Raw genomic sequence first — 56,483 nt, 5'->3', positions numbered from 1 at the left:
GCAGAAAAAGAACATCAGGAAGGAGGCGACGATCAGCAACGCTTCACGCAGCCCGCGCGGACGACTCAGCGCATATTCTTCATGCGTTTCTTTGCGAATATTGAGTAGCTCGATTTGCTCACTCTCTTCCCCGCGAATCGACGCCTGCGTGGACGGAACAGGTTGCAAGGCATAGCCGCGCGTTTCCTGCATGTACTCCTGCAGCGTATGACCGTTGAGTGAAATAACCAACGGCAGCGAATCGGTATGAATCAGTTCAACGGTATTCTCATCGTTGATGTACTGTTCCCAGAAGGGGGGCAGGTGGACTTCTACCGAATCGAGGTAGTAACGCCATTTATTCGGATCGTCGGTAGAGATGCCGTAACGTGTGATAGCGTGTGTCAGCATCATGACGTTGTTGCTTTCGGCATTCAGCGCCAGAGAGATCGGTGCCGCGCTGGCTCCCGTTGGGCCAGGCACCTGTAATACCTGCGTCAGGCTCTCAAGATAATTTTCAACGGCGCTACGTTCTTCAGGTGTGAGTTTACGCGTTTGCGCATCCGCGAAGGCGTTGGTCCAGGGCAGCTGACGCCGTCTGGATCGCACTTTTATCAGCCATCCCGCAAGTAGTGAGCAGGCCAGCAAAGCAGCTAAAAAAATCACAATGGTGCTCATGCTTTCCCCATCTTACTTAGTCTGTCAGGCGTGGTCAGTCGCACCGGACACAATACATGATTCTGCGGTTGGCTATCGGCAAGCGTGGAGTTTAACTTGAGCATCATTAAGCACATCACAGTAACCGCTGATCATAGCAAACCCTCTGAAGGCGGAATATCAGCAAATTCCTGGAGTTATTTCAACCTATTGACTTTTAATTTGATTTGAGGACGATTATTTATTAAGTTACATAAATGTAAATAACATGCAATTCACATTGCCGAAAGCGTGTCCGATATCGCACAATAACCGCTGATTTCACAGCATAGATCCCACGATGAGCAAATCATTACAAAAACCCACCATTCTGAATGTTGAAACTGTAGCCCGTTCCCGACTGTTTACCGTCGAGAGCGTGGATCTGGAGTTCAGCAATGGCGTGCGGCGTGTTTATGAACGAATGCGTCCAACCAACCGGGAAGCAGTGATGATTGTGCCGATTGTGGACGATCACCTGATCCTGATCCGCGAATATGCAGTGGGAACTGAATCCTACGAATTAGGTTTTTCGAAAGGATTAATTGATCCGGGTGAAAGCGTCTACGAAGCCGCTAACCGCGAGCTAAAAGAAGAGGTTGGATTTGGTGCGAACGATCTGACTTTTTTGAAGAAGCTCAGCATGGCACCGTCTTACTTTTCCAGCAAAATGAATATCGTGGTAGCGCAAGATCTCTACCCGGAATCGCTGGAAGGCGATGAGCCAGAGCCGCTACCACAGGTACGCTGGCCGCTGGCGCATATGATGGATTTGCTGGAAGACCCTGACTTCAACGAAGCGCGTAATGTCAGCGCGCTGTTCCTCGTGCGCGAATGGTTGAAAGGGCAGGGGCGAGTGTAAATGCGTGAAGTTTGCCTGATGCACAACGCTTATCAGGCTTATGGGGTTCCTGCAATATATTGAGTTTTCACGATTTTGTTAGCCGGATAACGCGTTCACCCGTATCCGGCATAAACAAGTGCACTTTGTCAGCAAACTGAAAAGGCGCCGAAGCGCCTTTTTAATCAGAACAATTCCTGTGCCTCGCCATTATCGATAATGGTCGTTCCCACCTCGTGCACCGCCTGTTGTGTCGGCTGCGTACCTTCGATGAAATACTCTTCGCGGCTGTTGCCACCATTAGCTAACTGCCCGGTGCTGCGATCGATATTCACCGTCACAATACCCGGCGGCGGCGTCAGCGGCTGCTCCGGCACACCTTCAAGAACGGCTTTCATATAAGCGTCCCATGCAGGCTGGGCACTCTTGGCACCGCCTTCGTAACCTGAGATCTGATCTTTAATCGCTCCGGAAGCCGTTGTATGACCGAGATTACGACGGTGATCATCAAAGCCAATCCAGACCGAGGTCACAACGCCCGGTCCGTAACCCGAGAACCACGCATCTTTCGAACTGTTAGTGGTACCGGTTTTCCCGCCGATATCGCGACGCTGCAAATCACGACCTGCACGCCAGCCAGTACCCTGCCAGCCTGGCTCACCAAAGATATTGGTGTTCAAAGCACTCTTAATCAGGAATGCCAGCGGAGTGTTGATGACGTGCGGTGCGTACTCCTGCGCGCCAGTCTTCGCCACTAATGCCTGATTTGCCTGCTCCAGCTGCGGCATTGGTACAGAAACATTCTGCTGCTCGCGGGAGATAGCGACATCTTCAACATCGTTATTTTCCAGCACGTTCGATTTCTGCGTATCACCGTAAATCACCGGAATATCACATTCCGGGCAGGCTACTTTCGGTTTCGCTTCGAAAATCACGCCGCCCTGATCGTTTTCAATTTTGCTGATAAACCACGGGTCCACCAGGAAGCCGCCGTTCGCCATGACCGCGTAGCCGCGCGCCACCTGCATTGGAGTGAAGGACGCTGAACCCAGCGCCAGCGATTCGGTGTGGACAATGTTTTGCGCCGGGAAGCCGAAGCGTTGCAGATATTCTGCAGCGTAGTCGACGCCCATCGCCCGCATTGCGCGTACCATCACCACGTTTTTCGACTGACCCAGCCCCTGACGTAAGCGAATTGGACCGGCATACTGCGGTGGTGAGTTCTTCGGCTGCCAGTCAGAACCGGCACCTGCATCCCAGCGAGAAATTGGCACATCGTTCAACATACTTGCCAGCGTCAGACCTTTATCCATCGCCGCGGTGTAGAGGAACGGTTTGATGTTGGAACCTACCTGACGCAGTGCCTGGGTGGCGCGGTTAAACTTGCTCTGATTGAAATCAAAGCCACCGACCAACGCCATAACGGCACCGTTTTGCGGATTGATCGACACCAGCGCCGAGTTCACTTCCGGCACTTGTGCCAGCCACCATGCATCGCCAACCTGACGAACCCAGATTTGCTGACCCGTTTGCAGAACATCGGTCACTTTACGCGGCGTCGGTCCCTGCTGAGTATCCGAACGGTAAGGACGCGCCCAGCGAACGCCTTCCATACTCAATGCGACGGTCGACCCGTCCGCCAGCATCGCCGTCGCTTCCTGAGGATTGGCGCTGGTGACTGCGGCAGGCAGCAGCGGACCATAGGTCGGCAGCGCCTTCAGCGTATCGGTAATCTTGTTGTTATCCCACGCCGACTCGCCCACTTTCCACAGCACATTTGCCGGGCCGCGATAGCCGTGGCGCATGTCGTAGTCCAGCACGTTATTACGTACCGCCTGCTGTGCGGCCTGCTGCACTTTGCGGGTGATGGTGGTGTAAATGCGATAACCGTCTTCATAGGCACTTTCGCCATAACGGTTATACATCTCCTGGCGCACCATTTCGCTCAGGTACGGCGCAGAAAAAGCAATCTCCGGCGCGTGATAGTTAGCGTTAATCGCCTCAGTGCGTGTCTGATCGAACTGTTGCTGGGTGATATATCCTTCATCCAGCATCCGCGATAGCACGACGTTACGCCGCGCGACGGCACGATCCATCGAGTAGAGCGGGTTGAAAGTGGAAGGCGCTTTCGGCAGCCCGGCTATCACAGCCATTTCGTTCAGCGTCAGTTGGTCGACCGTTTTCCCGTAATAGACTTGTGCCGCAGCACCGACACCATAGGCGCGGTAACCGAGGTAAATCTTGTTCAGATAAAGCTCGAGGATTTCGTCTTTCGTCAGCAACTGTTCAATGCGAATCGCGAGGAAGACTTCCTTAATCTTACGCATCAGCGTGCGTTCTGGACTGAGGAAGAAGTTTCTCGCCAGCTGCTGGGTAATGGTACTTGCCCCTTGTGACGCGTGGCCGGAGAACAGCGCCACACTTGCCGCACGGAAGATCCCCACCGGGTCAACGCCGTGATGCTCGTAGAAGCGGCTGTCTTCCGTCGCGATAAAGGCTTTCACCATCTCCGGCGGGATTTGATCCAGCGTAACCGGAATACGACGTTTCTCACCGTATTGAGCAATCAGCTCGCCATCGGCGCTGTAAATCTGCATCGGAATTTGCAGGCGAACATCTTTTAATGTCGCCACATCCGGCAGTTGTGGCTCGATGTAGCGGTATAGGCCATAAATCGAGCCTGCTCCCAGCAGAATGCAACAGACTGCAAGGATCAAAAAATACTTTACGAACTTCACTGGAAATTTCCCATTTAGTTTCATTTGGGCAGTTTATAAACAAACGCGCGGTAGTATAAAGGCAAGCCAGACGCATTGATATACCCGTCAGAGTGACGGGTGATAAGGAGATCATCACAATGGCATTTAAGATCTGGCAAATTGGTTTGCATTTACAACAGCAAGAAGCGGTAGCGGTTGCTATTGTGCGGGGCGCAAAAGAATGCTTTTTGCAACGCTGGTGGCGGTTGCCGTTGGCGCACGACATTATCAAAGATGGGCGGATTGTTGATGCGCAGCGGCTGGCTAAAACGTTGTTACCGTGGAGTCGCGAACTGCCGCAGCGTCATCACATTATGTTGGCGTTTCCCGCCAGTCGCACATTACAGCGGTCATTTCCGCGCCCGTCGATGTCCCTCGGTGAGCGGGAGCAAACGGCCTGGCTGTCCGGGACGATGGCTCGCGAGCTGGATATGGATCCGGACTCCCTGCGCTTCGATTACAGCGAAGACTCACTCAGTCCCGCCTATAACGTGACTGCCGCGCAAAGCAAAGAGCTGGCAACGCTGCTTACTCTGGCAGAAAGGTTGCGTGTTCATGTTAGTGCGATCACCCCGGATGCCAGTGCATTACAGCGATTCCTGCCTTTTTTACCTTCTCATCAGCAATGTCTGGCCTGGCGTGATAACGAACAGTGGCTGTGGGCGACGCGCTATCGCTGGGGGCGCAAACTGGCGGTGGGGATGACTAGCGCGAAGGAGCTGGCGGCAGCGTTATCCGTTGATCCCGAAAGCGTCGCGATATGTGGCGAAGGCGGATTTGATCCCTGGGAGGCCGTTTCTGTTCGTCAGCCGCCGTTACCGCCGCCAGGTGGAGACTTTGCCATCGCGCTGGGGCTGGCGCTTGGGAAGGCGTACTGATGAACCCGCCAATTAATTTTTTGCCCTGGCGACAGCAACGCCGGACCGCTTTTCTTCGTTTCTGGTTGCTGATGTTCGTTGCGCCTCTGCTGCTGGCCGTCGGGATAACGCTAATACTGCGTCTGACAAGCAGCGCCGAAGCTCGCGTAGACGCCGTTTTGCTTCAGGGGGAACAACAACTCGCCCGCAGCTTACAGATAACGAAACCACGTTTGCTGGAGCGCCAACAAATTCGTGAGCAGCGTTTGCAAAGGCAGCGCCAGCGACAATTTACCCGCGACTGGCAATCTGCGCTGGAAGCACTGGCGGCGCTTTTACCCGAGCACGCCTGGCTGACAACGATAAGCTGGCAGCAGGGAACGCTGGAGATCAAGGGGCTTACAACAAGCATTACCGCGTTAAACGCACTAGAAACGTCACTCCGCCAGGATGCATCTTTTCATCTCAATCAGCGGGGGGCCACGCAGCAGGATGCGCAGGGACGCTGGCAATTTGAGTATCAGTTAACAAGGAAGGTTAGCGATGAACATGTTCTTTGACTGGTGGTTCGCCACATCCCCCCGTCTCCGCCAGCTTTGCTGGGCAGTCTGGTTGCTGATGTTAGTTACGCTCATTTTTCTGTCATCGACACACCATGAAGAGCGCGACGCATTAATTCGACTACGGGTAAGTCATCATCAGCAGTGGGCCACACTGTATCGCCTGGTTGACACCACTCCCTTCAGCGAAGAAAAAACGCTGCCCTTTTCGCCACTGGATTTTCAGTTGCCCGGCGCACAACTGGTTTTCTGGCATCCATCCGCGCAGGGAGGCGAGTTGGCGTTGAAAACGCTGTGGGAAGCAGTGCCGTCGGCATTTACACGGCTGGCAGAGCGCAACGTCAGCGTGAGCCGTTTTTCATTAAGCGTGGAAGGTGATGATCTTTTGTTCACGCTACAACTGGAGACGCCGCATGAGGGTTAAACGCTGGTTGTTGGCAGGTATTGCATTGTGCCTTTTAACCGGTATGCGTGACCCTTTTAAACCGCCGGAAGATCTATGCCGGATTAGCGAACTTAGCCAGTGGCGCTATCAGGGGATGGTAGGGCGAGGCGAGCGCATCATCGGTGTAATAAAAGACGGGCAAAAGAAATGGCGACGGGTGCAGCAAAACGATGTGCTGGAAAACGGCTGGACAATTTTACAGCTGACGCCAGACGTACTAACGCTGGGTACCGGGACAAACTGCGAACCGCCACAATGGTTGTGGCAACGGCAAGGAGATACAAATGAAGCAATGGATAGCCGCACTACTGTTGATGCTGATACCCAGCGTACAGGCGGCAAAGCCGCAAAAAGTGACGCTGATGGTGGATGACGTTCCGGTAGCTCAGGTGTTGCAGGCGCTGGCTGAACAGGAGAAGTTGAACCTGGTGGTGTCGCCAGACGTCAGCGGTACGGTGTCGTTACATCTAACAGATGTTCCCTGGAAGCAGGCACTACAAACTGTAGTGAAAAGCGCCGGACTGATAACGCGTCAGGAGGGCAACATTCTCTCAGTGCATTCCATTGCCTGGCAGAATGACAATATCGCCCGTCAGGAAGCGGAGCAGGCGCGGGCGCAGGCAAATCTGCCGCTGGAAAATCGCAATATTACTCTGCAATACGCCGACGCGGGAGAACTGGCGAAAGCTGGGGAGAAGCTACTGAGTGCCAAAGGGAGTATGACCGTCGATAAACGCACCAATCGCCTTTTGCTGCGAGATAACAAAACGGCGTTAAGCGCGCTTGAACAGTGGGTAGCGCAAATGGATCTGCCGGTCGGGCAGGTTGAGCTGTCGGCGCATATTGTCACCATTAATGAAAAAAGTTTGCGTGAGTTAGGCGTGAAATGGACGCTGGCCGATGCGCAACACGCTGGTGGCGTTGGGCAAGTCACCACGCTTGGTAGCGACCTCTCCGTAGCGACGGCGACAACGCATGTCGGTTTTAACATTGGGCGCATCAACGGACGTTTGCTGGATCTTGAGCTTTCCGCGCTCGAACAAAAACAGCAGCTGGATATTATCGCCAGTCCGCGTCTGCTGGCCTCACATCTTCAGCCTGCCAGCATTAAACAGGGGAGCGAAATTCCATATCAGGTTTCCAGCGGGGAAAGTGGCGCGACGTCGGTGGAATTTAAAGAGGCCGTCCTGGGGATGGAGGTCACGCCCACGGTGTTACAAAAAGGTCGCATCCGGCTGAAATTACACATCAGCCAGAACGTTCCGGGGCAGGTGCTACAGCAGGCCGATGGCGAAGTGCTGGCGATTGATAAGCAGGAGATCGAAACGCAGGTCGAGGTCAAAAGCGGAGAAACGTTGGCGCTGGGCGGCATTTTTACCCGTAAAAATAAATCGGGTCAGGATAGCGTGCCGTTGCTTGGCGACATTCCCTGGTTCGGGCAATTATTTCGTCATGACGGAAAAGAAGATGAACGACGCGAGTTAGTGGTGTTTATCACGCCACGACTGGTTTCCAGTGAGTAAACAGCCGTAAAAGCGGTAATGTTTTTACGCTGAACGTGTTTCATCTATTTGACGCGCGCAGGTATTTAGCATACAAGGAGTACCGATTTGAGAGTTGGTGCTCTTCGCTGCCTGCGTTCCATGATGATGATTTATCATTCAGGCGGCATTTTGCTGTCTTTTTTACGCTAATCTTACCCGGTGATTTATCGCCAGAGCGGTGGTAGCAAGGCAGCGCGCTTGCAGCGACCAGATATGCAGAGGGATGGGTGATTTATTCAGTTGCCAAACCCGCTGGAGTATTGAGATAATTTTCAGTCTGACTCTCGCAATATCTTATGAGGTTTCAGTTCATGTCCTGCGGCGCTCTCTGAGCGAAGCGGGTTTATCATTAACGAATAGTCTTAGTAGTACCGAAAAAATGGCAGAGAAACGCAATATCTTTCTGGTTGGGCCTATGGGTGCCGGAAAAAGCACTATTGGGCGCCAGTTAGCTCAACAACTCAATATGGAATTTTACGATTCCGATCAAGAGATTGAGAAACGAACCGGAGCTGATGTGGGCTGGGTTTTCGATTTAGAAGGCGAAGAAGGCTTCCGCGATCGCGAAGAAAAGGTCATCAATGAGTTGACCGAGAAACAGGGTATTGTGCTGGCTACTGGCGGCGGCTCTGTGAAATCCCGTGAAACGCGTAACCGTCTTTCCGCTCGTGGCGTTGTCGTTTATCTTGAAACGACGATCGAAAAGCAACTTGCACGCACGCAGCGTGATAAAAAACGCCCGTTGCTGCACGTTGAAACACCGCCACGTGAAGTTCTGGAAGCGTTGGCCAATGAACGCAATCCGCTGTATGAAGAGATTGCCGACGTGACCATTCGTACTGATGATCAAAGCGCTAAAGTGGTCGCTAACCAGATTATTCACATGCTGGAAAGCAACTAATTCTGGCTTTATATACACTCGTCTGCGGGTACAGTAATTAAGGTGGATGTCGCGTTATGGAGAGGATTGTCGTTACTCTCGGGGAACGTAGTTACCCAATTACCATCGCATCTGGTTTGTTTAATGAACCAGCTTCATTCTTACCGCTGAAATCGGGCGAGCAGGTCATGTTGGTCACCAACGAAACCCTGGCTCCTCTGTATCTCGATAAGGTCCGCGGCGTACTTGAACAGGCGGGTGTTAACGTCGATAGCGTTATCCTCCCTGACGGCGAGCAGTATAAAAGCCTGGCTGTACTCGATACCGTCTTTACGGCGTTGTTACAAAAACCGCATGGTCGCGATACTACGCTGGTGGCGCTTGGCGGCGGCGTAGTGGGCGATCTGACCGGCTTCGCGGCGGCGAGTTATCAGCGCGGTGTTCGTTTCATTCAAGTCCCGACGACGTTACTGTCGCAGGTCGATTCCTCCGTTGGCGGCAAAACTGCGGTCAACCATCCCCTCGGTAAAAACATGATTGGCGCGTTCTACCAGCCTGCTTCAGTGGTGGTGGATCTCGACTGTCTGAAAACGCTTCCCCCGCGTGAGTTAGCGTCGGGGCTGGCAGAAGTCATCAAATACGGCATTATTCTTGACGGTGCGTTTTTTAACTGGCTGGAAGAGAATCTGGATGCGTTGTTGCGTCTGGACGGTCCGGCAATGGCGTACTGTATTCGCCGTTGTTGTGAACTGAAGGCAGAAGTTGTCGCCGCCGACGAGCGCGAAACCGGGTTACGTGCTTTACTGAATCTGGGACACACCTTTGGTCATGCCATTGAAGCTGAAATGGGGTATGGCAATTGGTTACATGGTGAAGCGGTCGCTGCGGGTATGGTGATGGCGGCGCGGACGTCGGAACGTCTCGGGCAGTTTAGTTCTGCCGAAACGCAGCGTATTATAACCCTGCTCAAGCGGGCTGGGTTACCGGTCAATGGGCCGCGCGAAATGTCCGCGCAGGCGTATTTACCGCATATGCTGCGTGACAAGAAAGTCCTTGCGGGAGAGATACGCTTAATTCTTCCGTTGGCAATTGGTAAGAGTGAAGTTCGCAGCGGCGTTTCGCACGAGCTTGTTCTTAACGCCATTGCCGATTGTCAATCAGCGTAACAACAAGAAAGGTCAGGCCGCTTATCAAGCGGTCTATTAGCTTCAGGTTAATTGCAACGTGGTAAGCATTAACCTTTTAGTGGGGTGTTAAATGGATGAATTCAAACCAGAAGACGAGCTGAAACCCGATCCCAGCGATCGTCGTACTGGTCGTTCTCGTCAATCTTCTGAACGTTCTGAGCGTACTGAACGTGGCGAACCGCAGATCAATTTTGATGATATTGAACTTGATGACACTGACGATCGCCGTCCGACTCGTGCGCAAAAAGAGCGCAATGAGGAACCGGAAATCGAAGAAGAAATTGACGAATCCGAAGATGAAACCGTGGATGAAGAGCGCGTAGAGCGTCGTCCGCGTAAGCGCAAAAAAGCAGCCAGTAAACCCGCTTCTCGTCAGTATATGATGATGGGCGTCGGCATTCTGGTTCTACTGCTGTTGATCATCGGTATCGGTTCTGCGCTAAAAGCCCCCTCGACCTCTTCCAGCGATCAAACCGCGTCTGGCGAGAAGAGTATTGATCTTGCAGGCAATGCGACCGATCAGGCGAATGGGGTGCAGCCAGCGCCGGGAACCACGTCTGCGGAAAATACTCAGCAGGATGTTTCTCTGCCACCGATCTCTTCTACGCCGACTCAAGGGCAAACCCCGGCGGCAACGGATGGTCAACAACGTGTTGAAGTGCAGGGTGACCTGAACAATGCGCTGACCCAGCCACAAAATCAGCAACAGTTGAACAATGTGGCGGTCAATTCTACATTGCCGACTGAACCAGCAACTGTCGCGCCAGTACGCAATGGCAATGCATCCCGTGAAACGGCGAAAACGCAAACTGCTGAACGTCCGGCCACTACGCGTCCAGCTCGTCAGCAGGCGGTGATTGAACCGAAAAAACCGCAAGCAACCGTGAAAACGGAACCGAAGTCGGTAGCACAGACGCCGAAGCGTACTGAACCAGCTGCTCCTGTGGCGAGCACGAAGGCACCGGCTGCGACTTCTGCGCCAGCACCAAAAGAGACGGCGACTACGGCTCCAGTACAGACGGCATCCCCGGCGCAAACCACGGCAACACCAGCCGCTGGAGGGAAGACCGCAGGTAATGTTGGTTCGTTGAAATCGGCACCGTCCAGCCATTACACTCTGCAGCTGAGCAGTTCCTCTAACTACGACAACCTGAACGGTTGGGCGAAGAAAGAGAATCTGAAAAACTACGTTGTCTATGAAACGACGCGTAATGGTCAGCCGTGGTATGTCCTGGTTTCTGGCGTGTACGCTTCGAAAGAAGAGGCGAAAAAAGCGGTATCTACATTGCCAGCAGATGTTCAGGCCAAAAACCCGTGGGCGAAACCGCTGCGTCAGGTACAGGCCGATCTGAAGTAATCAAGGTTATCTCCCGCAATGGGTTATCGTTGCGGGAGTTGCCTGAAGCGCTGGATGCTGTCGGAGCTTTCTCCACAGCCGGAGAAGGTGTAATTAGTTAGTCAGCATGAAGAAAAATCGCGCTTTTTTGAAGTGGGCAGGGGGCAAGTATCCCCTGCTTGATGATATTAAACGGCATTTGCCCAAGGGCGAATGTCTGGTTGAGCCTTTTGTAGGTGCCGGGTCGGTGTTTCTCAACACCGACTTTTCTCGTTATATCCTTGCCGATATCAATAGCGACCTGATCAGTCTCTATAACATTGTGAAAATGCGTACTGATGAGTACGTACAGGCCGCACGCGAGCTGTTTGTTCCCGAAACAAATTGCGCCGAGGTTTACTATCAGTTCCGCGAAGAGTTCAACAAAAGCCAGGATCCGTTCCGTCGGGCGGTACTGTTTTTATATTTGAACCGCTACGGTTACAACGGCCTGTGTCGTTACAATCTGCGCGGTGAGTTTAATGTGCCGTTTGGCCGCTACAAAAAACCCTATTTCCCGGAAGCAGAGTTGTATCACTTCGCTGAAAAAGCGCAGAATGCCTTTTTCTATTGTGAGTCTTACGCCGATAGCATGGCGCGCGCAGATGATGCATCCGTCGTCTATTGCGATCCGCCTTATGCACCGCTGTCTGCGACCGCCAACTTTACGGCGTATCACACAAACAGTTTTACGCTTGAACAACAAGCGCATCTGGCGGAGATCGCCGAAGGTCTGGTTGAGCGCCATATTCCAGTGCTGATCTCCAATCACGATACGATGTTAACGCGTGAGTGGTATCAGCGCGCAAAATTGCATGTCGTCAAAGTTCGACGCAGTATAAGCAGCAACGGCGGCACACGTAAAAAGGTGGACGAACTGCTGGCTTTGTACAAACCAGGAGTCGTTTCACCCGCGAAAAAATAATTCTCAAGGAGAAGCGGATGAAACAGTATTTGATTGCCCCCTCAATTCTGTCGGCTGATTTTGCCCGCCTGGGTGAAGATACCGCAAAAGCCCTGGCAGCTGGCGCTGATGTCGTGCATTTTGACGTCATGGATAACCACTATGTTCCCAATCTGACGATTGGGCCAATGGTGCTGAAATCCTTGCGTAACTATGGCATTACCGCCCCTATCGACGTACATCTGATGGTGAAACCCGTCGATCGCATTGTGCCTGATTTCGCTGCCGCTGGTGCCAGCATCATTACCTTTCATCCAGAAGCCTCCGAGCATGTTGACCGCACGCTGCAACTGATTAAAGAAAATGGCTGTAAAGCGGGTCTGGTATTTAACCCGGCGACACCTCTGAGCTATCTGGATTACGTGATGGATAAGCTGGATGTGATCCTGCTGATGTCCGTCAATCCTGGTTTCGGCGGTCAGTCTTTCATTCCTCAAACACTGGATAAACTGCGCGAAGTACGTCGCCGTATCGACGAGTCTGGCTTTGACATTCGTCTGGAAGTGGACGGTGGCGTGAAGGTGAACAACATTGGCGAAATCGCTGCGGCGGGCGCGGATATGTTCGTCGCCGGTTCGGCAATCTTCGACCAGCCAGACTATAAAAAAGTCATTGATGAAATGCGCAGTGAACTGGCAAAGGTAAGTCATGAGTAAGTTTGAAGATATTCGCGGCGTCGCTTTTGATCTCGACGGTACGCTGGTGGACAGTGCTCCCGGTCTTGCTGCTGCGGTAGATATGGCGCTGTATGCGTTGGAGTTACCCGTCGCAGGTGAAGAACGCGTTATTACCTGGATTGGTAACGGCGCAGATGTTCTGATGGAGCGTGCATTGGCCTGGGCGCGTCAGGAACGTGCGACTCTGCGTAAAACAATGGGTAAACCGTCCGTTGATGACGACATTCCGGCAGAAGAACAGGTACGTATTCTGCGTAAACTGTTCGATCGCTACTATAGCGAGGTTGCCGAAGAGGGGACGTTTTTGTTCCCGCACGTTGCCGATACGTTGGGCGCGTTGCAGGCTAAAGGCCTGCCGCTAGGCCTGGTCACCAACAAACCGACGCCGTTCGTCGCGCCGCTGCTCGAAGCCTTAGATATTGCCAAATACTTTAGCGTGGTTATCGGCGGCGATGATGTGCAAAACAAAAAACCGCATCCGGACCCGCTGTTACTGGTGGCTGAGCGGATGGGAATTGCCCCACAAGAGATGCTGTTTGTCGGCGACTCACGCAATGATATTCAGGCGGCAAAAGCGGCAGGTTGCCCATCAGTTGGCTTAACCTACGGATATAACTACGGCGAGGCTATCGATCTCAGCCAGCCTGATGTAATTTATCAGTCTATAAATGACCTTCTGCCCGCATTAGGGCTTCCGCATAGCGAAAATCAGGAATCGAAAAATGACTAAGCCCATCGTTTTTAGTGGCGCACAGCCCTCAGGTGAATTGACCATTGGTAACTACATGGGTGCGCTGCGTCAGTGGGTAAACATGCAGGATGACTACCATTGCATTTACTGTATCGTTGACCAACACGCGATCACCGTGCGCCAGGATGCACAGAAGCTGCGTAAAGCGACGCTGGATACGCTGGCCTTGTATCTGGCTTGTGGTATCGATCCTGAGAAAAGCACCATTTTTGTTCAGTCCCACGTACCAGAACATGCGCAGTTAGGCTGGGCACTGAACTGCTATACCTACTTCGGCGAACTGAGCCGCATGACCCAGTTTAAAGATAAATCTGCGCGTTATGCCGAGAACATCAACGCTGGTCTGTTTGACTATCCGGTGCTGATGGCTGCGGACATCCTGCTGTATCAAACTAATCTGGTACCGGTGGGTGAAGACCAGAAACAGCACCTGGAACTGAGTCGCGATATCGCCCAGCGTTTCAACGCGCTGTATGGCGAGATCTTTAAGGTGCCGGAGCCGTTTATTCCGAAATCTGGCGCGCGCGTAATGTCGCTGCTGGAGCCGACCAAGAAGATGTCCAAGTCTGACGATAACCGCAATAACGTTATCGGCCTGCTGGAAGATCCGAAATCGGTAGTGAAGAAAATCAAACGCGCGGTCACTGACTCCGACGAGCCGCCGGTAGTTCGCTACGATGTGCAGAACAAAGCGGGCGTTTCCAACCTGTTGGATATCCTTTCTGCGGTAACGGGCCAGAGCATCCCGGAACTGGAAAAACAGTTCGAAGGCAAGATGTATGGTCATCTGAAAGGTGAAGTGGCTGATGCCGTTTCCGGTATGCTGACTGAATTGCAGGAACGCTATCACCGTTTCCGCAACGATGAAGCCTTCCTGCAACAGGTGATGAAAGATGGCGCAGAAAAAGCCAGTGTACACGCTTCCCGTACGCTGAAAGCGGTGTACGAAGCGATTGGTTTTGTGGCGAAGCCGTAATATCAAAACGCTCGGACGGTCCCCTCGCCCCTTTGGGGAGAGGGTTAGGGTGAGGGGAGCAGGCAAGCGCCAGTGGGAATTACCCTTTGCTCGCATTGTCGAATAAATCACTTCGTCATCACTCTGAAACCGGGGAAACCCGGTTTTTTTATCCTCATTTGCAATAATCCGAAAAAATGTGAAGCGCCTCGCCGTTTCCACATCTCACAGTTGCCACTTATCTTCATTTTAATGAAGATATAAACATTCATTTTATTGAAAATATATTATGCGTCGAACGTTTATCAAAAAAGAAGGCGTCGTTATCACGACGCTGGCCCGTTATTTGTTGGGTGAAAAATGCGGTAATAGGTTGAAAACCATAGATGAGCTGGCAACTGAATGCCGTTCATCGGTTGGCCTGACGCAGGCCGCGTTGAAAACGCTGGAATCAAGCGGAGCGATACGGATTGAACGCCGTGGGCGCAATGGCAGTTATCTGGTCGAGATGGATAACAAAGCATTGCTGAGTCATGTGGATATCAACAACGTGGTATGTGCGATGCCTTTGCCCTATACCCGCTTGTACGAAGGTTTAGCGAGCGGGCTGAAAGCTCAGTTTGATGGCATTCCTTTTTACTATGCGCATATGCGCGGCGCGGATATTCGCGTGGAGTGTTTACTTAACGGCGTGTATGACATGGCGGTGGTTTCCCGACTGGCGGCGGAAAGTTATCTCACGCAAAAAGGGTTATGCCTCGCGCTGGAGTTGGGGCCGCACACCTACGTTGGCGAGCACCAGTTGATTTGCCGTAAAGGCGAGTCCGCAAACGTGAAGCGCGTGGGGCTGGATAACCGTTCGGCGGATCAGAAAATCATGACCGATGTTTTTTTTGGCGGTAGTGATGTGGAACGAGTCGATCTCTCTTATCACGAGAGTTTACAACGCATTGTTAAAGGCGATGTCGATGCGGTGATCTGGAACGTGGTGGCGGAAAACGAACTGACCATGCTGGGATTAGAGGCGACGCCGCTCACAGACGATCCGCGATTTTTACAGGCCACCGAAGCCGTGGTCCTGACGCGAGTCGATGATTACCCAATGCAACAACTGCTGCGTGCCGTTGTAGATAAACACGCCCTGCTCGCCCATCAACAACGGGTAGTGAGTGGGGAACAGGAACCGAGTTATTAAACGAAAGGCATCTGATATGGAAACCAGACTCAACCTGCTTTGCGAGGCAGGCGTTATTGATAAGGACATCTGCAAAGGCATGATGCAGGTCGTCAACGTACTGGAAACAGAGTGCCATCTGCCGGTGCGCAGTGAGCAAGGAACGATGGCGATGACACATATGGCGAGTGCACTGATGCGCAGTCGCCGTGGTGAAGAAATAGAGCCGCTGGATAACGAATTGCTGGCAGAGCTGGCGCAATCCAGCCACTGGCAAGCCGTTGTGCAATTGCATCAGGTGTTGTTGAAGGAATTCGCACTGGAAGTTAACCCGTGTGAAGAAGGCTATTTGCTGGCCAACCTTTATGGATTATGGATGGCTGCTAACGAAGAGGTTTGAAGCTCCCGACAAATCCACGTCGCACAACCTAAATATTCAAAAAAATGAATATTTAATTCAAGGAACAGAAACGAGGCAACAAGATGTTTGTAGAAGCATTGAAACGCCAGAACCCGGCGCTGATTTCCGCCGCACTAAGTTTGTGGCAGCAGGGCAAGATCGCCCCGGACAGCTGGGTGATCGACGTGGATCAGGTACTGGAAAACGGTAAGCGACTGATTGAGACGGCGCGGCTTTACGGCATTGAACTGTATCTGATGACCAAGCAGTTTGGCCGTAACCCATGGCTGGCGGAAAAATTGCTGGCATTAGGTTACAGCGGCATTGTGGCGGTGGATTACAAAGAGGCGCGAGTCATGCGCCGCGCTGGTTTGTCGGTGGCGCATCAGGGGCATCTGGTACAAATCCCTTGTCATCAGGTTGCTGACGCCGTTGAACAGGGCACCGACGTCATCACCGTGTTTACTCTCGACAAAGCGCGGGAAGTTTCTGCGGCAGCGGTGAAGGCCGGACGTGTGCAGTTTGTGCTGCTCAAAGTTTATAGCGACGATGATTTTCTTTATCCGGGGCAGGAGAGCGGTTTTGTACAGCATTCGCTGCACGAGGTGGTTGCTGAAATTAAGAAACTGCCGGGGCTGCATTTAGCCGGACTTACCCATTTCCCTTGCCTGCTTTGGGATGAGGCTGCCGGAAAAGTTTTGCCGACACCGAATCTTCACACGCTGATACAGGCACGGGATCAACTGGCGAAATCTGGTATTGCACTTGAGCAACTGAACGCGCCTTCAGCGACCAGCTGCACTTCGCTGCCATTGCTGGCGGAATACGGTGTGACTCATGCCGAACCCGGTCATGCGCTGACGGGCACTATTCCGGCAAACCAGCAGGGCGATCAGCCTGAACGTATCGCGATGCTCTGGTTAAGTGAAATCTCCCATCATTTCCGTGGCGACAGCTACTGCTACGGCGGCGGTTACTACCGTCGTGGTCATGCGCAACATGCGCTGGTGTTTACGCCAGAAAATCAAAAGATTACTGAAACCAATCTCAAAACTGTGGATGACAGCAGTATCGACTACACCCTGCCGCTGGCAGGCGAGTATCCGGTGAGCAGTGCAGTGGTGCTCTGTTTCCGCACGCAGATTTTTGTCACCCGTAGCGATGTGGTGCTGGTGTCCGGTATTCACCGTGGCGAACCGAAAATCGTTGGTCGTTATGACAGTCTTGGAAACTCTCTGGGGGCGTAATGGCGCGATTTGTGGTGTTAGTGATTGATAGCTTTGGCGTAGGGGCAATGAAAGATGTCACGCTGGTGCGTCCGCAAGATGCGGGAGCGAATACCTGTGGTCACATCCTGAGCCAGTTGCCGCATTTGCAGCTACCAACGCTGGAGAAGCTGGGGCTAATCAACGCATTGGGTTATGCGCCAGGCGATATGCAGCCGTCAGATTCCGCAACCTGGGGCGTGGCAGAGCTGCAACATGAAGGTGGCGATACCTTTATGGGGCATCAGGAAATTTTAGGCACGCGCCCGTTACCGCCGCTGCGGATGCCTTTTTGCGATGTGATTGACCGTGTTGAGCAGGCATTAGTATCCGCCGGTTGGCAGGTGGAGCGCCGTGGCGATGAACTGCAATTTCTGTGGGTCAATCAGGCGGTTGCGATTGGCGATAATCTCGAGGCGGATTTAGGCCAGGTCTATAACATTACCGCCAATCTCTCTGTGATCTCTTTTGACGACGCAATCAAAATTGGTCGTATCGTGCGTGAGCAGGTACAGGTCGGTCGGGTCATTACATTTGGTGGCCTGTTAACCGACAGTCAACGCATTCTCGATGCCGCAGAAAGCAAAGAAGGGCGCTTTATTGGTATCAATGCGCCGCGTTCTGGCGCTTATGACAACGGTTTCCAGGTCGTGCATATGGGCTATGGTGTTGATGAAAAAGTGCAGGTGCCGCAAAAACTGTATGAGGCGGGCGTGCCAACCGTGCTGGTGGGTAAGGTGGCAGATATCGTCAGCAATCCTTATGGCGTGAGCTGGCAAAACCTGGTGGATAGCCAGCGGATTATGGATATCACCCTCGACGAATTTAACACGCATCCGACGGCGTTTATTTGCACCAATATCCAGGAAACCGACCTCGCTGGTCATGCAGAAGACGTCGCACGTTATGCCGAACGTTTGCAGGTCGTTGACCGTAACCTTGCCCGGCTTGTTGAGGCGATGCAGCCAGATGACTGCCTGATCGTCATGGCGGATCACGGTAACGATCCGACCATTGGTCACAGCCACCATACCCGCGAAGTGGTGCCAGTGCTGGTTTATCAGCAAGGCCTGGCTGCTACTCAGCTAGGTGTTCGCACCACGCTTTCTGATGTGGGGGCTACCGTGTGTGAATTTTTCCGTGCGCCACCGCCACAAAATGGTCGCTCTTTTCTTTCCTCCCTCCGGTTTGCAGGAGACACCCTATGAGTATTGATCCGACGGGTTACACCCTGGCCCATGAGCATCTGCATATTGATCTCTCCGGCTTTAAAAACAACGTGGACTGCCGCCTTGATCAGTATGCGTTCATTTGCCAGGAGATGAACGACCTGATGACCCGGGGCGTGCGTAATGTGATTGAGATGACCAACCGTTACATGGGGCGCAATGCGCAATTTATGCTCGATGTAATGCGCGAGACGGGGATCAACGTGGTGGCCTGCACCGGTTATTACCAGGACGCTTTTTTCCCGGAGCATGTGGCGACCCGCAGCGTGCAGGAACTGGCGCAGGAGATGGTCGATGAAATTGAACAGGGTATCGATGGCACCGACCTGAAAGCCGGGATTATCGCGGAGATCGGCTCTAGCGAAGGGAAGATTACGCCGCTGGAAGAGAAGGTGTTTATTGCCGCTGCGCTGGCGCATAACCAGACCGGACGCCCGATCTCCACGCATACTTCGTTCAGCACCATGGGGCTGGAACAACTGGCTCTGTTGCAAGCCCACGGAGTTGATCTTTCGCGCGTCACCGTTGGTCACTGCGATCTGAAAGACAATCTCGACAACATTTTGAAGATGATCGATCTCGGCGCGTACGTGCAGTTCGACACCATTGGTAAGAACAGTTACTACCCGGACGAAAAGCGCATTGCGATGCTCCACGCGCTACGTGACCGTGGGTTGCTGAACCGCGTCATGCTGTCGATGGATATTACGCGCCGCTCCCATTTAAAAGCCAATGGTGGTTATGGCTATGACTATTTATTGACCACCTTTATTCCGCAATTGCGCCAGTCAGGATTCAGTCAGGCCGATGTGGATGTGATGTTACGTGAAAATCCCTCTCAATTTTTCCAATAAGGACAGACTCATGAAAAAGATTGGCGTTGCAGGCTTACAGCGTGAGCAGATTAAAAAAACCATTGAAGCGACGGCTCCTGGCAGTTTTGAAGTTTTCATTCACAACGACATGGAAGCGGCAATGAAAGTGAAATCCGGGCAACTGGATTACTACATCGGTGCGTGTAATACCGGTGCGGGCGCGGCATTGTCGATTGCCATCGCGGTGATTGGCTATAACAAAAGTTGCACCATTGCCAAACCAGGCATTAAAGCGAAAGACGAGCATATCGCCAAAATGATCGCCGAAGGGAAAGTGGCGTTTGGCCTTTCCGTTGAGCACGTCGAACACGCGATTCCGATGCTGATTAACCATCTGAAATAAAAGGCACGACTATGGATCTGTATATTCAGATTATCGTGGTGGCGTGCCTGACGGGTATGACATCGCTTCTGGCGCATCGCTCGGCGGCTGTTTTTCATGACGGCATCCGCCCGATCCTGCCGCAACTGATTGAAGGCTATATGAACCGTCGCGAGGCGGGGAGTATCGCTTTTGGTCTGAGCATTGGTTTTGTGGCCTCGGTGGGGATCTCTTTTACCCTGAAAACCGGGCTGCTCAACGCATGGTTACTCTTTCTTCCTACCGATATCCTCGGCGTCCTGGCGATAAACAGCCTGATGGCGTTTGGTCTTGGCGCTATCTGGGGCGTGTTGATCCTTACTTGCCTGTTGCCAGTAAACCAGCTGCTGACCGCGCTGCCGGTGGATGTATTAGGTAGCCTGGGGGAATTAAGCTCGCCGGTGGTTTCAGCTTTTGCACTGTTCCCGCTGGTGGCGATTTTCTACCAGTTTGGCTGGAAGCAAAGTCTGATCGCCGCCGTGGTGGTACTGATGACCCGTGTGGTAGTCGTGCGCTATTTCCCACATCTTAACCCTGAATCCATCGAAATCTTTATTGGCATGGTGATGCTGCTGGGGATCGCGATAACTCACGACCTGCGTCATCGTGATGAAAATGACATTGATGCCAGCGGGCTTTCGGTGTTTGAAGAACGCACGTCACGGATTATCAAAAACTTACCCTATATCGCCATCGTGGGAGCATTGATTGCCGCCGTTGCCAGCATGAAGATTTTTGCTGGCAGTGAAGTGTCGATCTTCACACTGGAGAAAGCATATTCCGCAGGCGTAACGCCGGAACAATCGCAAACGCTGATTAATCAGGCGGCTCTGGCAGAATTTATGCGCGGACTGGGGTTTGTGCCGTTGATTGCCACCACCGCGTTAGCAACGGGTGTGTATGCAGTTGCGGGCTTTACCTTTGTTTATGCGGTGGGCTATCTCTCGCCGAATCCGATGGTTGCAGCGGTATTAGGTGCAGTGGTTATTTCGGCAGAAGTTTTATTGCTTCGTTCGATCGGCAAATGGCTGGGGCGCTATCCGTCGGTGCGTAATGCGTCGGATAACATCCGTAACGCCATGAATATGCTGATGGAAGTGGCGCTGCTGGTCGGTTCGATTTTCGCAGCAATTAAGATGGCGGGTTATACCGGATTCTCTATCGCGGTTGCCATTTACTTCCTCAACGAATCCCTGGGCCGTCCGGTACAGAAAATGGCGGCACCGGTCGTGGCAGTAATGATCACCGGTATTCTGCTGAATGTTCTTTACTGGCTTGGCCTGTTCGTTCCGGCTTAAGGAAGGCACCTATGAAGACGTTTCCTCTGCAAAGCCTGACGATTATTGAGGCGCAGCAAAAGCAGTTTGCGCTGGTGGATAGCATTTGTCGCCATTTCCCCGGCAGCGAGTTTCTTACTGGCGGTGATTTAGGCTTAACGCCAGGACTGAATCAACCGCGCGTTACCCAGCGTGTGGAACAGGTGCTGGCTGATGCATTTCACGCACAGGCTGCGGCGCTGGTGCAGGGCGCGGGGACTGGCGCGATTCGCGCCGGGCTGGCGGCTTTGCTCAAACCGGGGCAGCGTCTTCTGGTGCATGACGCGCCTGTTTACCCGACGACACGGGTTATTATTGAGCAGATGGGGCTGACGCTTATTACTGTTGATTTCAATGACCTGTCGGCACTGAAGCAGGTCGTCGACGAGCAACAACCGGATGCGGCGCTGGTGCAGCATACGCGCCAGCAGCCGCAGGACAGCTACGTGCTGGCAGATGTGCTGGCAACGTTGCGCGCGGCAGGTGTTCCAGCGTTAACCGATGACAACTATGCGGTGATGAAGGTGGCGCGAATCGGCTGTGAATGCGGCGCGAATGTCTCGACATTTTCCTGCTTCAAGCTATTTGGGCCAGAGGGTGTTGGTGCAGTGGTCGGCGATGCTGATGTTATCAACCGTATTCGCGCCACGCTTTACTCCGGCGGTAGCCAGATCCAGGGCGCACAGGCGCTGGAAGTATTGCGTGGTCTGGTGTTTGCGCCAGTGATGCACGCGGTGCAGGCAGGGGTATCTGAACGGTTGCTGGCTTTGCTTAACGGTGGTGCGGTGGCGGAAGTGAAAAGCGCGGTGATTGCTAATGCGCAGTCGAAGGTGTTGATTGTCGAGTTTCATCAGCCGATTGCCGCCAGAGTGCTGGAAGAGGCGCAAAAGCGCGGTGCCTTGCCTTACCCGGTGGGTGCAGAGTCGAAATATGAAATCCCGCCGCTCTTTTATCGCCTTTCCGGAACGTTTCGCCAGGCGAATCCACAATCAGAACATTGTGCGATTCGCATTAACCCGAATCGCAGCGGTGAAGAGACGGTGCTGCGGATTTTGCGTGAGAGTATTGCCAGTATTTAATGCTGGATAGCACCGTCAAGCTAAATTCCGTACTGAACGGTCCCCTCGCCCCTATGGGGAGAGGGTTAGGGTGAGGGGAACGCACGGGATGTAAAATTCAACGCGCCAGCATCGCCGGATGCGATGCTGGCGCATCTTATCCGGCCTACGGTTAATGTCTTTTATTATCAATAGTTAAGGTGATGCGATTGGCGCGGCAGAAGAGTTCGGAGACGTGCACCGGTTTGTCATTCTGATCAAAGGCGATTTTGCTGATGCGAAACAACGGTTCGCCCAGTTCGCATTTCAGCCATTTTGCCTGCGGGCGGGTGGCGGCAAAGATATCGATGGTCTTTTTGTCGCTGACCACTCGCGTGTCAAAACGCTCCTGAAATAACTGATAGGTGGAGCTTCCTTCGACGTAAATCTCATCAAAGTCAGGATAACGCGACAGCGGGATCCATGAACTATCAATAAACAGCGGCTCTTTATCGAGATACATCACCCGGCAGAGATGGAACACTTCGCTGTTTCCGGGGATGTTCAGCTTTTCGCAAAACGGCGCGGCGCTGACCCGTTCCTGTTCGATCACTTTCTCTTTCGTCGCCTTGCCTTGTGAGACGCCAAAATCGGTAAAACCACTGACAGTAAGCAGGGCGTTTTCAACTTTCTGGCTTTGTACAAAGGTGCCTTTTCCCTGCCAGCGGATCAGTACGCCGTCTGCCACTAAGTCGCTGATGGCTTTGCGAATGGTAATGCGGCTGACGTTATATTGTGTACAAAGCTCGTTTTCGGTAGGGATCTGTTGCCCGGCCTGGTAAACCCCCTGCGCGATATCATCCAGCAGTCGCTGGCGGACGGTAGCGTAGAGGAGTTGATGAGAGTAGCGGTCCGTAGCTGACATAATCGACCCTGAAATAAAGAATGAATTACTCGGATTATAGGGTCGTTTTCCGGCAAGTAACAGCACGTTGGCGTGAAGATGCTCACGCCAACGTTATACCTACCAGGCACCGTGGTACTGAATGGTTTTCGCCGCGCACGCCGTTCCCTGCGCCATCGCCTGCGGTAATGTCATCCCCGCAGACCAGCCGCAAAGGAATCCGGCAATGAACGAATCTCCGGCACCCATGGTGTCGATAACCGTCACCGGTTCAGGAGCCTGACGCCAGAACTGCGCGCCATCCCAGGCAATGCTGCCGTTTTCACCCAGCGTGACAATCACCACGCCTGCGCCACGGGCAACAATCGCTTTCATCTTCAGACGCAGCGTTTCGTCTTCTTGCGGTGCGGAGGCAAAGGCAAAATCGAGATGCGGCACCAGTGTCTGCCAGAGCGGGCTGTCCCACTTGTCGGAGAAGTCGAAAGCGGTAAGTTTGCCCGCAGCGTGCAGCTGTGGGAATGCGTCTTCCGCATGTCCCCAGATTGCCGCGTGCACAATGTCATACTGCGCCAGCCAGGCGTAATCCTCTTCACTCAGGGCAAAGTCGGCCATCACGCCTTCGGTGTAGTCGCCAAAAACGCGATCATTGTCGTGCAGTTCCACCTGAGTTTGTGCGGTAACGCCGTGTTTCGTATGGACATGGCTGATATCGACGCCCATGCGGGCGAGATCCTGCTTCAGCTTTGTGCCGTAGTCATCGTCACCCACCCAGGTAATGCATCCCGGCTGTATGCCGTAGCGAGTGCAGTACACCGCCACATTGACCGCATTACCGCCAGAAAACGCTTTATTCAGTTGCGGGTAGATATCGACGCAGTTATCGCCGATTGTCGCCAGGGTTTTCATCTCTCATCCTCCGGCAGCAGCGCGCGAAAGCGTTCCAGCGCCTGGCGGGCATAGAGTCTGGGCTCGTTCATATACATCGTCACCAGTTCCACCGTGCAGTAACCGTCATAGCCCCGGTCGATAATATCGCGCATCAGCTCCCGCAGCGGCATTTTGCCTTCGCCGGGAATGTAATGTGTGTCACTGGCCCCGTCGCTGTCGACAATATGCAGATGACGCAATTTATCACCCAGTTTGTCGAAATAACTCATCACCGGTTCCGCCTGGACATACGGCGCGCAAATGTCGACCATGCTGAACAGGCGCGGCGAAGGCACCAGCGCCAGCGCATGAAGCACATCATTAGCATTACACACGACGTTCGATTCATACGGCGTTAACGGTTCGAGGATCAGATCCATGCCGATGTTTTCCGCGTACTCACACAGTTCGCTTAGGTTCTCTGCCAGCCGTCCCCAGATAACATTAGGTGGCGTGAGATAGCCCGCGTGGGCCGCGGAAATCAGCGTATAACCCGCGTTCATCTCTTTTGCCATATCCATCGCCAGCTTGATCATGTCGAGGCTTTCGCGACGCATATGTTCATCGCCCAGCATCATGTTATACGGATAGCCGTTGGTTTCTGGCGTATAGCCGATAATCGGCATCTGATACGTCTGCGCCAGCGCCTTGATTTGTTTGATGCCGCCCGCTTTTAAGTCCGGCGCGAACGCGTGCGGGCGACCGCCCCAAATTTCGATGCCGTCGTAACCCAGCTCGCTTGCATCACGAAATGCGTGTTCAATAGGCAGCCGCTGGTGGCCGCAGGTAAACATACCTGTTTTCATCGGGTAACTCCTTGCGTAAATTCGGCCCGTTGCCGGGCCGGGAGAGGGATTAATATTCCACCAGACCACCGTAATAGCGGCGTTCATCCGGGTTGTGATCTTTGTAAATAGACAGGTAGTAGCAGAGCCACTCCATTGGCACGAACATCAGGAACGGTGCCAGCCACGGGTGCAGCCCTTGCGAAATTTCGGCGTAATCGATGACGATCACGTTGTCAGTACGCTGTTTAACAAAGTTAATGGCGCGTTCGGTGGTGTGGCGACTTTCATCATTGCCGAGCAGGAACAGGAACGGAACGCCCGGTTCGACAATCTCCAGCGGGCCATGGCGGAACTCTCCGCTCTCAATCACGCAGCCGTGCGTCCAGGTAAATTCCATCAGCGTTACAATGCCTTCTTTGTAACCCAGCGGACGCAGCGGACCCGCAGCAACGGTATAAATCATCGGCCACTGGCTGGCCAGTTCACCAAGCTGGCGGCCTTTTTCTTCCCAGGTGCGTACCAGATGACCGAGCGCATTCGGCAACTGCTTGAGATCGTTTTTGATCTTGCCGATTTCCGCGTTCGGCGCGAGGCGGGTGATCATCTCCAGCACCACGCTGTAGCAGAGCAGCAGGTGAATTTCCCAGATACAGTCGGCCTGATAATCAATGCTAAATTCCGCCGCCGAGGTAATCGGGCTGTCCGCGCGTTTGGTGAACGCCGCAGTGAGTGCGCCGCAGGCCCGGCCCAGCTCCAGCGCTTTGATTACCTCTTCCGTTTTACCGTAGTCAGAAACGCCAATCACCGCGCAACGATCGTCGAGGCGATACGGGGTGTTATCGCAGAACTCCCAGCCGGAAATGGCGTAGACCTGAAGATCGGAAAAGCGATCCGCCAGATGTTTCGCCGTTTGCGCCGCGTTGAGTGGCGAGCCGCAGGCAACGAAATAAATACGATCAATGTCGCGCTTCACCATCTCTTCCACGATGGCGTGCACCAGCGGAACGTCATGGCTGAGAACTTTTTCCACTTCCTGAACCATATTTTCGGTGACCAGAAAGTCCACGGTGCTTTTATCAATATCCAACATTTTATTTTCTCCAGATAACATTACGACAAAGCGTTGAGCTGGCGGCTACGCTTCGTCCAGAAGGCGTAAGCAGGCAGACCAGTAGCAATAACGATGACGGCGCAGATAAGGCCGGGAATCGGTGCCCAGACAAAGGTTGAGGCGACCAGAATGAGGCTTGACGCAATGGCGAGGGTGGTCATCAGCCCGAAAGCCGGAGTACGCCACAGCGGTTTGTAATCGTCGCGTTTACGACACCAGATGATGGAGCCGAAGGTGAGGGTATTTTTGAAACACATCACCAGGGTGAAATAACCCAGCAGGCTGGTGAGATCGGAAACGAAGATGAAGAAGATCCCCAGCGCCCCTTGCAGGATGATGGAGACATCCGGCGTGTTGTATTTCGGATGCACATGGCCGAAGCATTTAAAGAACAGGTTGTCTTTCGCCATCGCGTATTCCAGCCGCGGCTGGTACATCACGCAGCTGGAAAGCGAACCAAGAATGACGATCATCGCCGTGATGGCAACAAAGATCCCAGCGGTGCTGCCGAGTGCGGGGATCCAGGTCAGGGCGTCGGAAATCGGCGTTTCAGAATTGGCGAGTTTGTCGAAGGGCATCAGGCCGGAAATCACCAGCGCCAGCAGGGTGTAGAGCACCAGAACCAGCAGACAGGAACCAATCAGCGCTCGTGGCATGGTTTTTCCGGGGTTTTTAATTTCGCCGGTCATATAACAGATAGAGGCCATGCCGGTATACGACCAACTGGTGGCAGAGATCCCCGCCAGCAGCGCCATAAAGCTGCCCGTTGCGCCAATCGCAGTGGTGGTAGGGGCGGCAAAATTCTCCGCTTTAAACCAGAAGATCCCAAGGCCAATGACGATAGTGAACGGGATAATTTTGGCGATGGTAATTAGCGTCTGAAACGCTGCGCCGCCTTCAACGGAGCGCAGGTGTAGCAACATAAAGGCGATAATTAATCCGGCGGCGATAAATTTACCGAGCAACGGATCGATAGGCGTTAAAAAGCCAAGATTGCTGACAATCGCCAGCGCCATAATCGACAATGACGGCGCATCGTTGGCCCAGAAGCTGGCCCAGCCGGAGAGGAAAGCCAGCGGTCGGCTTCCGGCATTTTTCAGATAAACATAATCTGCGCCATTTTCCGGATAAGCGGTGGATAGTTCCGCATAGACGCACATTTGCGGGATCACAATTAACCCGCCAATGACAAACGCGAGCACCGTAAGCCACGGCGTGCCCGCTGCTTTTGCCACTTCACCCACAGATACAAAAATACCGGAGCCGACGGTTGTCCCGACGGCGATTGCAAGAACGGCCCAAAATCCGAGCTTGCGTTGGAGTTCCTGGCTTCCCATAGCGATACCTTTTTCTTGTCCAATACGTTGTAGGGGAGAGTTTGCAGTCATTTAAAAGGTAACATGACAATACATGATGAATATAACAACATATGATGTTATGTAATGTGGAGGAAGATCACAAAATTTCGCACAGGATCGCGCTGTGGCTAATGAATGTGGTTATCCAATTGAAATTAAAGTGAAAATATTTTTACGGGTGGGGAGCAAGAAGGATATAGAAACAAATACGCCCTCGGAAAATCCAGAGGGCGTCGGGCAATTAAACCGGTGTTAGCCGATTTCTGTCAGAGACTTACTGTGCAGTAGGACCGCAACCGCCAATGATTTTAGAAATAGAAATTGCCGGGTGCAGCAGGTAGTCGTAAGAGCAGTTCTTATCACGGTTTTCAATATGACCAGTACATGCAGTTAACGTAGCCAGTACTGCACCTACCAGTGCAACTTTAATAAATTTGTTCATTTACATTCCCTATGTATTATATATTAATTAATATTCATTGATTATATGAATATAAGCAGACTGCTCATTAAGAACAATACAGGAATATTTAATTGGCGTCAGTGAGCGAATGACTTAATTTTGTAAGTCGCTGTAACGGTGAATATAACCCATTAGCAGATAATATTTATTAAGGGGTTATGTTTTATTTGCTGAATATATAAAAAGAGTCATTAAGAAGGCCAGAATTCTCTGGCCCGGGTTAAATTAATGGTTGGAGAACCAGTTCAGTTTATCGCGCAGGCCAACAACCCGACCAATAATAATTAGCGATGGACTGTTCATTTGCTGAGCAAGTTCACCGAGTTGCGTGAGCGTACCGTCAATCACGCGCTGCGTGACTGCCGTACCGTTTTCGACAATTGCCACCGGCATTTCGCCTGGCATTCCGTGTTCAATCAGCTTTTGCTGAATAGTCGCGGCCTGATTCAACCCCATATAGAACACCAGCGTCTGTTTTTCTGCCGCCAGGTTTTCCCAGTCCAGCTCGCCACCAGTTTTTAAGTGTCCGGTAATTAAGCGCACGCTCTGGGCATAATCGCGATGCGTGAGCGGAATACCCGAATAGGCAGAGCAACCAGAAGCTGCGGTAATACCCGGAACCACCGAGAACGGAATACCCGCGTTGCACAGTGTTTCCAGCTCTTCGCCACCACGGCCAAAAATAAACGGATCGCCACCTTTCAGCCGCACCACGCGTTTGCCTTTTTGCGCTTCCCGCAGCAGGATCTGGTTAATCTCTTCCTGGGGTACGCAGTGGTATCCCGCGCGTTTGCCGACGAAAACGCGATCAGCATCGCGGCGTACCAGATTCATAATATCGTCAGAAACCAGACGGTCGTAGACCACCACATCTGCCTGCTGAATTTGTTGCAGTCCTTTCAGCGTCAGCAGCCCGGCATCGCCCGGACCTGCACCAACCAGCACCACTTCACCGCGATGGTCAAGCGGTTCGTTGATTAACTGTTCGGTGGTTTCAGTAATGGCTTTCTGATCGTTGTTGGCCAGCGACTGCGCCAGGCGGTCGTTAACGAACAATTTCTCCCAGAAACGGCGACGCTCACCCATCGTGGCGAACTGTTGTTTCACTCGCCCGCGTAATTGCCCGGCGTATTTCGCTACCTGGCCCAGATGCAACGGCAGCAGTGATTCGAGTTTTTCGCGCAACAGGCGTGCCAGAACCGGAGAGGTGCCGCCAGAGGAGACCGCGACCATGAGCGGTGAGCGGTCAATAATCGACGGCATAATAAAGCTGGCGGCTTTCGGCGCATCGACCACGTTACAGAAGATGCGACGAGCTTCAGCGGCTTCGCTGACGCGCTGGTTAAGCGCGTCATCATCCGTCGCTGCAATAGCCAGCCAGCAGGTGTCGAGAAGGCTTTCATCAAATGGCCCTTCGACGAGGGTTAACATGCCTGCATCTGCCCATGCGGTGAACTGTGGAATAAACGCTAATGCATTCACCGTTAAGCGAGCGCCTGCGTCTAACAGCAACCTTGCTTTGCGTTCCGCGACATCACCACCGCCGACAATCAGACAGTCGCGATCGCGTAATTGGCAAAATATAGGCAAATGATCCACGTAAAAACCCCTTAGTAATTAACCGGCAGCCGTTTCAGTTTGATTAAATTTGTCCGCAACCGGACGATTCGCTTTCGGCGTAGCATACCAATAACCCAATCCCATGAATACGGCACCTGATAAAGTATTACCCAGCGTCACCCACAGCAGGTTATGACCAATACCCGCCAGCGTGTAGGCTTCGCTGTGGTTGCCGAACCAGGAGAGCGCGAACAGCGTCATGTTAGCGATAGAGTGCTCGTAGCCGGACGCGATAAATGCCAGCAGACACCACCAGATAGCGATAAATTTCGCCGCCCCTTCAGTGCGCAGCGCCATCCAGATTGCCAGGCAAACCAGCCAGTTACACAATGCACCTTTGAAGAACAGTACCATTGCCGGTGCAGTGGTTTTAGCCAGCGCGACGGAGTGAACGATGCTGGTATCTACCGGCAGCAGGCTACCGCCGCCCCAGCTATAGAGCATGGCAACGAAGACGGAACCGACCAGGTTACCCAGCCAGGTTTGCGGCAGGATTGCCCACATTTGCCCGTGGCTGATGCTGCCCGCTTTTACCCCAAAGGTGAGGAACATGGTGTGTCCGGTGAACAGTTCAGAACCGGCGATAATCACCAGCGTTAAGGCGATACCAAAGGTCGCGCCCATCACCAGCGGACGTACGGACGGGTCGAGCAAATTACCGAGCGTGAAAATCAAGATGATCCCAAGACCCACATACGCGCCCGCCATGGCGGAGCTGACCCAAAAGCCGAGCGGGTTATTTGCCGACAGGCGTGCAATGCGCGCAGCGTTAGCCGCACACTTATTAATAGTGTCTGTAAACATTTGATTATCCTTTAAAAAATAAAAACAAAAAAATAAAACAAAAAGTTTAAAAAATGTCCTGCAATATACCGAAGGTCATTACAGGACCATGCAAAAAGGGGAGGCATTGCGCCTCCCGTTAAAACATTAACCGCGCAGCTGCACCACGCCGTCTTTCACTCGTGCTTCGTAATGTTTGACGGAAAACTGTTCGTCTTCCATGCACAAGCCATCACTTAAGCGAAAACGCTGTTTTTTCAGCGGGCTGGCGACCCACAGCTCGCCCTGGTGTTCCGCAATCAGCCCGCGTGACAGCACGCTGGACTCGAAGAACGGGTCGATGTTGCTGATCGCAAACACCTGATCGCTGTGATACGGGCGGAAAATTGCTACCTGCTCGTCACCTAACAGCGCGCAGACGCCGGTTTCAGGCAGGATGTCATCGATTTTGCAGATGTCTTTCCACTGGCTCATGCGTTGTCCTCCACCAGAGTTACCGGGATACGTTCATACGGCGTTGCCGGACGGTGCTGTTCGCGCTCTGGCACCATCTGTACGTTCGGGTCACGCTTGTCGCTGTTGATGAAGTGTTTGAAGCGAGTCTGCGCGGACGGTGTATTGACCGTTTCAGTCCACTCACACACTACCGCTTCACGCAGGCGCGCCATCTCTTCTTCCAGATGTGCGTTCAGCCCCAGTTTGTCGTCAATGATCACCGCTTTCAGATAATCGATGCCGCCTTCGAGGTTTTCTAACCACGGCGCGGTACGCGTCAGTTTGTCGGCGGTACGGATGTAGAACATCATGAAGCGGTCGAGATATTTGATCAGCGTTTCGCGATCGATATCCGCTGCCAGCAGATCCGCATGACGCGGTTTCATGCCGCCGTTACCGCAAACATACAGGTTCCAGCCTTTTTCAGTGGCGATAATACCCACGTCTTTACCCTGAGCTTCTGAACATTCACGGGTACAGCCGGAGACACCGAACTTCATTTTGTGCGGCGTACGGATGCCTTTGTAGCGGTTTTCCAGTTCCACGCCGAGGCCGACGCTGTCGCCAACGCCGTAGCGGCACCAGGTGCTACCCACGCAGGTTTTCGCCATACGTAGTGCTTTCGCATAGGCATGACCGGTTTCGAAGCCAGCTTCAATCAGCTGACGCCAGATCTCCGGCAGATCGTCTTTCTGTGCGCCAAACATCGCCAGGCGCTGAGAGCCGGTGATTTTGGTGTAGAGATTAAATTCACGCGCGATACGACCCACTGCCATCAGTCCTTCCGGGGTGATTTCACCGCCCGGAGAGCGCGGGATCACCGAGTAGGTTCCGTCTTTCTGGATGTTAGCGAGGAAGTTGTCGTTAGAATCCTGCAGCGGAGTATGTTCCGGCTTCAGAATGTATTCGTTCCAGCAGGAGGCCAGCAGCGAACCGACGGTTGGTTTACAAACTTCACAACCGTAGCCTTTGCCGTGTTTCGCCAGCAGTTCTTCGAAGGTTTTAATGCCTTCAACGCGGATCAAATGGAACAGTTCCTGACGCGAATAAGCAAAGTGTTCGCACAGGTTGTTGTTAACTTCGATGCCCTGTTTCGCCAGTTCCGCGTTCAGTACCTGAGTAACCAGCGGGATACAGCCACCGCAGCCAGTACCCGCTTTGGTTTCGGCTTTCAGCGCCGCAACGGTGTGGCAGCCTTTGTTGATGGCAGCAATCAGATCACCTTTGGTGACGTCGAAGCAGGAGCAGATTTGCGCGCTGTCCGGCAGTTTATCAACACCGATAGACGGCTTACCGCTACCCGAGTGCGCCGGCAGAATCAGAGAATCCGGGTTTTCCGGCAGCTCGATAGCATTCAGCACCAGTTGCAGCAGGTTGCCGTAGTCGCTGGTATCGCCCACCAGTACCGCACCGAGCAGGGTTTTGTTGTCTTCGCTGACAATCAGGCGTTTGTAGATCTCTTTACTTTCGTCGAGGTAAACGTAGCTACGTGCGCCAGGCGTGCGACCGTGCGCATCACCAATACCGCCTACGTCTACGCCCAGCAGTTTCAGCTTGGCGCTAAGGTCAGCACCTTCAAAGGCGTTTTCGCTACCCAGAATATGGTCAACGGCGACCTGCGCCATTTTGTAGCCTGGTGCTACCAGACCAAATACACGGTTGTTCCAGCTTGCGCATTCACCGATGGCGTAGATATCCGGATCGGAAGTCTGGCAGGAATCATTAATGACGATACCCCCACGCGGAGCAACGTCCAGACCACACTGGGTTGCCAGCTTATCGCGCGGACGGATACCGGTAGAGAAGACGATAAAGTCAACTTCCAGCTCGCTGCCGTCGGCAAAACGCATGGTTTTACGCGCTTCGACACCTTCCTGCACAATCTCAAGGGTGTTTTTGCTGGTGTGAACGCGCACGCCCATACTTTCGATTTTGCGACGCAGCTGCTCGCCACCCATCTGATCAAGCTGTTCCGCCATCAGCATAGGGGCAAATTCGATAACGTGGGTTTCAATACCTAAGTTTTTCAGCGCGCCAGCGGCTTCCAGACCTAACAGGCCGCCACCAACAACGGCACCGCGTTTGCTGCGACGGGCGCAGGATTCAATGGCGTTGAGGTCTTCAATGGTGCGATAGACAAAGCAGTCCTGAGTATCAGAACCTTTGATTGGCGGGATCCACGGGTAGGAACCGGTCGCCATGATCAGCTTGTCATAAAAAACGGTACGCCCGGCGCTGGAGTGAATCACCTTCTCCTGACGGTTGATGGTGATAGCGCGTTCGCCGACCAGAACTTTGATGCCGTGTTTCTCGTAGAAGCCTTCGCGCACCAGCGACAGCTCTTCGGCGGTGTGGTGAGAGAAGTAAGACGAGAGGTGTACGCGGTCATAAGCGATGCGCGGTTCTTCACAGAAAACGGTAATATCAAAGTTGGCCGCATCAGATTTATCAAGAAGATCTTCGATAAAGCGATGGCCGACCATACCGTTACCGATAATTGCGAGTCTGACTTTGCTCATTTTTGCCTCGATTTCTTTTCTATTACCGCCTACCTTAACGATTCAGCAACCCCGCTTATTGATGTAAATCAAATTCACCTTTATATACTCCTTAAGGGGTATATTGCTGATTTGTATAAATTTTCTTAAGTCACGGAATTGTCTGATATTTCATGTTTGTGCAAAAAATAGACAAAATGAACGGGTTTATAGAAATAGATGCACGTAGCGGGGGAAGAGAGGAAAAGGCCGGACGACGATAGTGCCGTCCGGCATTAGCAATTAATGAGAGGTCAGGGTGTTATGCTGACGGTGACGGCTGACGAAACCTAACAGGAAGCACATCACAAAGACGACAGCGTACAGACCGTTTGCTGTAAGCAGTGCCGCCTGCGGACCGCTATGTTCAACAATCGGGCCGGTAACCACAAAGGTCAACATAGTACCGATGGTTCCGCAGGTCAGGACAAAGTTAACCAGTTTTGGCGACGGTACTTTGGTCTGCTGTGAACCCAGGGTGATGATGGTGGTATAGATCGCGCTGGAGAAGAAGCCCAGAGCGAGAATTGACCACGCCATATGTGCTGGTGTTCCGGTGTTAAAGACGTACATCAGAATCGCAGCCAGACCAGCCAGTACGGTCAGAATGCGTTGCAAATCAAAGAAGCGAAGAATAAAGCTGAACGCCCACATGCCGACCATGTATGACATCCAGAAGTTACTCACCAGCGTGCCCGCGTCGTTCAGGCTCATGCCCAGGCCTTTGGCATACTCAGGCACCCAGGAGATAAAACCTAACTGACCGAGGATGTAGCACAGCGCCGCAACAGAGAGAAACAGTACGCCGATCCCCCACTTTTCTTTCTCTACCGGAGCATCCGTTTTTGGCGCATGTTTGCCCAGCGCCGGGAACTCACAGCCGAAGGTCAGAATAAAAATAGCGACATACACCAGCCCGATGCAGGCATAAACCCAGTACCACTCAATGCTGCGCGCCAGTAGAAACGCGGCGATCATTGGGAAAATCATCCCAGCCATACTGAAGAAGGAGTCGGTAAATAACAGGCGGGAACCGCGCTGACGCCCTTCATACATTTGTGTTACCAGGAATGTACCAATCGACATGGTGATGCCGCTGACCACCCCGAGAATGAACATCGCCGCCGAGAACAGCGCCAGGCTGTGGCTGAACATCAAACCGGCAACCGCCAGCACCATCAGGAGAAAGCCAAAACGTAACTGCGTTTTCAACGGGACGATTTCCATCAGCCAGGCGTTGAGGAAGATAGAGATTAAAATGCCGGCGTTGAGGAAGGTGAAGGTGTTACTCATACTGGAAACAGGCAGATTGAAATAATCGGCGATATTTCCCATCACCATCCCGGTGACAATAACCAACGCACCAGTCAGTGCGTAGGAGAGAAAGCTAATCCATGTGAGCTTGATGCGATTGCTGTTAGTCATGATTGGCCTGCGTTCAAAAATAAAATGGCATAGCGGGATATGCCGCGAGCGGGCGATTTTAGGTGATTTTGTGATCTGTTTAAATGTTTTATTGCAATCGGTTGCTAAATTGCATTTTAAGAGGTGATTTTGATCACGGAATAAAAAGTGATCGTCAGGTTACATATATTTCAGATACGTAAAATTAGGTAAAGGGATGGCCTTGTTCTTGAAGGCTATTTAGAATCTCTTCACTTGCTTTTTTTCTGCTCTGTTTGTTAAGGAAATCTCATGTTCAAATCGACCCTGGCGGCGATGGCTGCTGTTTTCGCTCTTTCTGCTCTTTCTCCCGCAGCAATGGCAGCGAAAGGGGACCCGCACGTATTGTTGACAACCTCAGCTGGTAACATCGAACTGGAGCTGGATAAACAAAAAGCGCCAGTGTCTGTGCAAAACTTTGTCGATTATGTGAACAGCGGTTTTTATAACAACACTACCTTTCACCGCGTCATTCCTGGCTTTATGATTCAGGGCGGCGGTTTCACCGAGCAGATGCAGCAGAAAAAACCAAACCCGCCAATCAAAAATGAAGCCGATAACGGCCTGCGCAACACGCGTGGTACCATCGCGATGGCGCGTACCGCTGACAAAGACAGCGCCACCAGCCAGTTCTTTATCAACGTTGCCGATAACGCCTTCCTTGACCATGGTCAGCGTGATTTCGGTTACGCGGTATTTGGTAAAGTGGTGAAAGGCATGGACGTGGCCGATAAGATTTCCCAGGTGCCGACTCATGACGTTGGTCCGTACCAGAATGTGCCGTCAAAACCGGTAGTTATCCTTTCCGCTAAAGTCCTGCCGTAATGATTTCTCGCGCGGGCAATCTTGCCCGCGCTTCTGCTCTCCCGGCGTAACCCGGATTTGCCGCTTATACTTGTGGCAAATGGACACGTTCAGGGAGGCATCAAGTGAAGAAACTCACCGATAAGCAAAAGTCCCGTCTCTGGGAGCTTCAGCGTAATCGTAATTTCCAGGCCAGTCGCCGTCTTGAAGGCGTCGAGATGCCTTTAGTCACTCTTACTGCCGCAGAGGCTTTAGCGCGCCTTGAAGAGCTGAGGAGGCACTATGAGCGATAAATTCGGCGAAGGGCGCGATCCGTATCTTTATCCTGGCCTTGATATCATGCGTAACCGGCTGAACATCCACCAGCAGCAGCGGCTGGAACAGGCCGCTTACGAAATGACGGCGCTGCGTGCTGCGACCATTGAGCTTGGTCCGCTGGTGCGCGGTTTACCGCATTTGCGCACTATCCATCGCCAGCTGTATCAGGATATTTTCGACTGGGCGGGGCAACTGCGTGAAGTTGATATTTATCAGGGCGATACGCCGTTCTGCCACTTTGCTTATATCGAAAAAGAGGGCAATGCCCTGATGCAGGATCTGGAGGAAGAAGGTTATCTGGTTGGCCTGGAGAAAGCGAAGTTCGTCGAGCGGCTGGCGCATTACTATTGTGAAATCAACGTGCTGCATCCCTTCCGTGTGGGAAGCGGACTGGCACAGCGGATCTTCTTCGAGCAACTGGCGATTCATGCCGGATATCAACTGAGCTGGCAGGGTATCGAAAAAGAAGCCTGGAATCAGGCAAATCAGAGTGGGGCAATGGGGGATCTCACCGCGCTGCAGATGATATTTAGCAAAGTGGTAAGCGAAGCCGGGGAATCTGAGTAAAATAGCGTGGTTCTTTCGTACCGGAGCCGCCATGATCCTGCTTATAGATAACTACGATTCTTTTACCTGGAACCTCTACCAGTACTTTTGTGAACTGGGGGCGGATGTGCTGGTTAAGCGCAACGATGCGTTGACGCTGGCGGATATCGACGCCCTTAAACCACAAAAAATTGTCATCTCACCTGGCCCCTGTACGCCAGATGAAGCCGGGATCTCCCTTGACGTTATTCGCCACTATGCCGGGCGCTTGCCGATTCTTGGCGTCTGCCTCGGTCATCAGGCAATGGCGCAGGCATTTGGCGGTAAAGTTGTGCGCGCCGCAAAGGTCATGCACGGCAAAACCTCGCCGATTACACATAACGGTGAGGGCGTATTTCGGGGGCTGGCAAATCCACTTACCGTGACACGCTACCATTCGCTGGTGGTGGAACCTGACTCATTACCAGCGTGCTTTGACGTGACGGCCTGGAGCGAAACCCGCGAGATTATGGGGATTCGCCATCGCCAGTGGGATCTGGAAGGTGTGCAGTTCCATCCAGAAAGTATTCTTAGCGAACAAGGACATCAACTGCTGGCTAATTTCCTGCATCGCTGATTTCTGATTGCCATTTAGTGATTTTTTATGCATATTTTGTGATTATAATTTCACATTTATTTATGCGTAACAGGGTGATTATGAGATGGCAATTGAACAAACAGCAATTACACGCGCGACTTTCGATGAAGTGATCCTGCCGATTTATGCTCCGGCAGAGTTTATTCCGGTAAAAGGTCAGGGCAGCCGAATCTGGGATCAGCAAGGCAAGGAGTATGTCGATTTCGCGGGTGGCATTGCAGTTACGGCGTTGGGCCATTGCCATCCTGCGCTGGTGAACGCGTTAAAAACCCAGGGCGAAACTCTGTGGCATATCAGTAACGTTTTCACCAATGAACCGGCGCTGCGTCTTGGGCGTAAACTGATTGAGGCAACGTTTGCCGAACGCGTGGTGTTTATGAACTCCGGCACGGAAGCTAACGAAACCGCCTTTAAACTGGCACGTCATTACGCCTGTGTGCGTCATAGCCCGTTCAAAACCAAAATTATTGCCTTCCATAACGCTTTTCATGGTCGCTCGCTGTTTACCGTTTCGGTGGGTGGGCAGCCAAAATATTCCGACGGCTTTGGGCCGAAACCGGCAGACATCATCCACGTTCCCTTTAACGATCTCCACGCAGTGAAAGCAGTGATGGATGATCACACCTGTGCGGTGGTGGTTGAGCCGATCCAGGGCGAGGGCGGCGTGACGGCTGCGACGCCAGAGTTTTTGCAGGGCTTGCGCGAGCTGTGCGATCAACATCAGGCATTATTGGTGTTTGATGAAGTGCAGTGCGGGATGGGGCGGACCGGCGATTTGTTTGCTTACATGCACTACGGCGTGACGCCGGATATTCTGACCTCTGCGAAAGCGTTAGGCGGCGGCTTCCCGATTAGCGCCATGCTGACCACGGCGGAAATTGCTTCTGCGTTTCATCCTGGTTCTCACGGTTCCACCTACGGCGGTAATCCTCTGGCCTGTGCAGTAGCGGGCGCGGCGTTTGATATCATCAATACCCCTGAAGTGCTGGAAGGCATTCAGGCGAAACGCCAGCGTTTTGTTGACCATTTGCAGAAGATCGATCAGCAGTACGATGTGTTTAGCGATATTCGCGGTATGGGGCTGTTGATTGGCGCGGAGCTTAAGCCACAGTTCAAAGGTCGGGCGCGTGATTTCCTGTATGCGGGCGCAGGGGCTGGCGTAATGGTGCTGAATGCCGGACCGGATGTGATGCGTTTTGCACCGTCGCTGGTGGTGGAAGATGCGGATATCGATGAAGGGATGCAACGTTTCGCCCACGCGGTGGCGAAGGTGGTTGGGGCGTAAATACGAAGCATCAGGCAAAAGATGTCGGATGCGGCGTGAATGCCTTATCCGATGGTTTAGCCTGCATTACGCCTTCGAATCCCGCAACTTGCGACTCAGCCAAATCCCGTGATGCGGTCGCTGACGCCATGCCATCGACGAAATGGTGTGCATGGTGTTCAGATGACCAATAACCCGCTGTAAATGCTGCTCCAGCGTACCTGCCGCGCCTTCGTGCGGCTGCATCTCCGGCGCATCCATGATATTGGCATCGCCAGAACTACCCGGTTCGTCATACTCCAGTCGCTGCTGACAACGCTGAATGGCGATTTCACAAGACTGTAAATACTCTTGTGCCAGTTCAGGTGGCAATGCCCGGTGTTCCCGCGCCAGCGTGGTCATGGCATTAATATGCTCAACAATAAACTGGCTGTGCGTTACCCACAGTTTCATATCTGCCAGATAATGGCTGTTAAACGCCGGTTCCTGCATCGCCTGATTCAATGAGTTATACAGAGTGTTATGTGCCTGATTTACCCGCATTCGCTGCCAGGCCAGTGGCGTAGGTTGCGGATCCTCGCTAAGAATCAAGCGAATCGCTTCCTGATAGGCTTCTAAAGCGTCATGGGCGTTTTTACGCAATAACCCGCTCTGCCACTGCGGCCACAGCCAGACAGTACCGCCGAAAGCAATTAAACAACCAATAATGGTATCGATAAGACGCGGAAGGATGTATTGCTCGCCGTTCAACCACAATAGTTGCAGGGTATACACTGCGGTAATAGTAAAACCGACCGTCGCCCAGCCGTAGTTTTTGCGCAATATCAGGTAGCTGGCGAGGGTGGTAATCAGCATCAACGTCAGGGTGTAACCTTCGGGAATTTTAAAGTGCAGCGCCACGCCCGCAATGATTAACCCGACCACGGTTCCCACGGAGCGATTCACAATCCTCAGACGGGTTGCGCCATAGCCATTTTGTGTCACCAGCAATACCGTCATCAGGATCCAGTACGACTTCGGCAGATGCAGCGCGGTGCCCATCAGGCTGGCAACGCTTAACATCACACTGAGTCGTCCGGCATTGCGTAGCGCCGGAGACTTTAGTGACAGATAACTTTTCAGCGCCGGAAGTAATGGCATTCGCCGCTGTTTATCGGCCAGTAAGTCACGGGCATAGAGCGGTTTTTGGGTGCGCAGCACGCGGGCGATGCGGCTGAAATGCCAGTAGCAGAATTGCCCAACCGGATTATCCGGATGCTGGCGGGCGATTTTTTCCAGTGCGCCAATTTGCTTTTCCATCGTAAAACGCGTTGGCAGGCGATGGTAAAGAATGTCATCAGCCAGCACGCGCAGGCGAGCGGCGACGGTTTGCGCATTCCAGCGGATAACTTCTTCCGCATGGCTACGCTCGACCAGCTTTTGCACCTCTTCCGGCTGATGCAAACTGACCGAAATATGTTCCTGTAAATCCAGCGCCTCCTGGAAAATACGCAGCATCCGCTTGTAGTCAGTATTATTTTGCGCGGAAAGCATATGCATTTGCTGATAGCACTGGGTAATTAGATCGACCGCTTTTTGCTGGCGCACCAGCAGCGGCGGCAGCGCTTTTTCAGGGTCGGTGTGCTGGGTAAGCAGGCTGTATTTGGCTTCACAATAATCTGCCAGTTCACGGTACAGCAGACTTAGTGACTCGCGCAGCGGTTGTTCGCGCCAGATCCAGAACCAAAACCAGTTAAACAATCCGTACCAGAGAGTGCCCAACGCATAGATGAGCAATGGTTCCCAGACCGGCATGTATCCCGCCAGACTGAGGGTAAAAATGGCTGCCAGCAGCGATGCGGGAAGCAATTTTGCGTGCAATGGCCCCAACTCAGCAGTGACGCCAAGTACCAGCGTTAATCCGGTCAGCAAAAAGGGCAGGGGAACATCTTTTGCCAGTAGCAGCTGTGTCAGTAAGCTACAGGTGGCAAACAGCGACGCACCAATGATTAAGCGTTTGAAAAAACGTTTATGAGGCGTATCAAGGCCCGCAATATTGCAACAGGCAGGAACGAGAGAGAAGAGCAGACCGAATCGTAATTCGCCAAGCATTAACCCAACGGCCACGGGCAAACATAGCACCAGCGTTTGTCGAAGTGCATAGTTGATATCGGGGTGATAAATCAGTCTGCGCCACATCGGGGGAAACAAAATGGCGCGCTACCAGGTAACGCGCCACTCCGACGGGATTAACGAGTGCCGTAAACGACGATGGTTTTACCGTGTGCGGAGATCAGGTTCTGATCTTCCAGCATCTTCAGAATGCGTCCCACGGTTTCACGAGAACAGCCGACAATCTGACCGATTTCCTGACGGGTAATTTTGATTTGCATACCGTCCGGGTGAGTCATAGCATCTGGTTGTTTTGCCAGGTTCAGCAGAGTCTGTGCAATGCGGCCCGTCACGTCGAGGAACGCCAGGTTGCCCACTTTCTCTGAAGTGACTTGCAGACGACGCGCCATCTGTGCAGACAGACGCATCAGAATGTCCGGGTTTACCTGAATCAATTGGCGAAATTTTTTGTACGAAATTTCAGCCACTTCACAGGCGGTTTTCGCACGTACCCATGCGCTACGTTCCTGGCCCTCTTCAAACAGGCCCAGTTCGCCAATAAAATCACCCTGATTCAGATAGGAGAGGATCATTTCTTTACCCTCTTCGTCTTTGATCAGCACTGCCACAGAGCCTTTAACGATGTAGTACAGCGTTTCCGCTTTTTCACCCTGGTGAATAAGCGTGCTCTTGGATGGGTACTTATGAATGTGGCAATGAGACAAGAACCATTCGAGAGTCGGGTCTGTTTGCGGTTTGCCAAGCACCATGCGCGGTTATCCTCTGTTATAAGCTTTCTCCAGAGCCAGATAACGCCGCTGTCTCTGGATTGCCGAAATATGCTTCCCGCTACCTGGGAAGGGGCTATCAACTGTACTGCACGGTAATGTGACGTCCTTTGCATACATGCAGTACATCAATGTATTACTGTAGCATCCTGACTGTTTTAGCATAGCTTTCGCTTTGTGTCTCCTGGTGTCTCGCTTCAGCATGACCCAGGTCGCCTTCCGTTGCGCGATTTGGTTAGTACGCGTACTCTGTCAGGAAAATTGACGCAGTGGAGTAGCAAAAATGCAAGCGCGAGTGAAGTGGGTCGAAGGGTTAACTTTTCTGGGCGAATCCGCCTCTGGTCACCAGATTTTAATGGACGGCAACTCAGGCGATAAAGCACCAAGTCCGATGGAAATGGTGTTGATGGCGGCGGGGGGTTGCAGTGCCATCGATGTGGTTTCTATCCTGCAAAAAGGGCGTCAGGATGTGGTCGATTGTGAAGTAAAATTGACCTCTGAACGCCGCGAAGAGGCACCACGCCTGTTTACGCACATTAATCTGCATTTTATCGTCACCGGTCGCGACCTGAAAGACGCAGCGGTTGCGCGTGCGGTTGATCTCTCTGCTGAGAAATATTGTTCAGTGGCGTTGATGCTGGAAAAAGCGGTGAATATTACTCACTCGTATGAAGTGGTTGCCGCGTGATTTAACTATCCCGTTGTGAAGCCGGATAGTATTTTATCCGGCGTAATAGCAGAGTTACTCGATTTTCTTTCCTTCCATCAATCGTTGCACCAGCGGCAGCATAATTAATTCCATTGCCAGACCCATTTTGCCGCCCGGTACCACTAACGTATTGATGTGGGAAATGAATGAGCCTTGCAACATCGCCAGCAGCCAGGGGAAATCGATCCCTTCCAGATTACGAAAATGGATCACCACAAAGCTTTCATCGAGCGACGGGATACCTTTTGCCGCGAACGGGTTTGAAGTGTCGACGGTGGGAACGCGCTGGAAGTTAAGATGGGTGCGGGAAAACTGCGGTGTGATGTAGTTGATATAGTCTTCCATTGAACGCACTACTGAGTCCATCACTGCTTCTCGTGAGTGCCCGCGCTCGCTGGTGTCGCGGATCAGTTTTTGAATCCACTCAAGGTTAACGATAGGCACCACGCCGACCAGTAAGTCCACATGCTGCGCAACGTTATGCTGTGGCGTGACTACGCCGCCGTGTAAACCTTCATAAAACAGTACATCAGTGGGTTCCGGTAAAGGTTGCCAGGGGGTGAATGTCCCCGGTACCTGATTCCACGGTACGGCTTCGTCGTAGGTATGCAGATATTTGCGAGATTTCCCTTTGCCGCTCTGACCGTATTCAATGAAGGTTTGTTCCAGCAGGCCGAAGTCGTTAGCCTCGGGGCCGAAGTAGCTGATATGCCGCCCGGCGTCGCGCGCTTTGCGGATCGCCATGTCCATTTCCGGGCGGGTGTAACGGTGAAAACTGTCGCCTTCCACCTCAGCTGCATGCAGATTTAACTGCGCGAATATTTTACGAAACGCGAGGCTGGTGGTGGTGGTCCCCGCGCCGCTGGATCCTGTTACCGCAATGACCGGATGTTTGGCAGACATAGTAACTCCATGACTTAGCTATCATTATTATCTCGTCCGCCGACGGTTGCAGGTTATTCGCGAAACTGACTGCGCGGCATAATATTGACCGTTTCGTGCAGCTCCGACCATACCAGCACCGCTTCTCCGCACTGTAGCTGGCGTTTGACGTCGGCGACTTTCTGTTCAAGTGTACGCTCATGTTCACCATAATCGGTGCCTTCACGTAACACAAAGCTTTCAATTAAATTTTCCAGCGTTTCGGGGGAGAGGTCTTGCCACGGAATCAACATGATTTCGCCTCCAGATACGTTGTTAACCAGTCAGGAATGCGTGACTCCAGCCACATTTGCGGATGAAGTAATGTACCGCCAATAAAGCCAACATGACCGCCATGTTCAGTCAGTTGATACTCCACCTGCGGGGGGAGACTTTCCGGTTTCGGGATCACCTGATGATCCATAAACGGATCGTCTTTGGCGTGAATAATCAGCGTCGGTTTGGCGATCCGGTTCAGCATCGGCATGGCGCTACACTGACGATAATAGTCGATAGCGTCGGCGTAGCCGTGAATTCTGGCGGTGATGAGATCGTCAAATTCACGGATGCGACGTACCGATTTTAACTGCGCGAGATTAATCGGCAGCGTTCCGGGGTAGGCTGCCAGCTTGCGCGCGGCATTGGCTTTTAACAGGTTCAGCAAGTAACGCTGATAAACGCGGGAAAAGCCCTTTTCCATATGATAGCTACAGGCTTCCAGCATAAACGGCGCAGAGACAATCACCGCCGCATCAACCGGGAGATCATTGCCTTCCTTTGCCAGCAAACAGGCCAGCATATTACCGCCGAGCGAATAGCCGACGGCAGCCGTTGGCGCATGACCAAATTCGCGTTGCAGCCAGCGTAAAAACCAACTGGCGTCTTCGGTTTCGCCCGAATGGTAAATGCGGTGCATACGGTTTGGTTCACCGCTGCATCCGCGAAAATGCATCACCACGCCCAGCCAGCCGCGCTTTTGCGCCGCCTCAACCAGACCGTGGGCGTAAGGGCTATTGAGACTGCCTTCCAGCCCGTGAAACACCACCAGACGAGGTTTATGTTGCGCCTGTGCAGGGTTTTCACTCCACGCAAGATCGACAAAATCGCCGTCGGGCAACTCCAGCCGCTGCCAGTACGGGGTGAATTTCACCTGACGACGAAACAGACGCGGCAGCATAGTTTGTAGATGGCAGTTGCTAAAGCCGCGCATGGGGATGAATTCAGCACTGCTGCTGAATTCATTGGCATCGGTCGTCGTTATCTGCGCCATCAGTTGCTTTGGCCTTCCAGCAGCATCTGCTCAAGCTGCTCCTGGGCTTCCAGCCACGCCATTTCGCACTCTTCCAGGCCGGATTTGGCGCTGGCTTGCTGTTGCAGGCAGGCGGTCAACTCCGCTTTACGGCTCTGGTCATACAGTTCGCTGTCGCCGAGTTTCTCTTCCGCCTGCGCCAGTTGCGCGTTCAGCTTCTCCATCTCTTTTTCCAGACGGGCAATCTCTTTACGCAGTGGCTGGGTTTGCGCACGCAGCTCCGCTTCCCGACGCTTCTGATCTTTACGTGCCTGGGCGCTGTTCGCATTCTCTTTTGGCGCGTCGTCGGTCTGGTTTTCCTGCTTTTGTACGTCGCTCAACCACTGTTGATAATCTTCCAGATCGCCGTCGAACGGTTCGACTTTACGATCGTGAACCAGGTAGAGGTCGTCAGTGGTGGAACGCAGCAAATGACGGTCGTGCGAGACGACAACCAGCGCGCCTTCGAACTCGATTAATGCTTCGGTGAGTGCCTGACGCATGTCGAGGTCAAGGTGGTTAGTCGGTTCGTCGAGCAGCAGCAGATTCGGACGCTGCCAGACAATTAATGCCAGCACCAGGCGGGCTTTTTCCCCACCTGAGAAGCGGCGCGTTTCTTCGGTTACTTTATCGCCCTGGAAACCAAAGCCGCCGAGGTAGTCACGCAGTTTTTGTTCCAGCTCCTGCGGCGCTAAACGTGCCAGATGTTGAATAGGTGATTCGTCGGCGCGCAGGTATTCAAGTTGATGCTGGGCGAAGTAGCCGAGCTTGATCCCTTTCGCCAGACCAATTTCACCGCTGACTGGCGCAAGTTCACCGGCTAACAGTTTGATTAATGTCGATTTACCCGCGCCGTTGCGGCCTAACAGACCAATGCGCGAGCCGGGCACCAGGTTCAGTTTAATCGAGTCGAGAATAATGCGATCGCCATAGCCCGCGCTGACTTTTTCCATCTTCAGTAACGGATTTGGCAGGCTTTCCGGCGCGCGGAAGCTAAAGCGGAACGGGTTGTCGACGTGCGCGGGGGCAATCAGCTCCATACGCTCGAGCATCTTAATGCGGCTCTGGGCCTGCTTCGCTTTGGTGGCTTTGGCACGGAAACGGTCGATATAACTTTGCAGATGCGCTACGCGTTCCTGCTGGCTTTCATACATCGCTTGTTGCTGCGCCAGACGGGTGGCGCGCTGTACTTCAAACGAACTGTAGTTGCCGGTGTACTCGAACATGCTTTGTTGTTCGATATGAATAATTTTATCAACGATCGGATCGAGGAAGTCGCGGTCGTGAGAGATCAGGATCAGCGTGCCCTGATAGCTCTTCAACCATTTTTCCAGCCAGATAACGGCATCGAGATCGAGGTGGTTAGTCGGTTCGTCGAGCAGCAGCAAGTCTGAACGGCAAATCAGCGCCTGGGCAAGGTTAAGACGCATACGCCAGCCACCGGAGAAATCACTTACCGGGCGCTCCAGTTGTTCATTGCTGAAACCGAGGCCGTGCAGCAGGCTGGCGGCACGGGAGCGAATACTCCATGCGTCAATAGCATCCAGCTTGCCATGAATGGTCGCAATGGCGTGCCCGTCGTTACGTTCGTTGGCGTCGTGTAGCTGCGCTTCTAGTTGACGATATTCACGGTCGCCGTCAATGACATATTCCAGCGCCGCTTGCGGTAACGCCGGCGTTTCCTGATTCACCCACGCCAGTTGCCAGCTTCCCGGAAAGGTGTAGCTGCCGCCGTCGGCGCTGATTTCATTTTTCAGCAATGCCAGCAGGGTAGATTTACCACAGCCGTTTTTACCCACCAGGCCGACTTTCTGCCCAGGGTTGATGGTGGCGGTGGCATTATCCAGCAGGACGCGCACGCCGCGACGAATTTGTAACGAGGAGAAAACAATCATAAGGCGCCGTATGTTCAGACTATGTTAACTTATCATTATGATAATGTAATGTATGGGCGAGCTGCCGCACCGGGCGCAATGGTAGCCCAAAACAGCGACTATACACAAAAACCATACCGGGAGGGGGATGATGTCTCAGCCAGCGAAAGTTTTGCTGCTGTATGCCCATCCGGAATCTCAGGACTCGGTGGCAAACCGGGTACTGCTTAAACCGGCCACGCAGCTCAGCAATGTTACCGTGCACGACCTTTATGCGCACTATCCCGATTTTTTTATTGATATCCCCCGTGAGCAGGCATTACTGCGCGAGCACGAGGTGATTGTCTTTCAGCATCCTCTTTATACCTATAGCTGCCCGGCGCTACTGAAAGAGTGGCTGGACCGGGTATTAAGTCGTGGTTTTGCCAGCGGGCCGGGAGGAAACCAACTGGCGGGAAAGTACTGGCGTAGCGTGATTACCACCGGCGAGCCGGAAAGTGCTTACCGTTATGACGCATTGAATCGCTACCCGATGAGCGATGTTCTGCGTCCCTTTGAACTGGCGGCGGGCATGTGCCGGATGCATTGGTTAAGTCCCATCATTATTTACTGGGCGAGACGGCAAAGCGCACAGGAGCTGGCGAGTCACGCCAGAGCCTACGGTGACTGGCTGGCAAATCCGCTGTCTCCAGGAGGCCGCTGATGGAAGGTTCCGATTTTTTACTCGCAGGAGTGCTGTTTCTCTTCGCGGCGGTGGCTGCGGTGCCGCTGGCATCGCGGCTGGGTATTGGCGCTGTGTTGGGATATTTGCTGGCAGGAATTGCAATTGGTCCATGGGGGCTGGGGTTTATTAGCGACGTCGATGAGATCCTCCACTTTTCGGAACTCGGCGTGGTATTCCTGATGTTTATCATCGGTCTTGAGTTGAATCCCTCCAAACTTTGGCAACTGCGGCGTTCGATTTTTGGCGTAGGCGCGGCACAGGTGCTGTTAAGCGCGGCGTTGCTGGCGGGATTATTGATGCTGACGGATTTCGCCTGGCAGGCGGCGGTTGTCGGTGGCATTGGCCTTGCGATGTCTTCAACTGCAATGGCGTTGCAATTGATGCGTGAGAAAGGGATGAATCGCAGCGAATCCGGGCAGCTCGGGTTTTCGGTTCTGCTGTTTCAGGATCTGGCGGTGATCCCGGCACTGGCGTTAGTGCCGTTGTTGGCGGGTTCGGCAGACGAACATTTCGACTGGATGAAGATCGGCATGAAGGTGCTGGCGTTTGTCGGCATGCTGATTGGCGGGCGCTATTTACTGCGTCCGGTATTCCGTTTTATTGCAGCTTCTGGCGTGCGGGAAGTGTTCACCGCCGCGACGCTGCTGTTGGTGTTGGGTTCCGCATTGTTTATGGACGCGCTGGGGCTGTCGATGGCGCTCGGTACGTTTATTGCGGGCGTGCTGCTGGCGGAAAGTGAATATCGCCATGAACTGGAAACGGCTATCGATCCCTTCAAAGGCTTGCTGCTCGGTTTGTTCTTTATCTCTGTCGGCATGTCGCTCAATCTCGGGGTGCTTTATACCCATCTGTTGTGGGTAGTGATAAGCGTGGTTGTGCTGGTGGCGGTGAAAATTCTCGTGTTGTATCTGCTGGCGCGATTGTATGGCGTGCGTAGCTCAGAGCGGATGCAGTTTGCTGGCGTGTTGAGTCAGGGCGGTGAGTTTGCCTTTGTCCTCTTTTCTACCGCTTCTTCACAACGTTTATTCCAGGGCGACCAGATGGCGCTGTTGCTGGTGACGGTGACGCTTTCCATGATGACCACGCCGTTGCTGATGAAGCTGGTGGATAAATGGCTATCCCGCCAGTTTAACGGACCGGAAGAAGAAGACGAAAAACCGTGGGTCAACGATGATAAACCCCAGGTCATTGTCGTGGGCTTCGGGCGTTTTGGTCAGGTGATTGGTCGTTTGCTGATGGCAAATAAAATGCGCATTACCGTGCTGGAGCGGGATATCAGCGCCGTTAACCTGATGCGTAAATATGGCTACAAAGTTTATTACGGCGACGCCACGCAGGTCGATCTTTTACGTTCTGCGGGTGCAGAGGCCGCTGAGTCTATCGTCATTACCTGTAACGAGCCGGAAGACACCATGAAGCTGGTGGAAATATGCCAGCAGCACTTTCCGCATTTGCATATTCTTGCGCGAGCGCGCGGACGTGTGGAAGCGCATGAGTTATTACAGGCAGGGGTGACGCAGTTTTCCCGTGAAACATTCTCCAGTGCGTTAGAGCTGGGGCGCAAGACGCTGGTCACGCTTGGCATGCATCCGCATCAGGCACAGCGGGCGCAACTGCATTTTCGCCGCCTGGATATGCGAATGCTGCGGGAGTTAATCCCGATGCATGCTGATACCGTACAAATTTCTCGCGCCAGGGAAGCCCGACGCGAACTGGAAGAGATTTTCCAGCGTGAAATGCAACAAGAACGACGCCAGCTGGACGGCTGGGATGAATTTGAGTAGAGGGTAAAGATGGCAATCCGAAAACGTTTTATTGCGGGCGCAAAATGCCCGGCCTGTCAGGCGCAGGATTCAATGGCGATGTGGCGCGAAAATAATATTGATATTGTTGAATGTGTTAAGTGCGGACATCAGATGCGAGAAGCAGACAAAGAAGCCCGCGATCACGTTCGCAAAGATGAGCAAGTGATCGGGATTTTTCATCCGGACTAGCGATATGCGCCGAGTTTTTTTAAGCTAGTGAGTACACGGCTGCAGAATTCCGCTACAATCTGCGCCACTATTCTTCCCATGCTCAGGAGATATCATGAAAGTAGCAAAAGACCTGGTGGTCAGCCTGGCCTATCAGGTACGTACAGAAGACGGTGTGTTGGTTGATGAGTCTCCGGTGAGTGCGCCGCTGGACTACCTGCATGGTCACGGTTCCCTGATCTCTGGCCTGGAAACGGCGCTGGAAGGTCATGAAGTTGGCGACAAATTTGATGTCGCTGTTGGCGCGAACGACGCTTACGGTCAGTACGACGAAAACCTGGTGCAACGTGTTCCTAAAGACGTATTTATGGGCGTTGATGAACTGCAGGTAGGTATGCGTTTCCTGGCTGAAACTGACCAGGGTCCGGTACCGGTTGAAATCACTGCGGTTGAAGACGATCACGTCGTGGTTGATGGTAACCACATGCTGGCCGGTCAGAACCTGAAATTCAACGTTGAAGTTGTGGCGATTCGCGAAGCGACCGAAGAAGAACTGGCTCATGGCCACGTTCACGGCGCGCACGATCATCACCACGATCACGACCACGACGGTTGCTGCGGCGGTCATGGCCACGATCACGGTCATGAACACGGTGGCGAAGGCTGCTGTGGCGGTAAAGGCAACGGCGGTTGTGGTTGCCACTAATACCGAAAAGGTGACAAAAAAGCGGGGAATCCCCGCTTTTTTTACGCCTCAATAATGTGGCGGTGGCGTTTCTTCAGCCTGCGACGCGATGTTCGACGGCTGGCTGGCTTTTAACTTCTCGGTCAGCAGACGCAGATGATCGCGCAGTTTCGCCATCTCCATTTCATGAGCGGTCACCGTGACGTTCAGTTCTTCAATGGTGATTTCCTGAAAAGCCAGTCGGCTCTCCAGCTCTGCCAGGCGTGCTTCCAATGATAAATCCTGCATGATTCACCTCTTTTGTCGAATGGTCGCCGCGGATTCTACTTAACTTTGCTGCCCGAGACAGCACTCATTTCGCGGTCATCGAAACTAATTTAAACAAAAAGAGTCTGAAAATAGATGATAATAGGGCGTGTCTGTATGTAGATTTGTTCGACAACGCTTTATAGTACCCTTCTGATAATAGTTAACCCTGGGGTGAGATGCCCCGATCCGGAGATATGGATGAAATCACTGTTTAAAGTAACGCTGCTGGCGACCACAATGGCCGTTGCCCTGCATGCACCAATCACTTTTGCTGCTGAAGCTGCAAAACCTGCTACAACTGCTGACAGCAAAGCAGCGTTCAAAAATGACGATCAGAAATCAGCTTATGCACTGGGTGCTTCGCTGGGTCGTTACATGGAAAACTCTCTTAAAGAACAAGAAAAACTGGGCATCAAACTGGATAAAGATCAGCTGATCGCTGGTGTTCAGGATGCATTTGCTGATAAGAGCAAACTCTCCGACCAAGAGATCGAACAGACTCTGCAAGCATTCGAAGCTCGCGTGAAGTCTTCTGCTCAGGCGAAGATGGAAAAAGACGCGGCTGATAACGAAGCAAAAGGTAAAGAGTACCGCGAGAAATTTGCCAAAGAGAAAGGTGTGAAAACCTCTTCAACTGGTCTGGTTTATCAGGTAGTAGAAGCCGGTAAAGGCGAAGCACCGAAAGACAGCGATACTGTTGTAGTGAACTACAAAGGTACGCTGATCGACGGTAAAGAGTTCGACAACTCTTACACCCGTGGTGAACCGCTTTCTTTCCGTCTGGACGGTGTTATCCCGGGTTGGACAGAAGGTCTGAAGAACATCAAGAAAGGCGGTAAGATCAAACTGGTTATTCCACCAGAACTGGCTTACGGCAAAGCGGGTGTTCCGGGGATCCCACCGAATTCTACCCTGGTGTTTGACGTAGAGCTGCTGGATGTGAAACCAGCGCCGAAGGCTGATGCAAAGCCGGAAGCTGATGCGAAAGCCGCAGATTCTGCTAAAAAATAAGCATTAAGAACCGCCGCCTGACCAGGCGGCGGTTTTTTTATTACAGGCCGGATATAATTAGTGCTGGAAAGCGGAACCTCCGCTGTATTAATTTAGTTACCCGCATCATTAATGAGCCTGCCCTGAAAAGTTAACGACAGGCTCCTGAAAAGGAGTGTTTTTTTTCATGTCCAGGTCGCTTTTAACCAACGAAACCAGTGAGTTGGATTTACTGGATCAACGTCCTTTCGACCAGACCGATTTTGATATTCTGAAATCCTACGAAGCGGTGGTGGACGGGTTAGCGATGCTTATTGGCTCCCACTGTGAAATCGTTTTGCACTCTTTGCAGGATCTAAAATGTTCAGCCATTCGCATTGCTAACGGTGAACATACAGGCCGGAAGATTGGTTCGCCAATTACTGACCTGGCGCTACGTATGCTGCACGATATGACGGGAGCGGATAGCAGCGTTTCTAAATGCTACTTTACTCGCGCCAAAAGCGGCGTATTAATGAAGTCCCTGACTATCGCGATTCGTAACCGCGAACAGCGTGTAATTGGTCTGCTGTGCATCAATATGAATCTTGATGTTCCCTTCTCGCAGATTATGAGCACTTTTGTGCCGCCAGAAACCCCGGATGTCGGTTCAAGCGTCAACTTTGCCTCTTCTGTTGAAGATCTGGTTACCCAAACGCTGGAGTTCACCATCGAAGAAGTGAATGCCGATCGCAATGTTTCTAATAACGCCAAAAATCGTCAGATCGTGCTGAATCTCTACGAGAAAGGGATCTTCGATATTAAAGACGCGATCAACCAGGTTGCTGACCGCCTGAACATCTCCAAACACACTGTCTATCTCTACATCCGCCAGTTCAAAAGCGGTGATTTCCAGGGGCAAGATAAGTAATGCGTTTTGCCATCGTGGTGACCGGGCCAGCATACGGTACGCAACAGGCGAGTAGTGCTTTTCAGTTTGCGCAGGCGCTGATAGTAGAAGGCCATGAGTTAAGCAGCGTCTTTTTCTATCGGGAAGGGGTCTATAACGCTAACCAATTGACCTCACCGGCAAGTGACGAATTTGACCTTGTGCGCGGCTGGCAACAGTTGAATGCGCAACATGGTGTGGCGCTGAATATCTGCGTAGCGGCAGCGTTACGCCGCGGTATCGTCGATGAAACTGAAGCAGGAAGGCTGGGGCTGGCTTCGTCAAACCTTCAGCCGGGATTTACCTTAAGCGGACTTGGCGCGCTGGCGGAAGCCTCGCTGACCTGTGACAGGGTGGTACAGTTCTGATGAAACGAATTGCGTTTGTTTTTTCTACTGCACCTCATGGTACAGCTGCTGGTCGGGAAGGTTTAGATGCTTTACTGGCAACTTCCGCATTAACTGACGATCTGGCCGTCTTCTTTATTGCTGATGGCGTTTTTCAGCTGCTGTCAGGACAAAAGCCCGATGCAGTGCTGGCGCGTGATTACATTGCCACTTTTAAATTGTTGGGTCTGTACGACATTGAACAGTGCTGGGTTTGTGCGGCTTCACTGCGCGAACGCGGGTTAGATCCGCAGACACCCTTTGTTGTCGAAGCCACGCCGCTCGAAGCAGATGCCTTACGCCGCGAACTCGCCAACTACGATGTTATTTTGAGGTTTTGAGGCGTTTATGCTGCACACGTTACATCGTTCACCCTGGCTGACGGATTTTGCTGCGCTGCTGCGTCTGCTCAGTGAAGGAGACGAACTGCTATTATTGCAAGATGGCGTAACTGCCGCAGTTGACGGTAACCGCTACCTTGAAAGTCTGCGTAATGCCCCCATTAAGGTCTATGCCCTGAACGAAGACCTTATTGCCCGCGGTTTGACTGGTCAAATTTCGAACGACATCATTCCCATTGACTATACTGATTTCGTCAGACTTACGGTTAAGCACTCCAGCCAGATGGCCTGGTGATGGCGGGATCGTTGTATATTTCTTGACACCTTTTCGGCATCGCCCTAAAATTCGGCGTCCTCATATTGTGTGAGGACGTTTTATTACGTGTTTACGAAGCAAAAGCTAAAACCAGGAGCTATTTAATGGCAACAGTTAACCAGCTGGTACGCAAACCACGTGCTCGCAAAGTTGCGAAAAGCAACGTGCCTGCGCTGGAAGCATGCCCGCAAAAACGTGGCGTATGTACTCGTGTATATACTACCACTCCTAAAAAACCGAACTCCGCGCTGCGTAAAGTATGCCGTGTTCGTCTGACTAACGGTTTCGAAGTGACTTCCTACATCGGTGGTGAAGGTCACAACCTGCAGGAGCACTCCGTGATCCTGATCCGTGGCGGTCGTGTTAAAGACCTCCCGGGTGTTCGTTACCACACCGTACGTGGTGCGCTTGACTGCTCCGGCGTTAAAGACCGTAAGCAGGCTCGTTCCAAGTATGGCGTGAAGCGTCCTAAGGCTTAATGGTTCTCCGTTAAGTAAGGCCAAACGTTTTAACTTAAATGTCAAACTAAACTCGTAGAGTTTTGGACAATCCTGAATTAACAACGGAGTATTTCCATGCCACGTCGTCGCGTCATTGGTCAGCGTAAAATTCTGCCGGATCCGAAGTTCGGATCAGAACTGCTGGCTAAATTTGTAAATATCCTGATGGTAGATGGTAAAAAATCTACTGCTGAATCTATCGTATACAGCGCGCTGGAGACCCTGGCTCAGCGCTCTGGTAAATCTGAACTGGAAGCATTCGAAGTAGCTCTCGAAAACGTGCGCCCGACTGTAGAAGTTAAGTCTCGCCGCGTTGGTGGTTCTACTTATCAGGTACCAGTTGAAGTCCGTCCGGTTCGTCGTAATGCTCTGGCAATGCGTTGGATCGTTGAAGCTGCTCGTAAACGCGGTGATAAATCCATGGCTCTGCGCCTGGCGAACGAACTTTCTGATGCTGCAGAAAACAAAGGTACTGCAGTTAAGAAACGTGAAGACGTTCACCGTATGGCCGAAGCCAACAAGGCGTTCGCACACTACCGTTGGTAATCCCTTCGGAGTTTTAGTCACCAGGCGGGCGCTTCCAGTAAGCAGCCCGCTTTGGGCTACTTAAATTGAACGCCTAAAAGATAAACGAGGAAACAAATGGCTCGTACAACACCCATCGCACGCTACCGTAATATCGGTATCAGTGCGCACATCGACGCCGGTAAAACCACTACTACCGAACGTATTCTGTTCTACACCGGTGTAAACCATAAAATCGGTGAAGTTCATGACGGCGCTGCAACCATGGACTGGATGGAGCAGGAGCAGGAACGTGGTATTACCATCACTTCCGCTGCGACTACTGCATTCTGGTCTGGTATGGCTAAGCAGTATGAGCCGCATCGCATCAACATCATCGACACCCCGGGGCACGTTGACTTCACAATCGAAGTAGAACGTTCCATGCGTGTTCTCGATGGTGCGGTAATGGTTTACTGCGCAGTTGGTGGTGTTCAGCCGCAGTCTGAAACCGTATGGCGTCAGGCAAACAAATATAAAGTTCCGCGCATTGCGTTCGTTAACAAAATGGACCGCATGGGTGCGAACTTCCTGAAAGTTGTTAACCAGATCAAAACCCGTCTGGGCGCGAACCCGGTTCCGCTGCAGCTGGCGATTGGTGCTGAAGAACATTTCACCGGTGTTGTTGACCTGGTGAAAATGAAAGCTATCAACTGGAACGACGCTGACCAGGGCGTAACCTTCGAATACGAAGATATCCCGGCAGACATGGTTGAACTGGCTAACGAATGGCACCAGAACCTGATCGAATCCGCAGCTGAAGCTTCTGAAGAGCTGATGGAAAAATACCTGGGTGGTGAAGAACTGACTGAAGCAGAAATCAAAGGTGCTCTGCGTCAGCGCGTTCTGAACAACGAAATCATCCTGGTAACCTGTGGTTCTGCGTTCAAGAACAAAGGTGTTCAGGCGATGCTGGATGCGGTAATTGATTACCTGCCATCCCCGGTTGACGTACCTGCGATCAACGGTATCCTGGACGACGGTAAAGACACTCCGGCTGAGCGTCACGCAAGTGATGACGAGCCGTTCTCTGCACTGGCGTTCAAAATCGCTACCGACCCGTTTGTTGGTAACCTGACCTTCTTCCGTGTTTACTCCGGTGTGGTTAACTCTGGTGATACCGTACTGAACTCCGTGAAAGCTGCACGTGAGCGTTTCGGTCGTATCGTTCAGATGCACGCTAACAAACGTGAAGAGATCAAAGAAGTTCGCGCGGGCGACATCGCTGCTGCTATCGGTCTGAAAGACGTAACCACTGGTGACACCCTGTGTGACCCGGATGCGCCGATCATTCTGGAACGTATGGAATTCCCTGAGCCGGTAATCTCCATCGCAGTTGAACCGAAAACCAAAGCTGACCAGGAAAAAATGGGTCTGGCTCTGGGCCGTCTGGCTAAAGAAGACCCGTCTTTCCGTGTATGGACTGACGAAGAATCTAACCAGACCATTATCGCGGGTATGGGCGAACTGCACCTCGACATCATCGTTGACCGTATGAAGCGTGAATTCAACGTTGAAGCGAACGTAGGTAAACCGCAGGTTGCTTACCGTGAAACTATCCGCCAGAAAGTTACCGATGTTGAAGGTAAACACGCGAAACAGTCTGGTGGTCGTGGTCAGTATGGTCATGTTGTTATCGACATGTACCCGCTGGAGCCGGGTTCAAACCCGAAAGGCTACGAGTTCATCAACGACATTAAAGGTGGTGTAATCCCTGGCGAATACATCCCGGCCGTTGATAAAGGTATCCAGGAACAGCTGAAAGCAGGTCCGCTGGCAGGCTACCCGGTAGTAGACATGGGTATTCGTCTGCACTTCGGTTCTTACCATGACGTTGACTCCTCTGAACTGGCGTTTAAACTGGCTGCTTCTATCGCCTTTAAAGAAGGCTTTAAGAAAGCGAAACCAGTTCTGCTTGAGCCGATCATGAAGGTTGAAGTAGAAACTCCGGAAGAGAACACCGGTGACGTTATCGGTGACTTGAGCCGTCGTCGTGGTATGCTCAAAGGTCAGGAATCTGAAGTTACTGGCGTTAAGATCCACGCTGAAGTACCGCTGTCTGAAATGTTCGGATACGCAACTCAGCTGCGTTCTCTGACCAAAGGTCGTGCATCATACACTATGGAATTCCTGAAGTATGATGAAGCGCCGAGTAACGTTGCTCAGGCCGTAATTGAAGCCCGTGGTAAATAAGCCTAAGGGTTAATACCAAAGTCCCGTGCTCTCTCCTGAAGGGGAGAGCACTATAGTAAGGAATATAGCCGTGTCTAAAGAAAAATTTGAACGTACAAAACCGCACGTTAACGTTGGTACTATCGGCCACGTTGACCACGGTAAAACTACTCTGACCGCTGCAATCACCACCGTACTGGCTAAAACCTACGGCGGTGCTGCTCGTGCATTCGACCAGATCGATAACGCGCCGGAAGAAAAAGCTCGTGGTATCACCATCAACACTTCTCACGTTGAATATGACACCCCGACCCGTCACTACGCACACGTAGACTGCCCGGGGCACGCCGACTATGTTAAAAACATGATCACCGGTGCTGCTCAGATGGACGGCGCGATCCTGGTAGTTGCTGCGACTGACGGCCCGATGCCGCAGACTCGTGAGCACATCCTGCTGGGTCGTCAGGTAGGCGTTCCGTACATCATCGTGTTCCTGAACAAATGCGACATGGTTGATGACGAAGAGCTGCTGGAACTGGTTGAAATGGAAGTTCGTGAACTTCTGTCTCAGTACGACTTCCCGGGCGACGACACTCCGATCGTTCGTGGTTCTGCTCTGAAAGCGCTGGAAGGCGACGCAGAGTGGGAAGCGAAAATCCTGGAACTGGCTGGCTTCCTGGATTCTTATATTCCGGAACCAGAGCGTGCGATTGACAAGCCGTTCCTGCTGCCGATCGAAGACGTATTCTCCATCTCCGGTCGTGGTACCGTTGTTACCGGTCGTGTAGAACGCGGTATC

The 56,483-nt window shown here is 52.5% G+C and carries 60 protein-coding genes (1 of these 60 running past the window's edge); 40 read left to right on the top strand and 20 right to left on the bottom strand.

Features of this window, described 5'->3' with window-relative positions; genetic code table 11:
* Positions 1-657, bottom strand: partial view of an intracellular growth attenuator protein IgaA gene (gene igaA / locus ACJHW7_RS09880; protein WP_040235024.1) — the beginning only. The gene continues 1,479 nt to the left of window position 1, outside the view; only the first 657 of its 2,136 coding nucleotides appear in the window; its start codon is at positions 655-657; the stop codon falls past the left edge of the window.
* Between the two features lie 319 nt (positions 658-976).
* On the opposite strand from igaA, the gene nudE reads away from it, so the two are divergent.
* Positions 977-1,537 carry an ADP compounds hydrolase NudE gene (gene nudE, locus ACJHW7_RS09875; RefSeq protein ID WP_000045744.1) on the top strand — a complete coding sequence of 187 codons (561 nt, stop codon included), beginning with the start codon at positions 977-979 and terminating at the stop codon, positions 1,535-1,537.
* A gap of 164 nt (positions 1,538-1,701) precedes the next feature.
* Here nudE and mrcA read toward each other — a convergent pair whose 3' ends face one another.
* Complete coding sequence (gene mrcA, locus ACJHW7_RS09870; RefSeq protein WP_001626096.1) at positions 1,702-4,254, bottom strand: peptidoglycan glycosyltransferase/peptidoglycan DD-transpeptidase MrcA; 2,553 nt, start codon at positions 4,252-4,254, stop codon at positions 1,702-1,704.
* Between the two features lie 119 nt (positions 4,255-4,373).
* Between mrcA and hofM the strand changes: the two genes are divergently transcribed.
* The 20 genes from hofM to ACJHW7_RS09770 all read left to right on the top strand — a co-directional run bounded on the left by hofM (position 4,374) and on the right by ACJHW7_RS09770 (position 22,169).
* On the top strand, positions 4,374-5,153 hold the full coding sequence (hofM, locus tag ACJHW7_RS09865; protein WP_001308095.1) for a DNA utilization protein HofM: 780 nt from the start codon (positions 4,374-4,376) through the stop codon (positions 5,151-5,153).
* Positions 5,153-5,692 carry a DNA utilization protein HofN gene (gene hofN, locus ACJHW7_RS09860; RefSeq protein WP_001069342.1) on the top strand — a complete coding sequence of 180 codons (540 nt, stop codon included), beginning with the start codon at positions 5,153-5,155 and terminating at the stop codon, positions 5,690-5,692. Before hofM ends, hofN begins: the two co-directional genes overlap by 1 nt.
* Positions 5,676-6,116, top strand: a complete 441-nt coding sequence (gene hofO, locus ACJHW7_RS09855; protein WP_001055764.1) for a DNA utilization protein HofO — start codon at positions 5,676-5,678, stop codon at positions 6,114-6,116. The genes hofN and hofO overlap by 17 nt, the downstream gene beginning before the upstream one ends.
* Positions 6,106-6,510 (top strand): DNA utilization protein HofP, encoded by a 405-nt coding sequence (hofP, locus tag ACJHW7_RS09850; protein WP_001264140.1) that lies wholly within the window; start codon positions 6,106-6,108, stop codon positions 6,508-6,510. Before hofO ends, hofP begins: the two co-directional genes overlap by 11 nt.
* Positions 6,422-7,660 (top strand): DNA uptake porin HofQ, encoded by a 1,239-nt coding sequence (gene hofQ, locus ACJHW7_RS09845; RefSeq protein ID WP_000816017.1) that lies wholly within the window; start codon positions 6,422-6,424, stop codon positions 7,658-7,660. Before hofP ends, hofQ begins: the two co-directional genes overlap by 89 nt.
* A 400-nt stretch (positions 7,661-8,060) precedes the next feature.
* On the top strand, positions 8,061-8,582 hold the full coding sequence (gene aroK, locus ACJHW7_RS09840) for a shikimate kinase AroK (RefSeq protein WP_000818618.1): 522 nt from the start codon (positions 8,061-8,063) through the stop codon (positions 8,580-8,582).
* Positions 8,583-8,638: 56 nt separating this feature from the next.
* The gene (gene aroB / locus ACJHW7_RS09835) at positions 8,639-9,727 is read left to right on the top strand and encodes a 3-dehydroquinate synthase (RefSeq protein WP_000439846.1); all 1,089 of its coding nucleotides are present in this window, start codon (positions 8,639-8,641) and stop codon (positions 9,725-9,727) included.
* 91 nt (positions 9,728-9,818) lie between these two features.
* The gene (damX, locus tag ACJHW7_RS09830) at positions 9,819-11,105 is read left to right on the top strand and encodes a cell division protein DamX (protein ID WP_000343203.1); all 1,287 of its coding nucleotides are present in this window, start codon (positions 9,819-9,821) and stop codon (positions 11,103-11,105) included.
* 106 nt (positions 11,106-11,211) lie between these two features.
* Entirely contained in the window at positions 11,212-12,048 is an 837-nt protein-coding gene (gene dam, locus ACJHW7_RS09825) for an adenine-specific DNA-methyltransferase (protein WP_000742143.1), read from the top strand.
* A 17-nt stretch (positions 12,049-12,065) separates the two neighbouring features.
* A complete protein-coding gene (gene rpe / locus ACJHW7_RS09820; RefSeq protein ID WP_000816280.1) occupies positions 12,066-12,743 on the top strand; it encodes a ribulose-phosphate 3-epimerase in 678 nt (225 codons plus the stop codon).
* On the top strand, positions 12,736-13,494 hold the full coding sequence (gene gph / locus ACJHW7_RS09815; protein ID WP_021557263.1) for a phosphoglycolate phosphatase: 759 nt from the start codon (positions 12,736-12,738) through the stop codon (positions 13,492-13,494). The genes rpe and gph overlap by 8 nt, the downstream gene beginning before the upstream one ends.
* The gene (gene trpS, locus ACJHW7_RS09810) at positions 13,487-14,491 is read left to right on the top strand and encodes a tryptophan--tRNA ligase (RefSeq protein ID WP_000165553.1); all 1,005 of its coding nucleotides are present in this window, start codon (positions 13,487-13,489) and stop codon (positions 14,489-14,491) included. The genes gph and trpS overlap by 8 nt, the downstream gene beginning before the upstream one ends.
* A gap of 268 nt (positions 14,492-14,759) precedes the next feature.
* Positions 14,760-15,665, top strand: coding sequence for a GntR family transcriptional regulator YhfZ (gene yhfZ / locus ACJHW7_RS09805; protein WP_001254820.1), 906 nt, complete (start codon positions 14,760-14,762; stop codon positions 15,663-15,665).
* Between the two features lie 16 nt (positions 15,666-15,681).
* Positions 15,682-16,044, top strand: a complete 363-nt coding sequence (locus ACJHW7_RS09800; RefSeq protein WP_001295165.1) for a PRD domain protein — start codon at positions 15,682-15,684, stop codon at positions 16,042-16,044.
* An 83-nt stretch (positions 16,045-16,127) separates the two neighbouring features.
* Complete coding sequence (locus ACJHW7_RS09795; protein ID WP_000497372.1) at positions 16,128-17,291, top strand: YhfX family PLP-dependent enzyme; 1,164 nt, start codon at positions 16,128-16,130, stop codon at positions 17,289-17,291.
* Positions 17,291-18,517, top strand: a complete 1,227-nt coding sequence (locus ACJHW7_RS09790; RefSeq protein ID WP_021557262.1) for a phosphopentomutase — start codon at positions 17,291-17,293, stop codon at positions 18,515-18,517. The genes ACJHW7_RS09795 and ACJHW7_RS09790 overlap by 1 nt, the downstream gene beginning before the upstream one ends.
* Entirely contained in the window at positions 18,514-19,392 is an 879-nt protein-coding gene (locus tag ACJHW7_RS09785; RefSeq protein ID WP_000020844.1) for a phosphotriesterase-related protein, read from the top strand. Before ACJHW7_RS09790 ends, ACJHW7_RS09785 begins: the two co-directional genes overlap by 4 nt.
* A gap of 10 nt (positions 19,393-19,402) precedes the next feature.
* Positions 19,403-19,756, top strand: a complete 354-nt coding sequence (locus ACJHW7_RS09780; RefSeq protein ID WP_001297518.1) for a DUF2620 domain-containing protein — start codon at positions 19,403-19,405, stop codon at positions 19,754-19,756.
* A gap of 11 nt (positions 19,757-19,767) precedes the next feature.
* Positions 19,768-21,072 (top strand): YhfT family protein, encoded by a 1,305-nt coding sequence (locus tag ACJHW7_RS09775; RefSeq protein ID WP_000366862.1) that lies wholly within the window; start codon positions 19,768-19,770, stop codon positions 21,070-21,072.
* A gap of 11 nt (positions 21,073-21,083) precedes the next feature.
* Positions 21,084-22,169 carry an aminotransferase class I/II-fold pyridoxal phosphate-dependent enzyme gene (locus ACJHW7_RS09770; RefSeq protein WP_021533114.1) on the top strand — a complete coding sequence of 362 codons (1,086 nt, stop codon included), beginning with the start codon at positions 21,084-21,086 and terminating at the stop codon, positions 22,167-22,169.
* A gap of 151 nt (positions 22,170-22,320) precedes the next feature.
* On the opposite strand, the gene frlR is transcribed toward ACJHW7_RS09770, so the two are convergent.
* The 11 genes from frlR to tsgA all read right to left on the bottom strand — a co-directional run bounded on the left by frlR (position 22,321) and on the right by tsgA (position 34,538).
* Positions 22,321-23,052 carry a DNA-binding transcriptional regulator FrlR gene (gene frlR / locus ACJHW7_RS09765; protein ID WP_001276847.1) on the bottom strand — a complete coding sequence of 244 codons (732 nt, stop codon included), beginning with the start codon at positions 23,050-23,052 and terminating at the stop codon, positions 22,321-22,323.
* Positions 23,053-23,151: 99 nt separating this feature from the next.
* Positions 23,152-23,937 carry a fructoselysine 6-kinase gene (gene frlD / locus ACJHW7_RS09760; protein WP_000853357.1) on the bottom strand — a complete coding sequence of 262 codons (786 nt, stop codon included), beginning with the start codon at positions 23,935-23,937 and terminating at the stop codon, positions 23,152-23,154.
* Positions 23,934-24,764, bottom strand: a complete 831-nt coding sequence (frlC, locus tag ACJHW7_RS09755) for a fructoselysine 3-epimerase (RefSeq protein ID WP_000847831.1) — start codon at positions 24,762-24,764, stop codon at positions 23,934-23,936. Before frlC ends, frlD begins: the two co-directional genes overlap by 4 nt.
* Positions 24,765-24,813: 49 nt before the next feature.
* Positions 24,814-25,836: a fructoselysine 6-phosphate deglycase gene (gene frlB / locus ACJHW7_RS09750; RefSeq protein WP_001295163.1), complete on the bottom strand. Its 1,023-nt coding sequence runs from the start codon at positions 25,834-25,836 to the stop codon at positions 24,814-24,816.
* 20 nt (positions 25,837-25,856) lie between these two features.
* Entirely contained in the window at positions 25,857-27,194 is a 1,338-nt protein-coding gene (frlA, locus tag ACJHW7_RS09745) for a fructoselysine/psicoselysine transporter (RefSeq protein ID WP_000535506.1), read from the bottom strand.
* Between the two features lie 295 nt (positions 27,195-27,489).
* Positions 27,490-27,657: a YhfL family protein gene (locus tag ACJHW7_RS09740; RefSeq protein ID WP_001031834.1), complete on the bottom strand. Its 168-nt coding sequence runs from the start codon at positions 27,655-27,657 to the stop codon at positions 27,490-27,492.
* A gap of 246 nt (positions 27,658-27,903) precedes the next feature.
* Entirely contained in the window at positions 27,904-29,277 is a 1,374-nt protein-coding gene (gene cysG, locus ACJHW7_RS09735) for a siroheme synthase CysG (protein WP_000349855.1), read from the bottom strand.
* 18 nt (positions 29,278-29,295) lie between these two features.
* A complete protein-coding gene (gene nirC, locus ACJHW7_RS09730; protein ID WP_000493556.1) occupies positions 29,296-30,102 on the bottom strand; it encodes a nitrite transporter NirC in 807 nt (268 codons plus the stop codon).
* Between the two features lie 126 nt (positions 30,103-30,228).
* Positions 30,229-30,555, bottom strand: a complete 327-nt coding sequence (gene nirD, locus ACJHW7_RS09725; RefSeq protein ID WP_000084764.1) for a nitrite reductase small subunit NirD — start codon at positions 30,553-30,555, stop codon at positions 30,229-30,231.
* A complete protein-coding gene (nirB, locus tag ACJHW7_RS09720; protein WP_000049213.1) occupies positions 30,552-33,095 on the bottom strand; it encodes an NADPH-nitrite reductase large subunit in 2,544 nt (847 codons plus the stop codon). The genes nirD and nirB overlap by 4 nt, the downstream gene beginning before the upstream one ends.
* A 261-nt stretch (positions 33,096-33,356) precedes the next feature.
* Positions 33,357-34,538 (bottom strand): MFS transporter TsgA, encoded by a 1,182-nt coding sequence (gene tsgA / locus ACJHW7_RS09715; protein WP_000185247.1) that lies wholly within the window; start codon positions 34,536-34,538, stop codon positions 33,357-33,359.
* Between the two features lie 270 nt (positions 34,539-34,808).
* Here tsgA and ppiA point away from each other — a divergent pair, with 270 nt between their 5' ends.
* The 5 genes from ppiA (at position 34,809) to argD (ending at position 38,146) form a co-directional block, all read left to right on the top strand.
* On the top strand, positions 34,809-35,381 hold the full coding sequence (gene ppiA / locus ACJHW7_RS09710; RefSeq protein WP_000477225.1) for a peptidylprolyl isomerase A: 573 nt from the start codon (positions 34,809-34,811) through the stop codon (positions 35,379-35,381).
* Between the two features lie 104 nt (positions 35,382-35,485).
* Entirely contained in the window at positions 35,486-35,653 is a 168-nt protein-coding gene (locus ACJHW7_RS09705) for a YhfG family protein (protein ID WP_000736860.1), read from the top strand.
* Positions 35,643-36,245: a putative adenosine monophosphate-protein transferase Fic gene (locus ACJHW7_RS09700; RefSeq protein WP_001280624.1), complete on the top strand. Its 603-nt coding sequence runs from the start codon at positions 35,643-35,645 to the stop codon at positions 36,243-36,245. The genes ACJHW7_RS09705 and ACJHW7_RS09700 overlap by 11 nt, the downstream gene beginning before the upstream one ends.
* Positions 36,246-36,276: 31 nt before the next feature.
* Positions 36,277-36,840, top strand: coding sequence for an aminodeoxychorismate synthase component 2 (gene pabA, locus ACJHW7_RS09695; RefSeq protein WP_000601847.1), 564 nt, complete (start codon positions 36,277-36,279; stop codon positions 36,838-36,840).
* An 85-nt stretch (positions 36,841-36,925) separates the two neighbouring features.
* A complete protein-coding gene (gene argD / locus ACJHW7_RS09690; protein ID WP_000963785.1) occupies positions 36,926-38,146 on the top strand; it encodes a bifunctional acetylornithine/succinyldiaminopimelate transaminase in 1,221 nt (406 codons plus the stop codon).
* Between the two features lie 66 nt (positions 38,147-38,212).
* Here argD and ACJHW7_RS09685 read toward each other — a convergent pair whose 3' ends face one another.
* Together ACJHW7_RS09685 and crp are read right to left on the bottom strand one after the other, a co-directional pair.
* Positions 38,213-40,303 (bottom strand): YccS/YhfK family putative transporter, encoded by a 2,091-nt coding sequence (locus ACJHW7_RS09685; RefSeq protein ID WP_001295162.1) that lies wholly within the window; start codon positions 40,301-40,303, stop codon positions 38,213-38,215.
* A 50-nt stretch (positions 40,304-40,353) separates the two neighbouring features.
* Positions 40,354-40,986 carry a cAMP-activated global transcriptional regulator CRP gene (gene crp / locus ACJHW7_RS09680; RefSeq protein ID WP_000242755.1) on the bottom strand — a complete coding sequence of 211 codons (633 nt, stop codon included), beginning with the start codon at positions 40,984-40,986 and terminating at the stop codon, positions 40,354-40,356.
* 301 nt (positions 40,987-41,287) lie between these two features.
* On the opposite strand from crp, the gene ACJHW7_RS09675 reads away from it, so the two are divergent.
* Positions 41,288-41,692: an OsmC family protein gene (locus tag ACJHW7_RS09675; RefSeq protein WP_001148908.1), complete on the top strand. Its 405-nt coding sequence runs from the start codon at positions 41,288-41,290 to the stop codon at positions 41,690-41,692.
* Positions 41,693-41,746: 54 nt separating this feature from the next.
* Here ACJHW7_RS09675 and ACJHW7_RS09670 read toward each other — a convergent pair whose 3' ends face one another.
* Genes ACJHW7_RS09670 through ACJHW7_RS09655 form a run of 4 tightly spaced genes read right to left on the bottom strand, consistent with a single transcriptional unit; the run spans position 41,747 to position 45,817 of the window.
* Positions 41,747-42,616 (bottom strand): phosphoribulokinase, encoded by an 870-nt coding sequence (locus ACJHW7_RS09670; protein WP_001274680.1) that lies wholly within the window; start codon positions 42,614-42,616, stop codon positions 41,747-41,749.
* A gap of 53 nt (positions 42,617-42,669) precedes the next feature.
* Entirely contained in the window at positions 42,670-42,888 is a 219-nt protein-coding gene (locus tag ACJHW7_RS09665) for a YheU family protein (protein ID WP_000907085.1), read from the bottom strand.
* Complete coding sequence (locus ACJHW7_RS09660; RefSeq protein WP_000057356.1) at positions 42,882-43,904, bottom strand: hydrolase; 1,023 nt, start codon at positions 43,902-43,904, stop codon at positions 42,882-42,884. Before ACJHW7_RS09660 ends, ACJHW7_RS09665 begins: the two co-directional genes overlap by 7 nt.
* A complete protein-coding gene (locus ACJHW7_RS09655; protein WP_000634793.1) occupies positions 43,904-45,817 on the bottom strand; it encodes an ABC transporter ATP-binding protein in 1,914 nt (637 codons plus the stop codon). The genes ACJHW7_RS09660 and ACJHW7_RS09655 overlap by 1 nt, the downstream gene beginning before the upstream one ends.
* A 130-nt stretch (positions 45,818-45,947) precedes the next feature.
* On the opposite strand from ACJHW7_RS09655, the gene kefG reads away from it, so the two are divergent.
* The 4 genes from kefG (at position 45,948) to slyD (ending at position 49,199) form a co-directional block, all read left to right on the top strand.
* Positions 45,948-46,499: a glutathione-regulated potassium-efflux system ancillary protein KefG gene (kefG, locus tag ACJHW7_RS09650; RefSeq protein WP_001297514.1), complete on the top strand. Its 552-nt coding sequence runs from the start codon at positions 45,948-45,950 to the stop codon at positions 46,497-46,499.
* Positions 46,499-48,304, top strand: a complete 1,806-nt coding sequence (kefB, locus tag ACJHW7_RS09645; RefSeq protein WP_000399122.1) for a glutathione-regulated potassium-efflux system protein KefB — start codon at positions 46,499-46,501, stop codon at positions 48,302-48,304. Before kefG ends, kefB begins: the two co-directional genes overlap by 1 nt.
* A 9-nt stretch (positions 48,305-48,313) precedes the next feature.
* Complete coding sequence (locus ACJHW7_RS09640) at positions 48,314-48,514, top strand: YheV family putative zinc ribbon protein (RefSeq protein ID WP_001007730.1); 201 nt, start codon at positions 48,314-48,316, stop codon at positions 48,512-48,514.
* A 94-nt stretch (positions 48,515-48,608) separates the two neighbouring features.
* Positions 48,609-49,199: a peptidylprolyl isomerase gene (gene slyD / locus ACJHW7_RS09635; protein ID WP_000861334.1), complete on the top strand. Its 591-nt coding sequence runs from the start codon at positions 48,609-48,611 to the stop codon at positions 49,197-49,199.
* Between the two features lie 48 nt (positions 49,200-49,247).
* On the opposite strand, the gene ACJHW7_RS09630 is transcribed toward slyD, so the two are convergent.
* Positions 49,248-49,466, bottom strand: a complete 219-nt coding sequence (locus ACJHW7_RS09630) for a protein SlyX (protein WP_001153615.1) — start codon at positions 49,464-49,466, stop codon at positions 49,248-49,250.
* Between the two features lie 219 nt (positions 49,467-49,685).
* Between ACJHW7_RS09630 and fkpA the strand changes: the two genes are divergently transcribed.
* The 9 genes from fkpA to ACJHW7_RS09585 all read left to right on the top strand — a co-directional run.
* The gene (gene fkpA, locus ACJHW7_RS09625) at positions 49,686-50,498 is read left to right on the top strand and encodes an FKBP-type peptidyl-prolyl cis-trans isomerase (protein WP_000838261.1); all 813 of its coding nucleotides are present in this window, start codon (positions 49,686-49,688) and stop codon (positions 50,496-50,498) included.
* A 166-nt stretch (positions 50,499-50,664) separates the two neighbouring features.
* Positions 50,665-51,387, top strand: a complete 723-nt coding sequence (locus tag ACJHW7_RS09620) for a transcriptional regulator (protein WP_000091466.1) — start codon at positions 50,665-50,667, stop codon at positions 51,385-51,387.
* A complete protein-coding gene (gene tusD, locus ACJHW7_RS09615; RefSeq protein WP_001209710.1) occupies positions 51,387-51,773 on the top strand; it encodes a sulfurtransferase complex subunit TusD in 387 nt (128 codons plus the stop codon). Before ACJHW7_RS09620 ends, tusD begins: the two co-directional genes overlap by 1 nt.
* Complete coding sequence (gene tusC / locus ACJHW7_RS09610) at positions 51,773-52,132, top strand: sulfurtransferase complex subunit TusC (protein ID WP_000820720.1); 360 nt, start codon at positions 51,773-51,775, stop codon at positions 52,130-52,132. Before tusD ends, tusC begins: the two co-directional genes overlap by 1 nt.
* Before the next feature lie 7 nt (positions 52,133-52,139).
* Positions 52,140-52,427: a sulfurtransferase complex subunit TusB gene (gene tusB / locus ACJHW7_RS09605; protein ID WP_000903377.1), complete on the top strand. Its 288-nt coding sequence runs from the start codon at positions 52,140-52,142 to the stop codon at positions 52,425-52,427.
* 125 nt (positions 52,428-52,552) lie between these two features.
* Positions 52,553-52,927 carry a 30S ribosomal protein S12 gene (gene rpsL / locus ACJHW7_RS09600; RefSeq protein WP_000246815.1) on the top strand — a complete coding sequence of 125 codons (375 nt, stop codon included), beginning with the start codon at positions 52,553-52,555 and terminating at the stop codon, positions 52,925-52,927.
* Between the two features lie 96 nt (positions 52,928-53,023).
* Positions 53,024-53,494 carry a 30S ribosomal protein S7 gene (gene rpsG / locus ACJHW7_RS09595; RefSeq protein ID WP_001138043.1) on the top strand — a complete coding sequence of 157 codons (471 nt, stop codon included), beginning with the start codon at positions 53,024-53,026 and terminating at the stop codon, positions 53,492-53,494.
* Between the two features lie 96 nt (positions 53,495-53,590).
* Entirely contained in the window at positions 53,591-55,705 is a 2,115-nt protein-coding gene (gene fusA / locus ACJHW7_RS09590; protein ID WP_000124700.1) for an elongation factor G, read from the top strand.
* Between the two features lie 70 nt (positions 55,706-55,775).
* On the top strand, positions 55,776-56,483 hold a 708-nt coding region (locus ACJHW7_RS09585; RefSeq protein ID WP_000031765.1), incomplete at its 3' end, for an elongation factor Tu.

Source organism: Escherichia sp. WS1152 (assembly GCF_046487665.1).
Classification (GTDB): domain Bacteria; phylum Pseudomonadota; class Gammaproteobacteria; order Enterobacterales; family Enterobacteriaceae; genus Escherichia; species Escherichia coli.
Note: the sequence above shows the minus strand (reverse complement) of the source record. Positions and strands in the feature narration are given on the sequence as shown.

Bases quoted from the DNA above. Each gene is read 5' to 3' on its own strand.
- ACJHW7_RS09630 (WP_001153615.1), bottom strand. From the start codon at position 49,466: ATGCAGGATTTATCATTGGAAGCACGCCTGGCAGAGCTGGAGAGCCGA.
- ACJHW7_RS09795 (WP_000497372.1), top strand. From the start codon at position 16,128: ATGTTTGTAGAAGCATTGAAACGCCAGAACCCGGCGCTGATTTCCGCC.
- ACJHW7_RS09640 (WP_001007730.1), top strand. From the start codon at position 48,314: ATGGCAATCCGAAAACGTTTTATTGCGGGCGCAAAATGCCCGGCCTGT.
- nirB (WP_000049213.1), bottom strand. From the start codon at position 33,095: ATGAGCAAAGTCAGACTCGCAATTATCGGTAACGGTATGGTCGGCCAT.
- fkpA (WP_000838261.1), top strand. From the start codon at position 49,686: ATGAAATCACTGTTTAAAGTAACGCTGCTGGCGACCACAATGGCCGTT.
- kefB (WP_000399122.1), top strand. From the start codon at position 46,499: ATGGAAGGTTCCGATTTTTTACTCGCAGGAGTGCTGTTTCTCTTCGCG.
- ACJHW7_RS09660 (WP_000057356.1), bottom strand. From the start codon at position 43,904: ATGGCGCAGATAACGACGACCGATGCCAATGAATTCAGCAGCAGTGCT.
- argD (WP_000963785.1), top strand. From the start codon at position 36,926: ATGGCAATTGAACAAACAGCAATTACACGCGCGACTTTCGATGAAGTG.
- nirC (WP_000493556.1), bottom strand. From the start codon at position 30,102: ATGTTTACAGACACTATTAATAAGTGTGCGGCTAACGCTGCGCGCATT.
- damX (WP_000343203.1), top strand. From the start codon at position 9,819: ATGGATGAATTCAAACCAGAAGACGAGCTGAAACCCGATCCCAGCGAT.
- frlC (WP_000847831.1), bottom strand. From the start codon at position 24,764: ATGAAAACAGGTATGTTTACCTGCGGCCACCAGCGGCTGCCTATTGAA.
- crp (WP_000242755.1), bottom strand. From the start codon at position 40,986: ATGGTGCTTGGCAAACCGCAAACAGACCCGACTCTCGAATGGTTCTTG.
- tusB (WP_000903377.1), top strand. From the start codon at position 52,140: ATGCTGCACACGTTACATCGTTCACCCTGGCTGACGGATTTTGCTGCG.
- fusA (WP_000124700.1), top strand. From the start codon at position 53,591: ATGGCTCGTACAACACCCATCGCACGCTACCGTAATATCGGTATCAGT.
- slyD (WP_000861334.1), top strand. From the start codon at position 48,609: ATGAAAGTAGCAAAAGACCTGGTGGTCAGCCTGGCCTATCAGGTACGT.
- trpS (WP_000165553.1), top strand. From the start codon at position 13,487: ATGACTAAGCCCATCGTTTTTAGTGGCGCACAGCCCTCAGGTGAATTG.
- frlA (WP_000535506.1), bottom strand. From the start codon at position 27,194: ATGGGAAGCCAGGAACTCCAACGCAAGCTCGGATTTTGGGCCGTTCTT.
- frlB (WP_001295163.1), bottom strand. From the start codon at position 25,836: ATGTTGGATATTGATAAAAGCACCGTGGACTTTCTGGTCACCGAAAAT.
- dam (WP_000742143.1), top strand. From the start codon at position 11,212: ATGAAGAAAAATCGCGCTTTTTTGAAGTGGGCAGGGGGCAAGTATCCC.
- ACJHW7_RS09780 (WP_001297518.1), top strand. From the start codon at position 19,403: ATGAAAAAGATTGGCGTTGCAGGCTTACAGCGTGAGCAGATTAAAAAA.
- ACJHW7_RS09655 (WP_000634793.1), bottom strand. From the start codon at position 45,817: ATGATTGTTTTCTCCTCGTTACAAATTCGTCGCGGCGTGCGCGTCCTG.
- frlD (WP_000853357.1), bottom strand. From the start codon at position 23,937: ATGAAAACCCTGGCGACAATCGGCGATAACTGCGTCGATATCTACCCG.
- ACJHW7_RS09620 (WP_000091466.1), top strand. From the start codon at position 50,665: ATGTCCAGGTCGCTTTTAACCAACGAAACCAGTGAGTTGGATTTACTG.
- hofQ (WP_000816017.1), top strand. From the start codon at position 6,422: ATGAAGCAATGGATAGCCGCACTACTGTTGATGCTGATACCCAGCGTA.
- hofO (WP_001055764.1), top strand. From the start codon at position 5,676: ATGAACATGTTCTTTGACTGGTGGTTCGCCACATCCCCCCGTCTCCGC.
- nirD (WP_000084764.1), bottom strand. From the start codon at position 30,555: ATGAGCCAGTGGAAAGACATCTGCAAAATCGATGACATCCTGCCTGAA.
- hofN (WP_001069342.1), top strand. From the start codon at position 5,153: ATGAACCCGCCAATTAATTTTTTGCCCTGGCGACAGCAACGCCGGACC.
- gph (WP_021557263.1), top strand. From the start codon at position 12,736: ATGAGTAAGTTTGAAGATATTCGCGGCGTCGCTTTTGATCTCGACGGT.
- pabA (WP_000601847.1), top strand. From the start codon at position 36,277: ATGATCCTGCTTATAGATAACTACGATTCTTTTACCTGGAACCTCTAC.
- tusD (WP_001209710.1), top strand. From the start codon at position 51,387: ATGCGTTTTGCCATCGTGGTGACCGGGCCAGCATACGGTACGCAACAG.
- hofM (WP_001308095.1), top strand. From the start codon at position 4,374: ATGGCATTTAAGATCTGGCAAATTGGTTTGCATTTACAACAGCAAGAA.
- ACJHW7_RS09665 (WP_000907085.1), bottom strand. From the start codon at position 42,888: ATGTTGATTCCGTGGCAAGACCTCTCCCCCGAAACGCTGGAAAATTTA.
- tusC (WP_000820720.1), top strand. From the start codon at position 51,773: ATGAAACGAATTGCGTTTGTTTTTTCTACTGCACCTCATGGTACAGCT.
- tsgA (WP_000185247.1), bottom strand. From the start codon at position 34,538: ATGACTAACAGCAATCGCATCAAGCTCACATGGATTAGCTTTCTCTCC.
- nudE (WP_000045744.1), top strand. From the start codon at position 977: ATGAGCAAATCATTACAAAAACCCACCATTCTGAATGTTGAAACTGTA.
- aroB (WP_000439846.1), top strand. From the start codon at position 8,639: ATGGAGAGGATTGTCGTTACTCTCGGGGAACGTAGTTACCCAATTACC.
- ppiA (WP_000477225.1), top strand. From the start codon at position 34,809: ATGTTCAAATCGACCCTGGCGGCGATGGCTGCTGTTTTCGCTCTTTCT.
- ACJHW7_RS09790 (WP_021557262.1), top strand. From the start codon at position 17,291: ATGGCGCGATTTGTGGTGTTAGTGATTGATAGCTTTGGCGTAGGGGCA.
- rpsL (WP_000246815.1), top strand. From the start codon at position 52,553: ATGGCAACAGTTAACCAGCTGGTACGCAAACCACGTGCTCGCAAAGTT.
- yhfZ (WP_001254820.1), top strand. From the start codon at position 14,760: ATGCGTCGAACGTTTATCAAAAAAGAAGGCGTCGTTATCACGACGCTG.
- hofP (WP_001264140.1), top strand. From the start codon at position 6,106: ATGAGGGTTAAACGCTGGTTGTTGGCAGGTATTGCATTGTGCCTTTTA.
- rpsG (WP_001138043.1), top strand. From the start codon at position 53,024: ATGCCACGTCGTCGCGTCATTGGTCAGCGTAAAATTCTGCCGGATCCG.
- rpe (WP_000816280.1), top strand. From the start codon at position 12,066: ATGAAACAGTATTTGATTGCCCCCTCAATTCTGTCGGCTGATTTTGCC.
- ACJHW7_RS09670 (WP_001274680.1), bottom strand. From the start codon at position 42,616: ATGTCTGCCAAACATCCGGTCATTGCGGTAACAGGATCCAGCGGCGCG.
- ACJHW7_RS09775 (WP_000366862.1), top strand. From the start codon at position 19,768: ATGGATCTGTATATTCAGATTATCGTGGTGGCGTGCCTGACGGGTATG.
- ACJHW7_RS09770 (WP_021533114.1), top strand. From the start codon at position 21,084: ATGAAGACGTTTCCTCTGCAAAGCCTGACGATTATTGAGGCGCAGCAA.
- ACJHW7_RS09675 (WP_001148908.1), top strand. From the start codon at position 41,288: ATGCAAGCGCGAGTGAAGTGGGTCGAAGGGTTAACTTTTCTGGGCGAA.
- kefG (WP_001297514.1), top strand. From the start codon at position 45,948: ATGTCTCAGCCAGCGAAAGTTTTGCTGCTGTATGCCCATCCGGAATCT.
- ACJHW7_RS09700 (WP_001280624.1), top strand. From the start codon at position 35,643: ATGAGCGATAAATTCGGCGAAGGGCGCGATCCGTATCTTTATCCTGGC.
- frlR (WP_001276847.1), bottom strand. From the start codon at position 23,052: ATGTCAGCTACGGACCGCTACTCTCATCAACTCCTCTACGCTACCGTC.
- ACJHW7_RS09740 (WP_001031834.1), bottom strand. From the start codon at position 27,657: ATGAACAAATTTATTAAAGTTGCACTGGTAGGTGCAGTACTGGCTACG.
- aroK (WP_000818618.1), top strand. From the start codon at position 8,061: ATGGCAGAGAAACGCAATATCTTTCTGGTTGGGCCTATGGGTGCCGGA.
- ACJHW7_RS09785 (WP_000020844.1), top strand. From the start codon at position 18,514: ATGAGTATTGATCCGACGGGTTACACCCTGGCCCATGAGCATCTGCAT.
- ACJHW7_RS09800 (WP_001295165.1), top strand. From the start codon at position 15,682: ATGGAAACCAGACTCAACCTGCTTTGCGAGGCAGGCGTTATTGATAAG.
- ACJHW7_RS09685 (WP_001295162.1), bottom strand. From the start codon at position 40,303: ATGTGGCGCAGACTGATTTATCACCCCGATATCAACTATGCACTTCGA.